General features: G+C 61.7%; 51 protein-coding genes (1 of these 51 running past the window's edge). 23 read left to right on the forward strand and 28 right to left on the reverse strand.

What is annotated here, in order from left to right:
- Positions 1–245: hypothetical protein (locus tag ACIA76_RS38920; RefSeq protein WP_397159756.1), on the reverse strand; the 245-nt coding region annotated here is incomplete at its 3' end.
- Positions 246–505: 260 nt separating this feature from the next.
- Here ACIA76_RS38920 and ACIA76_RS38925 point away from each other — a divergent pair.
- Entirely contained in the window at positions 506–1,339 is an 834-nt protein-coding gene (locus ACIA76_RS38925; RefSeq protein WP_397159758.1) for a hypothetical protein, read from the forward strand.
- A gap of 90 nt (positions 1,340–1,429) precedes the next feature.
- Here ACIA76_RS38925 and ACIA76_RS38930 read toward each other — a convergent pair whose 3' ends face one another.
- From ACIA76_RS38930 to ssb, 11 genes are all read right to left on the reverse strand, one after another.
- The gene (locus ACIA76_RS38930) at positions 1,430–2,257 is read right to left on the reverse strand and encodes a PE-PPE domain-containing protein (protein WP_397159760.1); all 828 of its coding nucleotides are present in this window, start codon (positions 2,255–2,257) and stop codon (positions 1,430–1,432) included.
- A 284-nt stretch (positions 2,258–2,541) separates the two neighbouring features.
- Positions 2,542–3,681: a hypothetical protein gene (locus ACIA76_RS38935; RefSeq protein WP_397159762.1), complete on the reverse strand. Its 1,140-nt coding sequence runs from the start codon at positions 3,679–3,681 to the stop codon at positions 2,542–2,544.
- Positions 3,682–3,686: 5 nt separating this feature from the next.
- Positions 3,687–3,920 carry a hypothetical protein gene (locus ACIA76_RS38940; RefSeq protein ID WP_397159764.1) on the reverse strand — a complete coding sequence of 78 codons (234 nt, stop codon included), beginning with the start codon at positions 3,918–3,920 and terminating at the stop codon, positions 3,687–3,689.
- A 6-nt stretch (positions 3,921–3,926) separates the two neighbouring features.
- A complete protein-coding gene (locus ACIA76_RS38945) occupies positions 3,927–4,157 on the reverse strand; it encodes a hypothetical protein (RefSeq protein WP_397159766.1) in 231 nt (76 codons plus the stop codon).
- 59 nt (positions 4,158–4,216) lie between these two features.
- A complete protein-coding gene (locus ACIA76_RS38950; RefSeq protein WP_397159767.1) occupies positions 4,217–4,534 on the reverse strand; it encodes a hypothetical protein in 318 nt (105 codons plus the stop codon).
- Entirely contained in the window at positions 4,534–4,851 is a 318-nt protein-coding gene (locus ACIA76_RS38955; protein WP_397159769.1) for a hypothetical protein, read from the reverse strand. Before ACIA76_RS38955 ends, ACIA76_RS38950 begins: the two co-directional genes overlap by 1 nt.
- Before the next feature lie 73 nt (positions 4,852–4,924).
- A complete protein-coding gene (locus ACIA76_RS38960) occupies positions 4,925–5,356 on the reverse strand; it encodes a hypothetical protein (RefSeq protein ID WP_397159771.1) in 432 nt (143 codons plus the stop codon).
- Between the two features lie 72 nt (positions 5,357–5,428).
- The gene (locus tag ACIA76_RS38965) at positions 5,429–5,653 is read right to left on the reverse strand and encodes a hypothetical protein (protein WP_397159773.1); all 225 of its coding nucleotides are present in this window, start codon (positions 5,651–5,653) and stop codon (positions 5,429–5,431) included.
- The gene (locus ACIA76_RS38970; protein WP_397159775.1) at positions 5,650–5,964 is read right to left on the reverse strand and encodes a hypothetical protein; all 315 of its coding nucleotides are present in this window, start codon (positions 5,962–5,964) and stop codon (positions 5,650–5,652) included. The genes ACIA76_RS38965 and ACIA76_RS38970 overlap by 4 nt, the downstream gene beginning before the upstream one ends.
- Positions 5,965–6,420, reverse strand: coding sequence for a hypothetical protein (locus tag ACIA76_RS38975; RefSeq protein ID WP_397159777.1), 456 nt, complete (start codon positions 6,418–6,420; stop codon positions 5,965–5,967).
- A gap of 103 nt (positions 6,421–6,523) precedes the next feature.
- Positions 6,524–6,931: a single-stranded DNA-binding protein gene (gene ssb / locus ACIA76_RS38980; protein ID WP_397159779.1), complete on the reverse strand. Its 408-nt coding sequence runs from the start codon at positions 6,929–6,931 to the stop codon at positions 6,524–6,526.
- A 191-nt stretch (positions 6,932–7,122) separates the two neighbouring features.
- Here ssb and ACIA76_RS38985 point away from each other — a divergent pair, with 191 nt between their 5' ends.
- The 3 genes from ACIA76_RS38985 (at position 7,123) to ACIA76_RS38995 (ending at position 10,188) form a co-directional block, all read left to right on the forward strand.
- Positions 7,123–8,169, forward strand: coding sequence for a tyrosine-type recombinase/integrase (locus tag ACIA76_RS38985; RefSeq protein ID WP_397159781.1), 1,047 nt, complete (start codon positions 7,123–7,125; stop codon positions 8,167–8,169).
- 4 nt (positions 8,170–8,173) lie between these two features.
- Entirely contained in the window at positions 8,174–8,491 is a 318-nt protein-coding gene (locus ACIA76_RS38990) for a helix-turn-helix domain-containing protein (RefSeq protein ID WP_397159783.1), read from the forward strand.
- A 74-nt stretch (positions 8,492–8,565) separates the two neighbouring features.
- Complete coding sequence (locus tag ACIA76_RS38995) at positions 8,566–10,188, forward strand: hypothetical protein (protein WP_397159785.1); 1,623 nt, start codon at positions 8,566–8,568, stop codon at positions 10,186–10,188.
- A 49-nt stretch (positions 10,189–10,237) separates the two neighbouring features.
- On the opposite strand, the gene ACIA76_RS39000 is transcribed toward ACIA76_RS38995, so the two are convergent.
- The 7 genes from ACIA76_RS39000 to ACIA76_RS39030 form a co-directional block, all read right to left on the reverse strand.
- Positions 10,238–10,726 (reverse strand): single-stranded DNA-binding protein, encoded by a 489-nt coding sequence (locus tag ACIA76_RS39000; protein WP_397159787.1) that lies wholly within the window; start codon positions 10,724–10,726, stop codon positions 10,238–10,240.
- A 605-nt stretch (positions 10,727–11,331) separates the two neighbouring features.
- Complete coding sequence (locus tag ACIA76_RS39005) at positions 11,332–11,592, reverse strand: hypothetical protein (protein ID WP_397159789.1); 261 nt, start codon at positions 11,590–11,592, stop codon at positions 11,332–11,334.
- Positions 11,589–11,855, reverse strand: a complete 267-nt coding sequence (locus ACIA76_RS39010) for a hypothetical protein (protein WP_397159791.1) — start codon at positions 11,853–11,855, stop codon at positions 11,589–11,591. The genes ACIA76_RS39005 and ACIA76_RS39010 overlap by 4 nt, the downstream gene beginning before the upstream one ends.
- Positions 11,852–12,832 (reverse strand): DUF3560 domain-containing protein, encoded by a 981-nt coding sequence (locus ACIA76_RS39015; protein ID WP_397159793.1) that lies wholly within the window; start codon positions 12,830–12,832, stop codon positions 11,852–11,854. The genes ACIA76_RS39010 and ACIA76_RS39015 overlap by 4 nt, the downstream gene beginning before the upstream one ends.
- Entirely contained in the window at positions 12,829–13,371 is a 543-nt protein-coding gene (locus tag ACIA76_RS39020) for a hypothetical protein (RefSeq protein ID WP_397159795.1), read from the reverse strand. Before ACIA76_RS39020 ends, ACIA76_RS39015 begins: the two co-directional genes overlap by 4 nt.
- Before the next feature lie 170 nt (positions 13,372–13,541).
- Positions 13,542–13,871 carry a hypothetical protein gene (locus ACIA76_RS39025; protein WP_397159796.1) on the reverse strand — a complete coding sequence of 110 codons (330 nt, stop codon included), beginning with the start codon at positions 13,869–13,871 and terminating at the stop codon, positions 13,542–13,544.
- A gap of 271 nt (positions 13,872–14,142) precedes the next feature.
- Entirely contained in the window at positions 14,143–14,787 is a 645-nt protein-coding gene (locus ACIA76_RS39030; protein WP_397159798.1) for a TetR/AcrR family transcriptional regulator, read from the reverse strand.
- Between the two features lie 138 nt (positions 14,788–14,925).
- Between ACIA76_RS39030 and ACIA76_RS39035 the strand changes: the two genes are divergently transcribed.
- The gene (locus tag ACIA76_RS39035) at positions 14,926–15,879 is read left to right on the forward strand and encodes an alpha/beta fold hydrolase (RefSeq protein WP_397159800.1); all 954 of its coding nucleotides are present in this window, start codon (positions 14,926–14,928) and stop codon (positions 15,877–15,879) included.
- A 31-nt stretch (positions 15,880–15,910) separates the two neighbouring features.
- Here the strand turns inward: ACIA76_RS39035 and ACIA76_RS39040 are convergent, their stop codons facing one another.
- The 6 genes from ACIA76_RS39040 to ACIA76_RS39065 all read right to left on the reverse strand — a co-directional run bounded on the left by ACIA76_RS39040 (position 15,911) and on the right by ACIA76_RS39065 (position 21,134).
- The gene (locus ACIA76_RS39040; protein WP_397159802.1) at positions 15,911–17,338 is read right to left on the reverse strand and encodes a PPE domain-containing protein; all 1,428 of its coding nucleotides are present in this window, start codon (positions 17,336–17,338) and stop codon (positions 15,911–15,913) included.
- A gap of 2 nt (positions 17,339–17,340) precedes the next feature.
- Positions 17,341–17,976 carry a DUF3558 domain-containing protein gene (locus ACIA76_RS39045; RefSeq protein WP_397159804.1) on the reverse strand — a complete coding sequence of 212 codons (636 nt, stop codon included), beginning with the start codon at positions 17,974–17,976 and terminating at the stop codon, positions 17,341–17,343.
- Positions 17,969–18,340, reverse strand: a complete 372-nt coding sequence (locus ACIA76_RS39050; RefSeq protein ID WP_397159806.1) for a hypothetical protein — start codon at positions 18,338–18,340, stop codon at positions 17,969–17,971. The genes ACIA76_RS39045 and ACIA76_RS39050 overlap by 8 nt, the downstream gene beginning before the upstream one ends.
- A gap of 81 nt (positions 18,341–18,421) precedes the next feature.
- Positions 18,422–18,925 carry an LppA family lipoprotein gene (locus tag ACIA76_RS39055; RefSeq protein ID WP_397159808.1) on the reverse strand — a complete coding sequence of 168 codons (504 nt, stop codon included), beginning with the start codon at positions 18,923–18,925 and terminating at the stop codon, positions 18,422–18,424.
- A 95-nt stretch (positions 18,926–19,020) separates the two neighbouring features.
- Positions 19,021–20,796 (reverse strand): alpha/beta hydrolase, encoded by a 1,776-nt coding sequence (locus ACIA76_RS39060; protein ID WP_397159810.1) that lies wholly within the window; start codon positions 20,794–20,796, stop codon positions 19,021–19,023.
- A 14-nt stretch (positions 20,797–20,810) separates the two neighbouring features.
- The gene (locus ACIA76_RS39065; RefSeq protein ID WP_397159812.1) at positions 20,811–21,134 is read right to left on the reverse strand and encodes a hypothetical protein; all 324 of its coding nucleotides are present in this window, start codon (positions 21,132–21,134) and stop codon (positions 20,811–20,813) included.
- A 104-nt stretch (positions 21,135–21,238) separates the two neighbouring features.
- On the opposite strand from ACIA76_RS39065, the gene ACIA76_RS39070 reads away from it, so the two are divergent.
- The 3 genes from ACIA76_RS39070 to ACIA76_RS39080 all read left to right on the forward strand — a co-directional run bounded on the left by ACIA76_RS39070 (position 21,239) and on the right by ACIA76_RS39080 (position 24,668).
- Complete coding sequence (locus tag ACIA76_RS39070) at positions 21,239–21,685, forward strand: hypothetical protein (protein WP_397159814.1); 447 nt, start codon at positions 21,239–21,241, stop codon at positions 21,683–21,685.
- A gap of 609 nt (positions 21,686–22,294) precedes the next feature.
- Positions 22,295–23,332, forward strand: coding sequence for an LLM class flavin-dependent oxidoreductase (locus tag ACIA76_RS39075; protein WP_397159816.1), 1,038 nt, complete (start codon positions 22,295–22,297; stop codon positions 23,330–23,332).
- Between the two features lie 133 nt (positions 23,333–23,465).
- Positions 23,466–24,668 (forward strand): amidohydrolase family protein, encoded by a 1,203-nt coding sequence (locus ACIA76_RS39080; protein WP_397159818.1) that lies wholly within the window; start codon positions 23,466–23,468, stop codon positions 24,666–24,668.
- A 15-nt stretch (positions 24,669–24,683) separates the two neighbouring features.
- On the opposite strand, the gene ACIA76_RS39085 is transcribed toward ACIA76_RS39080, so the two are convergent.
- The 3 genes from ACIA76_RS39085 to ACIA76_RS39095 form a co-directional block, all read right to left on the reverse strand.
- The gene (locus tag ACIA76_RS39085; RefSeq protein WP_397159820.1) at positions 24,684–25,865 is read right to left on the reverse strand and encodes an MAB_1171c family putative transporter; all 1,182 of its coding nucleotides are present in this window, start codon (positions 25,863–25,865) and stop codon (positions 24,684–24,686) included.
- Entirely contained in the window at positions 25,858–26,331 is a 474-nt protein-coding gene (locus tag ACIA76_RS39090; RefSeq protein ID WP_397159822.1) for a hypothetical protein, read from the reverse strand. The genes ACIA76_RS39085 and ACIA76_RS39090 overlap by 8 nt, the downstream gene beginning before the upstream one ends.
- Before the next feature lie 79 nt (positions 26,332–26,410).
- Entirely contained in the window at positions 26,411–26,908 is a 498-nt protein-coding gene (locus ACIA76_RS39095) for a helix-turn-helix domain-containing protein (RefSeq protein ID WP_397159823.1), read from the reverse strand.
- Positions 26,909–27,443: 535 nt separating this feature from the next.
- Here ACIA76_RS39095 and ACIA76_RS39100 point away from each other — a divergent pair.
- The 15 genes from ACIA76_RS39100 to ACIA76_RS39170 form a co-directional block, all read left to right on the forward strand.
- Positions 27,444–28,460: a ParB/RepB/Spo0J family partition protein gene (locus ACIA76_RS39100; RefSeq protein ID WP_397159825.1), complete on the forward strand. Its 1,017-nt coding sequence runs from the start codon at positions 27,444–27,446 to the stop codon at positions 28,458–28,460.
- Between the two features lie 445 nt (positions 28,461–28,905).
- Positions 28,906–38,256: an amino acid adenylation domain-containing protein gene (locus tag ACIA76_RS39105; protein ID WP_397159827.1), complete on the forward strand. Its 9,351-nt coding sequence runs from the start codon at positions 28,906–28,908 to the stop codon at positions 38,254–38,256.
- Complete coding sequence (locus ACIA76_RS39110; RefSeq protein WP_397159829.1) at positions 38,253–45,464, forward strand: amino acid adenylation domain-containing protein; 7,212 nt, start codon at positions 38,253–38,255, stop codon at positions 45,462–45,464. The genes ACIA76_RS39105 and ACIA76_RS39110 overlap by 4 nt, the downstream gene beginning before the upstream one ends.
- Positions 45,461–46,189 (forward strand): aspartate/glutamate racemase family protein, encoded by a 729-nt coding sequence (locus tag ACIA76_RS39115; RefSeq protein WP_397159831.1) that lies wholly within the window; start codon positions 45,461–45,463, stop codon positions 46,187–46,189. The genes ACIA76_RS39110 and ACIA76_RS39115 overlap by 4 nt, the downstream gene beginning before the upstream one ends.
- Positions 46,186–46,440 (forward strand): MbtH family protein, encoded by a 255-nt coding sequence (locus tag ACIA76_RS39120; protein ID WP_397159833.1) that lies wholly within the window; start codon positions 46,186–46,188, stop codon positions 46,438–46,440. Before ACIA76_RS39115 ends, ACIA76_RS39120 begins: the two co-directional genes overlap by 4 nt.
- Positions 46,440–47,177 carry an aspartyl/asparaginyl beta-hydroxylase domain-containing protein gene (locus ACIA76_RS39125; RefSeq protein WP_397159914.1) on the forward strand — a complete coding sequence of 246 codons (738 nt, stop codon included), beginning with the start codon at positions 46,440–46,442 and terminating at the stop codon, positions 47,175–47,177. Before ACIA76_RS39120 ends, ACIA76_RS39125 begins: the two co-directional genes overlap by 1 nt.
- The gene (locus ACIA76_RS39130) at positions 47,167–48,261 is read left to right on the forward strand and encodes an Ldh family oxidoreductase (protein ID WP_397159835.1); all 1,095 of its coding nucleotides are present in this window, start codon (positions 47,167–47,169) and stop codon (positions 48,259–48,261) included. Before ACIA76_RS39125 ends, ACIA76_RS39130 begins: the two co-directional genes overlap by 11 nt.
- 31 nt (positions 48,262–48,292) lie before the next feature.
- The gene (locus ACIA76_RS39135; protein ID WP_397159837.1) at positions 48,293–49,054 is read left to right on the forward strand and encodes an aspartyl/asparaginyl beta-hydroxylase domain-containing protein; all 762 of its coding nucleotides are present in this window, start codon (positions 48,293–48,295) and stop codon (positions 49,052–49,054) included.
- A gap of 2 nt (positions 49,055–49,056) precedes the next feature.
- Positions 49,057–51,357: a lantibiotic dehydratase gene (locus ACIA76_RS39140; RefSeq protein ID WP_397159839.1), complete on the forward strand. Its 2,301-nt coding sequence runs from the start codon at positions 49,057–49,059 to the stop codon at positions 51,355–51,357.
- Positions 51,358–52,440, forward strand: coding sequence for a pyridoxal-phosphate dependent enzyme (locus tag ACIA76_RS39145; protein WP_397159841.1), 1,083 nt, complete (start codon positions 51,358–51,360; stop codon positions 52,438–52,440).
- Between the two features lie 84 nt (positions 52,441–52,524).
- Entirely contained in the window at positions 52,525–54,306 is a 1,782-nt protein-coding gene (locus ACIA76_RS39150; protein WP_397159843.1) for a gamma-glutamyltransferase family protein, read from the forward strand.
- A 44-nt stretch (positions 54,307–54,350) separates the two neighbouring features.
- Positions 54,351–54,965: a winged helix-turn-helix domain-containing protein gene (locus ACIA76_RS39155; protein ID WP_397159845.1), complete on the forward strand. Its 615-nt coding sequence runs from the start codon at positions 54,351–54,353 to the stop codon at positions 54,963–54,965.
- Entirely contained in the window at positions 54,962–56,164 is a 1,203-nt protein-coding gene (locus ACIA76_RS39160) for an MFS transporter (protein ID WP_397159847.1), read from the forward strand. The genes ACIA76_RS39155 and ACIA76_RS39160 overlap by 4 nt, the downstream gene beginning before the upstream one ends.
- Positions 56,161–57,192: a 2,3-diaminopropionate biosynthesis protein SbnB gene (sbnB, locus tag ACIA76_RS39165; protein ID WP_397159849.1), complete on the forward strand. Its 1,032-nt coding sequence runs from the start codon at positions 56,161–56,163 to the stop codon at positions 57,190–57,192. Before ACIA76_RS39160 ends, sbnB begins: the two co-directional genes overlap by 4 nt.
- A 197-nt stretch (positions 57,193–57,389) precedes the next feature.
- Positions 57,390–57,671: the 5' end (the start) of an IS630 family transposase gene (locus ACIA76_RS39170; RefSeq protein ID WP_397159851.1), read on the forward strand. It continues 1,047 nt past the right edge of the window; 282 of the gene's 1,329 nt are visible here — the first part of the coding sequence; its start codon is at positions 57,390–57,392; the stop codon falls past the right edge of the window.

The following is a 57,671-nucleotide window of genomic DNA, read 5'->3' on the forward strand; positions in this document are numbered from 1 at the left end:
CGGCAAACGATTCCGGCGGCGATCACGCCGTCTGCCGGAAGAGTGATGTCTGGTTCGGTGACGAGCTGCCCAGCACCCAGGGCGGCCCGCGCGCAGGCGACGAGTTTGCTGATGGGGCAGTCTGTTTCGCATATGGCGACTGCGGCGATGGTCTCGGGGTATAGGTGCCAGTCCTGCGCAGTACCGGGCTGGAGGAATCGAGGGTCGAGATGGCATGGTGTCAGGCCAGTACTCGTTCCCGTCATACCCCGATCCTGACCCACTGCGCATCCACTGCGCAATCCCGCTGCGCACTCGTGCATGTTGCGATGGATCGAGTTTGCGATGATCCTGCTGCTCATCGGCCCCAGTCGCACGAACCTGCAACACGTCAGTGAACCCGACACGCCGAGGATCGGGAAACACGCCGGATGACAACTCCTTCGGCCGCGGACCGGCGAATACACTGGTTTAGCTCTTCCCGGAACCAAGAACGGAAGCACCACTCGAATCCTGTACGGAGATCATGGCGAATCGACGCGAACGGCGTGCCGGTCGGTCCAGCAAACCACCACAGGGGAAGCCTTACAAGCCCCCGTTTGGAGTCGAATACAACGAGTTCGTCGGCGAGCTAGGTCCGGCGAAGGCCGGGACCCACACCGAGCTGCATGTCCGATACGGCGTTCGTGACGAAAAGTACGTCGACTGGTCGATAACTCTGCTGGCGCGCCTCGGCGGCCTTGAGGACTTCAAACGAACCAAGAAGCACTTGGAGCGGCGGAAGTTGCAGCGAATCGACGTATCGAACTCTGCCATCCGCCACCACAAATTCGACCCGCTCAACCCCGGTCGACCGCCGGAAACAACTGTGGCAGTGCCGCTGACGGCAGGAAATTATGAACTTGTCGATCAGCAGTACGGGACCAGACTCAACGAGCTCTATCGGATGTGGGTGGCTCCACGCCTCGGACTGGACGGGTCAGTCGAACCGCATACCTTCGCCACCTTCGGTTTTGTCGAGAAGAACCGTGAGCCCGAGTTTCAAGACGGGATCTACTCATGGGTGCGCAACACTGTCGTCTCGATCGACTCGGATGAGCCTGATGACGTGATCGTGGAACGAGCCGCGAGTTACTTCCCAGGCCGGCCATCCACCACGGCGGTATGGCTGCCGAGCTCAGGGCGCATGAAGTTCATGAAGATTGACCCCGGGCAGCAGCCTGAAGAGGCTGAAGCTGCGCTGAGCAGTGCCGACGACGACAGCGCAGATACGCCGCTGCGAGTCAGTGGCACCCAGACCATGGGAATGCTCGTCGAATACGTCAATCGAGGCGACAGCTGGATAGATGGGCTTTCCTGATCACCGGCCCTCTCAACACTTACACCAGTGACACGTCTGACACGTCGGCCGCCTGGGTGGGGTGAACGCGCGCGCCGTGCAGGGCACCCGTCAGGCAGTTACGTTCGCTTCGATCAGGGACGCCAGCACCTCACACCCGGCGCCCGAGCCCAGCGAAACGTATGGCTCGATCCCATAAGACGTGTGCTGACCACCAGCATCGTTGAGCAAGGGCACACGCGGCAGGTACGCGAACGCCTCCGCCAGCGCGGTCTCGACACGCCGCTTAGCCCGCAGCACATCGAACGGGTTCAGGGGATTCTTTGCGCCCCAACCGTTTTGCCAGTTGTTCTTCAGCAAGCGGCCCACCACCGCGGCTGCCCATCCAATCGGATCGTTGGCCGTCATGAACTCAGTCAGGTCCGCGAGATCACGCAGCAGCGAGTCCGGCGAGGCGTTGGGGATCGGGTCGCGATCGTTGGCGATCCACCAGGCCGGTACTGGGACGTCTCCGCCCTTGCCTGCGATGCCCCATCCGGACTGCTGCGGCTTGCCGTAGGCCGCGCCTGGCGGCATCTGGGGGTCGGCGACGAATCCCGCTGCCACCACGCCGAGAACTTCGGCCACGCGGGGCGTCGCGAGGAATTCGCGTACTACGGTGCAGCCCTGCGAGTATCCGAGCAGCACGATAGGCCCGGTGGTCGCGGCGGCGGTCTGGGCCAGGTTGGCGACGCCTGCGCGCACTGAGTCGCGGAATGAGGCTCCGCCCGAGCCGTTTCCGACGGGCCCGTACTCGGCGGGGTAGCCGACCCAGCGGGAGGTGAACCGATCGGACAGGTTGCGGGTGACGCCGAGCAGCATCCCGGACACTTCGGTGCGAGTGTCGCCAGGACTGGACTCTCCAGTGCCGCCGACAGCGAGCACGGTGATCTGAGACATGCGAATTCTCCAAGGGTGCAGAATGAATGCCGGAGGACCGCGTGAGCGAAGTGAGCATCAACTACGGCCAACTGGTGAATTGCCGACACTGCGACGGGAGCGGCGTGTGCGGCCGGTCGCGGTGGGAGTACGACACCGACAGGTATTCCGGTTCGGCTCCCTACCACTACCAATGCGACGTATGCGGGTCTGGCTTGCACGGGCAGGTCCAGCACAAAAACGCGACGCTCCCGACTTGCAAGGTGTGTCGTGGCGTGGGTGTCGTCCGGGTCTGAGCAGCCGACCTAGACGAGAGATAGATCCGAAACGTCGCCCGCCTGCGTGAGGTAGACGAGCGCGCCGCGCCGGGCTTCCGAGCCGTACATCTCTCGGTAGTAGTTCGAGCCGCCGTCCAGGGTTGAGGACTGGATGCGCGCCCGCTTGTCGGTCGTCTCCAGCTCCCACGTGTGGTAGTGGCCGTGAACGAGAATGTCAGCGGCACCGGGGTTTTGACCGTGGAATGCCTGCGCGGCCCACCAGTCCATCGCCTTGCCGCGCCGCCACTGGTGTCCGTGGGCGATGGTGAAAACGGTGTCACCGGCTGCGACGGTCATGTAGCCGCGTTCCGGGTCCGGAGTGCGAATCTCGATGTGCCCGAACGCAGCCGGGTTCCGGGTCAGACCCTTGCTCACGCTGTTGGCGGCATGGGTGGCCCAGCCGTCGCCCGGCCGGGTCGTCTGGAAGCGTTGCGCCTCATCGTGGTTGCCGTTCACCACGTCGACGAGCAGTTGTTCGGTGTCGTCGGAGAACGCCTCGATCGTGGTGTACAGCAACTGTTCGAACACGGCGATCTGGTCCGTGAGCGTGAGGTCGGTGCGCCACCAGTTCCGCCCGTTCTGGCTCTGGTTTCCCTCGACGCAGTCGCCGGGGAACATCAGATGCACAGGGCCAACGGAATTGAGGCGGCGCAACTGCCGGTACTTCTCGACCGCGCGGTCCAGCGATCCGAGGTACCGGTTGATGATGCCGTCGGTTCCGTCGTTGTCGGACTTACCGATCTGCAAATCGCTGGCCTGGAAGTTGAAGACGGCCGGACCGCCCCCGACGGCAGGCCGGTGGGCTGCCGGGTGGTCGACGATCTGCGCGATCAGCCGCTCGGCGGTGACTGCGCCAGGCTGCTCGGCGACAACGTAGAAGCGATCGGCCTGGAGCCATTCACCCGCGAAGTTCTGCCAACGCGAGATACGCACGGGCCGATCAGGATCGAGCCGCACGCCTTGCCCGGCGAGACCGTGCTTGGCGAGGAGTTCGTCGAACGCGGGCGATTCCCCCGCCAGGTGCGGGTCGCTGTCGATAAATCCGGTACGGCCATCGAACTCGACCTTCGGCTTGTACTGGGATTCGACCGCGGCGGGCTGGGCCGCGAGATCGGCGGCAATTCCCATCCGGCTCAGTCCTTTCGAGGGCAGGGGCAGTCGCCGATGCTGTGCGCGTAGAACATCGCTGAGCTACCGGTGTAGCCGTGACTTCGTGCGACACGCAGCAGTGCGGACTTGGGTCGGCCATCAGCGAGCCAGGCGAGGGCGTCGCCGCGGTCGATGTCGGAGAGGGAGTCGAACCAGCGGCCGGTGATGCACGGCTTCGCCGATGCCACCTCGGCGGTCAGATCGGAAAGGAGGGTCATGTTCGCCTACTTGGGTTCGACGAGTTCGGCGAACGGCCCCTGCGCGGCCAGGTCGAGACCGTTGAGAGCGACTTCGGAACCGGTGGTGTACCACCAGCCTTCGACCTTGTGCCAGACGGTGCCGTAGGGCCTCGACCGGATCACGGTGTCGTCGCGGCGATCGTCGAGCCAGTCGGCGGGAAATGCCGAGTGGGCGGCGATGATGGCCGGGCGGTTATTCGGGCGGATAGCGCACACGGGCAGACGACTCCTGCGGGTTGGTTCTTTTCGGATGAGGCGGCCTGGCGGGACCGCTGTTACGCGATGACGTCCGACGTGGCGGCGACGACGTCTGCTGGGGCGGGCGAGAATTCGCCCGAGGCTCCGTGCAGCACCCATTCGCCGGGACGCAGGGGAAGCCATTGCCCGAGAAGGTGATTCCACACTTCGGCGGTCACATTCTCGTCCTGGTAGACGGCCGGGTATGGCTGCGTGCCGGGGTAGTCGCGGACACAGGGGGTGTTTCCGGAAGCCTTGCGCCCCAGCATCGTCTGGTTGATCTCGTGCACGTTGTCGCCGGTGTACTGGACCGCCTGCACGGTGATCGGCTTCATCTGCAGTGTGACGACGGGCATCAGGCCATCACCTCGACCAGCCGAGCGTCCGCCGGGGCGTCCACGGTGAGGCGCGCCCCAGGCCCCTCGGGAGCTGCGCCGACAGCGACCGGCCAGTTCGGGACCGGGCTCGCGCAGTGGATAGGCCCAAGGGACACGTTCCAGCAGCCGGTGCCACTGTCGTCCCCGACGATGACGCGGAGTTCCCCGGAGGCGGAAAGGATGTGAAACCGCGCGCCGTCGTAAGCGTCGTATGTTTCGCTGAGTCTGTCGAAATCGTCGGCGGTTTCGACGAACGCGAGTTCATCGTCACGGCCATGGAAAGTGAATCGGGGCACGGTGTAGACGTTATGGGCTGTCGAGGAGGTTTGCGGAATTGGAGTCACGGGGTGACGACGCTGCCCATCGGCGCTACGGGCATTGGGCGCCGGACACGACGCCCTCGAACTTCCCGAGATCGCCGATCTGCGCTTTGCCGAGCTGGCCAACGGCAATCGTGCCGTTCGCAAGTCGGCGGTCGGCCTTCTCCGTCCCGCCTGTGGTGCAGTTGATTCCGATCCAATACCCGCCCTCGGGCAGCGTCGGTCGTAAGGTGCGGGCGACCTTGTTGTAAGTGTTCAGCAAGTCGTGCGGGTCGGCGCTGCCGGTGGCGACGCGGATCTCCTTGCCGTGGATCTCGTAGGTGTAGGGCGGCGGTTCGGGGAAGGCGACCGCGGTGGCCGGAGCCGCTTTCGTTGACGAGTCCACTGGCGACTTGTCGTTGCCGGTTGAGCAGCCGACCAGAGCGATAGACGCCGCTGCGGCAACGCTGGAGACGAAAGCGGCATTCCGGACAGATTTCATAGCCCTGTATCCTGCCAGTCATCCCTGACAGCGCCAGAACCCCGCTCTTGGCGGGGTTCGTCACGCAGGCGGTTATTCTTCCCAGCCCACCTCACGGCGGAACGCGTCGCGCCGCTTCTCTTGCAAGTCCTGTAACTTCAGCAATCCCTTGTGGTGCTCGATGAGGGAGTTCGGTCTGTCGCCGATCGTCAACTTGTCGGTGAGGGTACGGATCTGTTGATCCAGGGAGACTCGTTCACGGTGCGCGTCCTCGTCGACGATCCGCGGCTGATCCATGTGGGGGTTCGGGGCGGTCAATTCACTACTCCTTCGGTGACGGTCAAGTCTTCTACCGCGAAGCAGGCGATGCTGCGCGCCTGTCGCGCCAGCGTGTAGGGGTCGGCAGCGGGACGGTGGAGCATGTTGCCGATCCGCTCGAACGCCGGGACGGCATCGGTGGCGGCCTGGCGCAGTGCGCCGTTGTGGCGATGCACGTTGGATATGTGGTTGAGCAAGTCAGCGACTTCGCGTGTGGACAGCGTGAGAGTCGGGTGTCGGTCGCCAGAAAGAATTGCCTCGCCTGCGGTTTCGGCGCATCGGGCCTGCAGGACGTCGACGATGTCGGCCATTCAAACCACTTCCCACACCGCGCCCGAGCGGGCACCTGACAGCTTCGGCGGCTCGGCCATTCGTATGCGACCTTGGCGGCGGGCAGCTTGCAGGACAACAGATACAGTGCTGGTCAACGCATCTGGCATGTCGACGTGGACAGTCGTGAACCGAAACCCCGGCCCTTTCGCGATCAGCTCGTCCACACGTTGCTCGACCGCGAGACGTTCGGGAGTGCGGTGCAAGAACCCGGCTCGCCGTAACGCCTGCTCAAGGCCTTCAGGCGTGTAGCCGAGCCGATTCGCAATGGTCTCGAACGGTAGACCGTCGTCAGCCAGCCAGCAGAAGTCGCCGACGAGGTTGGCTCTCTCGACCTCAGCGGCGATCGTGGCGGCTCTGATGGAGTCCTTGCGGCGGCGGGCGGCAATCTCACAGTGGGACATGTCTTCTTCCACCTCGAACATGGTGGCGGGCATGGGTTTCGGTCCTTTCGGTGCGCTGGCGGGCGCGTGGTGGGAACATCGGTGAACTGGGCGGGCCGGAATCCCCTTCTCCGGCCCGCCCAGGCCATTCGCGTGGTTAGAACGGCGGTTCCTCGGTGGAGCTAGAACCCCACGGGTCGTCTCCGCCGCGCCGCTGGCGGTTGGTACCGCTGCCACCGTTGCCGCGCATGGCTTTGGTGATCTTGGCAGTGGAATACTTTAAGCTCGGCCCGACTTCTTCGACCTCCAGCTCTACGCTGGTGCGCTTCTCGCCCTCACGTGTTTCGAAGCTGCGCTGCTTCACGCGTCCGTACACGATGACCCGAGAACCTTTGGTCAACGAATCGGCGACGTTCTCGGCTGCCTCCCTCCAAAGGTTGCATCGCATGAACAGGGTCTCGCCGTCCTCCCACTCGTTCGACGCCTTGCTGAACGTACGTGGGGTCTGGGCGACAGTGAAGTTCACGACGGCCGCGCCCTGTGTCGCAACTCCCGTGGGTTTCATGGGTTCTCCTCGCTGCTGTTCAGGTGATCTGCCAGGCCAACGCGGGTTCGGAGGCCAGGGATGGAAGTTCGACCATTCGTCGGAAATCCTGAAGCTCCTCTGGTATTCATGACCGGTGCTGTTGGTCGGTGAACCGGAGGGCGGGTGCGGTGAGGCTTGCTGTCGTGCGATCGGCGAATGCTGTTCGGCGAGTGGTCACTCCGCTCGAGCTCGACGACTTCGAGCAGGAACTTGTGGACCAGTTCGCGCTGGCATGCGCGGCCGCCGGATTCACCGACGATCACATAGGGCAGGAACGGTCGGTGATTTTCGAGCTGGTCCGATTCGTCGGCCGTCATGTGTGGACGGCGCAGCCCCAAGACGTGGATCGATTCCTGGAAAACCAACGGCGAGAACGGAATCTGGCTCATAGCACCGTGCATGGCAAGTCCGGGACGGTCGCGCGGTTCTTCGACTTCCTCGTCAGCCGCTATCAGGGCGAGATCCATGAGCTGACCGGTCATGTCGTGGTGCAGCCGGTCGACGAGTTCAACCGGCCGGTCAAGGCCGACTACGGCGGTGCGATCCGAGTTCCCCCGCCCGAGGACGAGGTCGAAGACCTGTTCCGCCGGTGGCGCGAATCCTTGCCGGAGGCAAGGAAGTTCTTGCCCGCCGCGCGTGACTATCTGGCGGCGTCGCTGTGGCGACGGGTCGGTCTGCGGATCAGCGAGTCGGTGAATCTCGACATCCGCGACTGGCGGCCTGATTTGGGAGATCACGGCAAACTGCATGTCCGCTTCGGCAAGGGCAGCATGGGCCGCGGACCCAAGCCGAGGCTGGTGCCGACCATCAACTCCGCCGACCAACTGTTGCAGTGGTGGATGACCGATATCCGTCACCAATTCGGCGATGACTGGATGGACCCGGACGCTCCGCTGCTGCCCAGCGAGCGCCGGGATCGAGACGGCAGCCGGTGCCGCCGCGTCGGTGACGATGCCTTGCGCAGCGGCCTGGCCGGCGCGGTCGGCCGGTGGTTGCCGTCGTGGGAAGGGCGGCTGACTCCCCATGGGCTGCGGCATTTCTGCGCGTCGTCGATGTATTCGCGCGGAATGGATCTCAAGGCCATTCAGGAGTTGCTCGGTCACGAGTGGTTGTCCACCACGACCCGATATATCCACGTTCACGACAACCATGTCGAGTCTGCCTGGGCGAGTGCCAATGATCGTGTCGCCGCCCGTTTGATCACCGGAACGGAGTGAGCGAATGCGCTGGAATTTGCGGATGAAGGCCGCCGAGCAAGGCATCTGGAAGTCGACCGAGCTGCGCCGGCGACTCGCGGACGCCGGACTCGAGATCAGCGCCGGAAAGATGTCGGCATTGTGGACCGGAACTCCGACCACGATCCGGCTCGACGACCTGGATGTCATCTGCGACGTATTGAGCTGTGAGACAAACGATCTGCTGATCCGGGAACCGGAGCAGGTCGCCGCTCGTCGTCCCCGCAAGGCCGCCGACAACACCACCGCAGCAGCAGCGATCACACCTCGGCTGGGACGAAATCGGACGTTGCCGCCTGCATGAGCAAGCCGCGCAACTGCATCGGGTGCCAGGGCCGTCCTGTCGCAACGCCCCAGCGCCAGCACTGCTATCAGTGCATGCCTGGTGGGCCGTTCGTGCCGTTGCCGTGCCGCAAGTGCGGATCGACGCGCGACTACTACTCGTCCGGACTGTGTCAGCGCTGTCACCGATTCGCGCCGCAGGTGATCGACAGCTGCCTGGACTGCCTCGGCTGGGGCGTCACCCGGCATTCGAGTTGGTTGTGCGAGGGTTGCCGGGGCTGGCGCCGGCGATTTCCGACGCTCGCGCCGTGTCCCTCGTGTCAGCGGGTCATCGCCCTGAACGCCGAAGGAATCTGCCGACTGTGCTGGCGGCAGATCGCGCGCAAGCGTCCGCATGGTGGCGGACCAACTGTGTTGGAGGCCAACCAATTCGGTCAACAGCTGTTCCTGGTCGACCTGTTCCGGCGGAGGCTTCCAGAGGCTCGGCAGAGCGTCTCGTCGCGATCGAGTCATCGCGGTTATCCGGTCGCGCAACAGCAACTGGTCTTCTTCGAGCTGCCGCGTGATCTCGTTCGCGGGCGTGATCATGGCTTCCCCGATCCGCCGGATCCGCAGCTGGCGCAACTGCTGGACGAGGTCGCCATCGACCATGCGCGTCAACATGGCTGGAGCAAGACCCGGCTGGTCGATGCGCGCAAGGGCGTCCGTATTCTGCTGGCGCTGCAAGACACCGCCGGTGCCGCTATCAAGGCCAGTGAGGTTGCCGCTCTCGAACAGATTTCCCTTGCGCTGCAGCCAGTTCGAGAGATCCTCGCTTCGGCGGACATGTTCGACGATGATCGCGAACCCAGCATCGTCGCCTGGTTCGAACGTCAGATCGCGGACTTGCCCGAACCCATGCGCGAGGAGTTGCGCGTCTGGTTCGAGGTCTCGCGGCTTGGCAGCACGACGCCCCCGCGGTTCCGGCCGCGAGCAGAAGGGACCGTGCGTGTGCGTGCCCATCAGGTGATGCCCATCGTGCATGAGTGGGCGGAGGCCGGGCATCAATCGCTGCGCGAGATCACCCGCGACCATATTCGAAAGGCGTTGCCCAAACAGGGCAGCGCCCGATCGCTGGTCGGTCAATCGCTGCGGTCGCTGTTCCGGGTGCTCAAGGCGCGGCGCATCGTGTTCATCAACCCGACCACGCATTTTCGAACCGGAAGGCCTGAAGCCCGTGTCCCCCTGCTGATTCCGGTCGTTCAGTTGCGGGAATCCCTCCTGTCGGACACCCCTGCCCGTGCCGCTGTCGCCGGGCTGGTCGGTTTCCATGCGCTGCGCAACCAGCAATTGCGCTCGTTGCTGCTCACCGACGTCCAGGACGGATATCTGCGGCTGCCCGACCGGACCGTCCTGCTCGCTCCGCCGGTGCGTGAGCGATTGGCGGTCTGGCTGGACTATCGCGCTGCCCGCTGGCCCGACACCGCCAACCCGCATCTGCTCATCAACATGAAGTCCGGCGTTCGGACCGGACCCGTGAGCCATGCTTGGATCAATTCGACCCTGGGAATCAGCAGCCAGGCCGTCCGCGAGGACCGCATCCTGCATGAAGCCCTCGCGACCGGCGGCGACGTCCGCCGCCTGTGCGATCTGTTCGGGCTCAGCGTCAAAGCCGCCGAACGATATACCGACACCCTCGACCATCCCGGCCTCGGCCAGGACGCCGCCGGCCCGGAATGAGGCCGTTTCCGGCCCGCTGAACGCGGGCCGGAGCAGCATCGCCGCCGACTCAGAACGGCGGCTCATCGTCCCCACCGAACCCCGCCGCGGCCAGCGCGGGCGCAGCGGCAGGAGCCGAACCCCACGGATCATCGGCGACCACGCTCGGCTTCGAGTTGCTTTGTGCACCAGTACGAGTGGTCCTATTGACCTTCGCGGTCGCGTATTTCAACGACGGACCGACTTCGGTGACTTCCAGCTCCACCACCGTCCGCTTCTCGCCCTCCTTGGTCTCATACGAGCGCTGTTTGAGTGCGCCGGTGACGATGACACGCGAGCCACGACTGAGGCTTTCGGCGACGTTCTCGGCGGCTTCGCGCCAGATGTTGCAGCGAAGAAATAGGGCCTCGCCGTCTTTCCACTCGTTGGACTGGCGGTCGAACACTCGCGGTGTCGATGCCACCGTGAAGTTGGCAACCGCAGCGCCCGCAGGAGTGAATCTCAACTCTGGCGCAGCGACCAGGTTCCCTATAACGGTTATGACCGATTCACCGGACATGTTGCGCTCCTTCGCATTTACGTTCGTTGATCGTGTGGATCGCTCCCAGAAGGTTCGGGGAAGCGTGAGAATGAGTGACCGGGTCCGTGGGTTGCGAACCCAAGGATGAGATACCCTGCAGATACGCGGCGTGCCCTTCAGTTCCGGGCATGTGCCACTTCGGAATTCACGAACCCACGGGAAACCGGCGTGTAACGGAGCTCCGGGTCGGCGGTCAGATTGCCAATGATGGTGGTCACAGGATCGTTGGACATAAATCGGTTCCTTTCGGGTTGGTGGAGAATGGGATTCAGAGGCTCGAGCGCATGGCTACTTCCTTCCTCGTGAATGGGCGTGGTCTTCGGTGTGGGCCGCGCGGCACGCGCGGCACCGGCAACCCCAGTTCTGATAGGTGCTGGCCGACCCGTGGGGGAGCCGATTGCCGCGATTGTCGTGGGCCGCGTATGGACGGCCGTTCCGGATGCGGCGCTGAGCAAATCGCCGTGCTCGGACCTGAGCTATGTAGAGCCGCAATGCTTCTCGACATTCGGAGCATCGGCACCCGCCGGTCGTGTAGCTGGACAGCCTGCCGTGCTGGGGATCAACAACCGAGATGAGACCGGCGGTCACTCGCTGGCCTCCGTCGCGGGTGGGAAGTCGCGGCCGCCGAGGCGTTCCGCGTCCATGCTGGTGGGACGCATCGGTTCGGTGATCTGGCCTTCGAACTCTTGGCGGACGACCGTGCAGTACGCGCGGGTGATACCGAATCGGATCTTGAAGCAGTCGACGCGCAGCGTGCGGACGTTGCTCTCGCGGCAGTCGCGGAAGAGGTCGCCGCCGCGCACGATCATGCCTTTGCTGGTCGTGTATTCGGTCAGGGCGGTCACAGGTCGAACTCCATGTCTCGTGCGATGTCGGTGAAGTGGTCGCGGGCGTCGTCGGTGATGGCGTCGCTGTCATCGATGCAGTCGGGGCATCGGCACTGGGCCGGGTCGTTGTCGACGTAGCTGCACCATTCGCAGTGGCAGAGGTGGGTGCTGTGGGCGTACGGGTCCACGTCGCCGGTCGGGTATTGGCCGAATTCGACTGTGCCGCCGTCGTATTCGCTGGGTAGCGCGGTGACCGAGATCCTGGTGCTGAGGACGCTCATTCGGTGGTCGCCACCTGTTCGTCGGCGTGCTTGACGGCTCGGATCTCGTGGTAGGGAACCGTGCCGGTGCAGCCGGGGATGTAGAGGCTGTCCACGGTCACCGACTTCGCATTGACGCGGACGACCTCGTGCCAGCGACCGCGGTAGTTGATCGCGTCGCCCTTATTGATGTCGTTTCGGCTGTAACCGGTCGCCTGTCCGCTGGCGATCTGCTCGGCGCGGATGCCCTTCCAGTACTCGATCTCTCCGGCACGCTGGGTCATGCGCGCCTGCACACGATCCCGGTACTCACCGCTGGCCGGTGGTTCAACGTAGATGTACGGCGCGCGTCCACGTTTGCCTCCGTCCAGGATCCTCTGGTCGGCGCGCTGCTCGGCCTCCAGCGTTGCGATGCGGTTCGCGACGGTGACGGGCGCATATCGGAGTTCGGTTGTCCGGGAAGCTGATTCAGCGCGACCTTGCGCCCGGGCCGCAGCTTTGTCCGCCTCTACCGACCGGCCGAGTGCGTCCCAGGCACGCTCGATGGATCTGCGGTGTCGGTGCTCGGAATGGTGGCCGATCTTGATGGGCTCACCCATTGGCGGCACCCGGTCGGCAGCCCGCTGATGCGCGGTGTCGGCAGCTGCGGCCTTGCTGGCGCGCCGGTCGGCTTTCGCTTCCAACGCCGCGACTCTGTCTTGTTGCTGCTCGGCGCGTGCGGTTTCGGCTTCAAAGGCGGGGCGTGCGGCTCGGTCGATCCGTAGCTCGACCGTGTATCCCGCGTCGCGGAGAGCTTTTGCGGCGACCTGGATGTAGTAGTCCTTCGGTTGCCGGTCGCGGGATGCGTGGATGATCCACTGCTGGAGACTGCGCGCCCATTTCCAGTGACCGACAAGGTTTTTCACCTCGGTCATGACTTCGTATGTGCCGTCGCCGCGCTGGGTGCCTGCGAGGAGGGTTCCTTCCGCTGCGGTGTGCGTGATGGCGAGTGTGCTCATGCCTCACCCCGCAGGGTCCGGAGCTCTCGTTCGGCCGCTTCGATCGAAACGGCGTTCTCGGTGAGGCCGCTCTCACGCCCGGTGTGGAGGCGTTCGATCCGGGTCGCGATGTGGCGAATCTTGGCGTTGTGCAACGCCGCTGGGGTGCCGAGCTGGAGGTACGCCAGATCGGCGAGTGCCCGCAGCCGGGTTGTTGCTGCGAAGGTGACTCCGCCGGAAAGTCGATCGGCGCGGCAGACTGCCCAGTCGATCTCGTCCCCGGGGCGATAGGTGCAATGGGGGCCCGGTTCGATCACCAAAGAGATGGAGCCGCTATATCCGACCCCGTTGATCGTGAGCGGGTCAGCTCTGCGTCCGTCGAACAACATCGGACCGAGCTGGATGTTCAGTCTCCAGCTGTCGCGGCCAGTGTGATTCCCCTCCGACCAGGCGATTCGCGTGGTGAACAGGCCGGCGGCGGGGCCTTCGGCTCGGTAGACGGTCCGTCCGCGCTCGCTGAGTTCGGTTGTTGGCGTGATGATTTGGCCCGGTGCGGGCATGGCTGGTTCCTTTTCGGATGCCCGGTGTGGCGGCCGGGTGGGGTGTTGAGCTGACCGTGGCGGCGGTCAGCGGTTGGTGATGACGACGGTGTGTTCGCCGGTGTTACCGCAGTGGCGGCAGCCGTTTCCGTTGCAGGGCTGGCAGATTGCCCAATGGGTGACGTACATGGTCATTCGGAGTCGGCGGCGACGGCTTCGGCGTCGTACTCCGCGTTGATCGTGTGCGCCTGGTCCTCGTCGAGGTAATCGCGAAGGGCCTCGCGGGCCTGATGGGCCATACCGAGCAGCCGCGCGTCATCAGCGGTGGCCTCGGAGCTCACCCGATCCTTGAGTCGGTGGAATTGCCCGGCCTTGTCGGTCGCCGCGACCGGCCAGGCGCCTTCCAGCCATCCCGCTATGCGCTCGGAGGGCACGAGCAGGATGTCGCCGTCTTTGATGTCGTGACGCCACTGGCTGTGGTCGTATGCCTGGCCGGTGGACGCGAATATGTGAATGGTCATGACGTGGTTCCTTTTCGGATCCCGGTGGCGGCCGGGGTGTTTGGTGTCGTGGGCATCGGCCCAACGGAATTGAAACTATCCTGCGCCTATGCGCAGTGTCAAATCATTGCGCAAGTACTGCGCGCGTACTGCGCGTGCTGATGTATGCGTCAATTAAGACCGGCCAGGATGAAGAGCCAAGGTTTGCAGAGCTGCAGCCACTTATCGGACGTTCATCGAATGCAGTCTTGGCGTACTGATTGGCAGGGGTGGAGTGGATATCGCTCGCCCGTCAATCGGGCGAGCCGACTGTCGTTGAGTGGTCGATATCGCGCGTCTGCGCTCGCCCGAGCTCTGTGGTCTTGTCGAGCAAGAGCCCATGGGCGATCAAGTCGGCCGCTGCCTTGAGTAGCCGACGAAGCTCAGCCTCGTTCTGGCGCAAAGGGTCCGGCCGCCAGTGCAGGCTGATAATCCCGTTCCACGCCGCGAGGAGAACCATCGCGACCGCCTCGGGGTCGACCGCGCGCGCGATACCGGTGTCGATACCGCGGTGGATCGCTTCAGCCAGACGCCTGTTCTGCTGTTCGATCTGTGCGGCCATCCGGTCGGTCAATTCGCGCCCGGCGGGGTACTGGCCCGGGTCGACCGGGAACGCGAGCATCCGAAAGTACTCCGGATGCCTCAGATAGAACTGCAGATACTGCTCGGCGACCGCATACACCTGCTCAACCGGGTTGAGGTCGGCGGTGAACGCGGGGTCGAGGAAATGCCGGTCGGTGTCGAGGACGCGCTCGACGATCGCCGCATACAAGCCGGCCTTGGATCCGAAGTGGTTGTAGATCGAGCCGACCGCGACCCCAGCACGGTCGGCGATCTCCTCCACCGTCACTTCCGCGACCGGTCGCCGGCTGAAGATCTCTTCGGCCGCGTGCAGCAACGCCTCGATGGTGCGTTGTTTGCGAGGATCCACCAACGTCCCTGTTCTTGTAGTCATTGCAAGAAGTGAACCGTGACGTAGCCTACCCACACGAGGTTCTTGTAATCATTGCAAGAACTCTGGGGGGGAATCTTCAGCATGACCACCAGCACGACACCACTGCGCCCGTTCCAGCGCATGGCCTTCGATGCCCTACCAGAACGCCCCGTTCGGCCGCATCCGTACTTCGACTCGGAAGCCCATGAGGTGCATATGGATTCGGCCACCCTGGGGCGCCTGCGGATCCATTATCGCGAATACGGTTCCGGCACACCGCTGTTGCTGGTTCACGGGCTGATGACCAGTAGCTATTCCTGGCGCTATCTGCTCAACGGGCTCGGGCAGCGCTATCGCCTGATCGTCCCCGACCTGCCCGGAGCCGGAGCCAGCAGTGCTCCGCCTCGCCGGTTGACTGCGGCAGCCCTGTCGGCGTGGATCGGCGAATTCCAAACCCTGCTCGGATTGCACGGCTGCCCGGTCGTCGGCAACTCCCTCGGCGGCTATCTCGCCATGCGTCACGCCCTGACCGATCCCGCAGCATTCGGTGCGGTGATCAACATCCATTCACCCGCAATCCCGCTCCCACGACTACATCTGCTGCATGCCGCGCTGTCGCTGCCTGGCGCGAACAGCCTGCTGCAGTGGTGGATTCGACGCGACACCGCTCGCTGGGCTCACCGCACGGTCCACTACTACGACGAAACGCTGAAGTCCCTTGAGGAAGCGCGCCAGTACGGCGACGCACTGGCAACCGCCGACGGCGCCGCCACATTCATCGACTACCTACACGGGGTCATGGCCCCGGCTAGTTTCGCCGGATTCAGTGCCGAACTACGCCGACGCCACAACGACGGCAAGCCCTTCCCTGCTCCCTTGCTGCTGATCTATTCGCGGCAGGACCCGCTCGTACCACCAGCGGTCGGCGCACGCCTGTCGGCGCTTCTGCCTCAGGCGGAGTTCCACTGGCTGGACCGATCCTCGCACTTCGCCCATGCCGACACCCCCACGGCCGTCATCGAGCTCGCCCTGCCCTTCCTCCGTAACCACCGATAACCGACCGCATCACGCCAACCCGCACGGATATTCATTGATGCCGGTCGTCGCTGTCTGGTCGTCGCCCTTCGAGCCGCTGATTAACTGACGTCCGCGGATTCTTCCGTTCGTCGGTCCAATCGTTCGACGGTTCGAAGGCGTCGGCACCGAACGCGGGAGGGACTGCCGGGCTCGGCTCACCCAGCAGATCGATCTTGTTACGTTCATGGACGAGCAATTCCGGCTTGCCCTTGTGTTCCTTCTCGTCGTCTTCGCCCTTGCCCTTCGCCCCGTGCGGTGCCATACCAGGCATGCCCGGCATGCCTGCTGACCCGGCAGCTGGAGAACGGGCACCCAGCCCAGCCGGACTGCCGGGATTGCCCGCGGCTGGGACGCCAGGGATGCTCCGACCCGGACCGGCTGAGCCCGGCGTGCCGCGTCCGCCAATCCCACCGCCGGGCCGACCTGAACCGCCCCCAAGCCCGCCGCCGTTGCCGCCGACACTCGAGGGTGTCGTCGCACTCGGACCCACACTCGCAGGAGTGGTAGCCACTCCTGCGGTGCCCGAGCCCTGTGGGTTGTTCCCTGAGGTATTCCCTTGCCCCGTCGGCGAATTCGCGAGCGCGGAAGGATCGGTGTTGGCTGGGCTGGAATCGGTGCTGGCGGGCTTCGTCCGCTGATCATTCTGGCTCTGCGGCCCGTGCTCAGGATCACCGGACGGGGTGTTCGGCTCGGACGAACTCGTTCTTCCACCTGTCCCGCCAGGCCGACCAGTCCCGTTGATTCCTGGAACGTTCGGCCCCGAACCGTCGTTCGGACCGGACGGGGGCAGGTAAACCGGAACCTGTTGCCCCGCAGGCTGATAGGCCGGCACGTAGTAATTGATCATCGCCTGCCGTGCTTCCTGCTCGGCATCAGAGGCAGCGGTGATATGGCCGATGATCGTCGCGGGGTTTTCCGCGCCCGGCACAGCCGGGGATCCTGGAGGGGTCGGCACCGATGGAACCGCGCCCTTCACGACTTCCGCTCCGTAGGCGGCGCTTTCGACTCGAGAGGCCACGCTCTGGGTCACGGCATGCATGTCGGTCAGCTCGTCAGTGAAGCGGCGAGTGGCGGCGAGGATCGCGTCGGCTGTCGCACCTTCCCAGCCCTGGGCAACGGAGTTTCGGAGTTTAGAGGTCAGGCCCATGGTGTTGAACATGCTTGCGTCGCCGATTTTTCGCCACGCCTGCGCTGTATCGTGCATTGAGCCTGGTTTCATGGAGTTGACTGCCTCCACGATCTTCTGATGCGGCATGGAGAGGAACGATTCGACTGCTCCTGCCGGTATGTAGTCCGGGTCGTGTCCGCTCGTTCTGACAGACTTATCCGTGTCGGTGGCAGCTTTCCTCATGTTCGAGGCGCCGGCCTGGGACGCAGCCCAGTCCACCAACTGCGCCGCCAGCGAGGGGTTGTCTGGGGTTGAGTTGCCGTTGCCCATGGTCAGTTGTCCTTGCCGATGTAGGGCTCGAGCGCTGTTGCGGCGTCAACAATGTGGTCGCAGGGCTGGATACCCTTCAGCCCTCCTTTGGTACTCAGCAGGAAGGTGACACCGAAATACCCAGATTTCGTACGAATGTCGACAGAGCAGTCTTCGGAGCTGGACTTATTAGGCGTTAAGATGGCATCTCGACCATTGATGGTGAGATCTTGAGTTCTTCCAGCGTATTTCTGTTTTACCTCTTCCAACGTGACGTTGCTGGAATCGAGCTGCAATCCTTCATCAGCGTTCTCGAAGTCGCATGTCAGGACGATGGTCTCGGAGACCATGTCGTTTCCGCGTTTTCGGGTCGAGGGGTCGAAACCAATTTTCGATATCGCGTCGTCCGGTAGCCATGTGCAGGGATCGAACGTGACCTTCGGTCTCCCGCTGGTCCTTGTGTACTTGTTGTCCTGCGATGGAGGTTGGAGGCTGGAGGCCGTCAGCGTCGGCGTAGCCGGGCTGGTAGCCGCGGGGGATGTCGCCGATTGCGCTGTCGTTGCGTTCGGGGTCGGGTTGTTTGCTGAGGCGCAAGCGGCCAATGTCGACGTTGCAGCAATCAGGGTTATTGAGCGGAGTCCGATTGCATATTTATCCATCGGTCATCACCTTCTGTGCCGCGCGGATCGCCGCCGCGTTGGCTGCTTCCACGTCGTTAGTCAGCCCGGCCGCCTTATAGATCGCGGCCGCCATTTTATAGGCGGACTCCTCGGCTGCCTTGAATGCATCGAATGCCTGGTGGGCTTTGTCCTGGAATCCCTTTTGGAGATACTGGGACGATGTCAGATTCCCGAAGCCTTCCAAACGCTTCAACCGGTCCAGGTCACGCTGACGCCCCACCATCTCCTCGGCGAACCATTCGTAGTGGCCAGCACATTCACGGGCGGCCCCCTCCTCCAGCCGGAACCGTCCTTCGGCAGCCGCCCGCCAGAGGTTTGCGGCTGCTTCGTGTCCTAGAGCCACTACATGCCTCCCGGTCCCCGTATTGTCTGCTTGTTCGCTCTGACGCATTTGATCTTTGAACGGTTCCGTCCGGTATACCCGTTAGGACGTCGGCCGGATGGGTGTGTTGAACTGGTCGCGGGGGAGGCGACAACCGACCGTGCCCCCGATGACCGTCGCCACTTGGCTACCGACCTTGATCGTCGTTCCGTCGTCCGGGTTCACGAATCGCACATCGTGGTTTCCCGGTTGGTCTTGCATGGTGCCCGGTGCCGTCGCGCCGACGGTTGCGGCGATCGGGCGGATACGGTCGATGAATTGCGGCCAGACGTTGTCTGGGATCGGCTGATTGGGCGTCGAGACGTACAGCCGGAGGTTCAGCATTCGACCGTTCGTCTGGTCGTACGGGGGTGAGCAGTCGAGCCGCATCTTGTCGCGCTGCCATTCCCATCGCAGTCCCGGCACGAGTTCGGTTGCGGCGGCCCCGATCTGCTCGACGACTCCCTGAAGTTGGGCGTCGGAATCCTCCAGGCTGGGTCGCTGAAGAAGACGCTGGGCTGCCGCTGCCGTGTCCTGCGAGCTGGTTGGTTTGTGCTGATCGTCCATGGAACAGCTCCCTATCAGTGATGCCGTAGTCACCGTGATCGCGACGATCGCAATGACTCGAACTGTCGCGCTGACGAATTCCGCTCGGAACGTCATCATGATCCCGGGCTCGTCGCGTTACCAGGCAGCCCGGCAACGACAGCGGCGAGGTTGTAGCCGGAGCGGTGCAGATTCCCGGTGCCGCCGTCGACGCGCGGATACTCCGCGTGCCCGGAGGCGCCGGAGTAGTAGCGGCCGTCGACGGTGATCGGGTCAGTGTTGAGATGGGTGACCCAGTCCATTTTGCCGGGGCTGCGGCCGAAGCGGTCCGCGTGTGCGACGGGATCGCCCTTCTCGGTCATCTCGTACACGTGGTGGTTTTGCAGCCCGAGGTCTCCGGTGTTGTGGACGGTGTCGTTGAGACCGGTCTCGGTCAGCAGCGCGCCCGGCGGGTTCACCAGAGCGCCCAGCCCGCTCGCACCGACGGCCGGGATATGCCCGCCCAATCCCGGCGAACCGTAGAAGACCACGTCGTCGACGCCGCCTTCCTTCTGCTGCAAGGCAAGACTCGTGGTCAGCGAGCCGTAGGAGTGTCCGAGCGCGGTGATATGTGGATCGTTGCGGGCATTGGCCGCATCGAGGCCCTTGTAGAAGTCCGCCAAGGGTTTCGCGCCTTCCTGGGCGCGTCCTTCCCACATGACATTTGCCGTATCCGGTTGTGGATTGTCGAGCCCGCCCTGCGGTGGGTCGTATCCGAACCATGCGATCGTCGACACGGTTTCGCCGTTGCGTCCGGCCTTGGTGAGCTGCCATTCCGACTCGGCCTTCAAACTGTCCGCTTCGCCGACCATGCCCGGCAGTGAACGACTGAGGTTCGATCCGAGTCCTGGGGTTGCGACCGACACATGGTCGGCGTGGTCGGGATCGCCGACGGCGACCGCGGCCCGCCCCTGCCGCCCGGATTCCATGTCGAGGAACATCAGCTTGCGTGGAGCTTTGCCGTCTTCCGGTTTGATCGCGGTCTCGACAGCCTTCAGATCATCCAGGCGCTTTTTGGCGTCCACGATTCTGCGGGCGGCATCGCCATTGGTCGGGTCCTTCGCCAAATCGGCGTTCGCGGTGGCAAGGTCCTGTTCCCAGCGTGCCCGCTCGAGCGGGATCCGGTTCCGGTTGGCCTGGTCTTTCGCGTCGGAGGGTAGGCCGTTGAGGTTGCCGACGTCGGCGGGGTGGGTGCTGATCTCTTCCTGCTGCTGTTGCGGTGTGAGAGAGTCCCACCAACGGCGATTCTGTTGCGGTGTACCGTTTTTCGGCGGTGCCGGTATCTCTGATTTCGGGGTGGAGGCGTTGCCGAAAGTGTCCGGAGCGGGCATATCGGCGAAAGCTTTCCCGATCTCGGTGACCGCGGTGGCGTCGGTGGTGGCCGCGAGGTCGAGGACCTTCTTCATGAACGTCGTCTCGGTGTTGCAGTCCAGCTGAAGCGCCGCCATCGCGGTGTTGTACTTGTTCTCGTCACCACCGACCGAGGAGTAGAGGGCCTGTTTGGTCTGTTCCTTGATCTGGCAGGTGCCGTCGTCCTCGACGCGGAGCCCCTTACCTTCCGCAGTCTGTTTCCGGCCCTGGACCAGGCTTTTGGCGGTGGTGAAGTTCAGACTGGCGATCTTGGCGGTATCGCGGCCTTTCTCCAACGCCTCCAACACTTTTCGCGACTTGTCATACACCTGCGTGAATCTCTCACGCATAGCGTCGCCGGCCCCGCCCTTGAACGTGTCGTGCGAGCCGTCCACCGCACGGTTCTGGGTGTCCATCTTCGTCCGCAGCTCGCCCGCCTGCCGATCCCACTCGTTCGCCTGCTCGGTTAGCGACCCCGGATTCCAGCTCAGCACCTGCGACACCGTCAGATGGTCGCTCACCGGCCACCCCCACCTGACCCAGTGATGCCCCCGGCGTTCGCCGTGTCCTGATCATGGAAGCTGGACACCGCACCGACGATCACGCCACCCAGCTCCAGCAATGCGGTCCCGACCGTACTCATCGCCTTATCGGCGGTCCTGGTCGCGACGTGATACGCATCCGGTGTCTTGGCGCCCGTCAGACCGTTGTCGAGGCTGCCGACAACCGCACCGCCCTTACCGAGAACCTGAAGCTCCTGCCCCGCCGTGCCGAGCCCGTCAGCCAGTGCTCGACACGCCGGTTTGTCGACGAACAGAACGTCACCCGGCCCTGATCCCACGCTCGCCCCCTGCTTCGGCTCGGCCGCCCAGCAGCCGACTGGTTCGTGATCTCGGGTCACTATATGCTGCGAACAGGGTAAATCAGGCAAGGGGAGGGCAGGCGATGAACGACATTGATCCGCTCACGGGTCACATCGAAAACCTGCAAGACTCCCTCACACAAGGCGCTACAGCATCGATGGCCGGTGGCATCGCCTCGGTCGACGTCGGCCCGGACGGCAGCCTCCGCGCGATCCGCCTGACCGACTCCGGACGCCGACTCGACCCGGACACGCTAGTGGAAGCCATCGTGCGCCTACACGCCACCGCTCTTGCAGAGGCCCGCAAGTCCGTCGCCGATGCCGTAACCCGCCTCGAGAACGACCCCCGACTGCTGACCCAGCGCGAACACTTGATCGACACGCTCCACCAACCGCCGCCGGGGCAATCCGCAGCGGCTCCTTCGTTCCCCTGGCCCCAACAGGCCCCCGCGTCGCGACGCGAGGCGATGCCTGACGAGGAAGAAGAGCTGGACTCCTATTACCAGCGTAAGAGCTGGCTGGAGTACTGACGCAAGGAGAGCCCCCGTTCCGTTTCACTGAATGTGGGCGGAAGCTGTTGCTCTTGGTCGCACACTCTCTTCGAGGACGATTGGAAGGCTATGTCGGCAGCCGTCCGAATCACTGCACCCGTGGCATCGCCGAACTTGCTCGAAAACGCTCCCAGAAGTGGCAACGATTGGCCGAATCTACTCGACCAACGGTCATGAAACCTTCTTGAACTGCAGGACCGATCGCGCGCAGGACCGGCTGTACAGTGTGACGGAGAGTTGTGCGCCTCCTTCAGTGTCGGAGGATGCGCTTTCCCTGCGCGCACCTTCCCACTCCGGCCAACCCCGTCCTCTCTTCCTGCCAGTTGCTTTGCGGCACAATCGGACCGCGCATAGCGCATCACCGGGCCCGCCCGTACCGCGACCTCGCCCGGTCCGTGCCACCAGCGAGATGATCGTGAAGGTCCGGTTGCTGGTGGCCCGTCGTGGGGGCCCGGTTTCCAACCGGACTTTGCCGGTGAGCAGGCGAACCGAATTACGCGAAATGCGGGTAAAGCGCTTGGCTCCGTGAAGATCTCGTCGCAGCACCTCGGGCGAACCACATGACGTAGTTCGGGGTAGGTTGGCGGCGTGATCTCCGTCTCGCTATCGGCATTGGACCTGGTGCCCCTGCAGAAGGGCACCGCGGCGCGGGACGCGCTGGAGGCCAGCGTTGCCGTGGCCAGCCACATCGAACAACTCGGCTTCCGCCGCTTGTGGTTCGCCGAGCATCACAGCAGGACGGCGGACGCCAGCTGCTCCCCGCCGGTCATCATCGGGCAGATCGCCGCTCAGACATCGACCCTGCGAGTCGGGTCGGGCGGTGTGATGGTGCCCAACCATGTCCCGCTCGCTGTCGCCGAGCAGTTCGCCACCCTGGACTCGTTCCATCCAGGACGGATCGACCTCGGTCTGGGCCGCGGCCAAGGCACCATCGATGAGGACATCGCGCGGGCTCTGCGCCGCGGCGGCGAGCCGATCACCGACGAGGAATACCAGCAGGATGTCCGCACCGTGCTGAACCTGTTCGATCCGGACACAGGCACCTCCCCGCTGCCCAACTATCGCGCCGCGCTGCAACCGTGGCTGCTGTCCTCCAGCGCCGCCGGCGGCCAGCTGGCGGGCGAACTTGGGCTCCCCATCGCGATCGCCCACCACATCCGCCCCCATAACACCGAGGCCGCGCTGGCCGCCTACCGCAAGTCCTTCCGTCCCTCGCGCTGGCTTTCCGAACCGTATGTGCTGCTGTGCGTGCTGACCGTCTGCGCCGACACCGACGATCGGGCCCACTATTTGGCCGGGCCGAACGAAGTCGTGAGAGCCCACCTGGCAGAAAGAAAGTCGTTCGATCTCCTCGCTCCCGAGCAGGCCGCCGCCTACGACTACACCGCTACCCAACAACAGACCGTGCGCCAGCTGCGAGAAACCCAGGCACAGGGATCCCTGGACACAGTCACCCGGCAACTGACCGACCTCCTCACCGCCACCAGCGCGGATGAGTTGATGCTGCACACGCCTATCTACGATCTGGCCGATCGGCTGCGCTCCTACGAACTCGTCGCCTCGCACCTCGCGCCGGTCCGGTCAGTCGAGCAGGACAACAGCTCTCGTGAGGTAGTCGATCAATAATCCCAGGGCACTTCGCTATTCGGCTAAGCCATCGAGCCGGTACCGCGCCGCAACGCACTCTTGCCGTTGTGACGCAACGCTGCACGCCACTCACAAGCTCTGCGGCGGTGGGAACGCTGGGTAAAGTGATGAAGTGATCAATCTGGAGTGTCCGGGACCAGACTCGGTGCGGCTGTGGGGGATTCGGGCACAAGGCTTGTTCGATGGGCATGCCTTCGTGTCGGGTGCGCCGCTGGTGTTGGTACGGCAGGGGCGGATTGTCGATGTCGATCTCAGTGGCGCACGTCCCTCTCCTGAGTTGCCTGTGGTCGACCTCGGCACCGTGACCCTGCTCCCTGGTTTGGTCGACGCACACACGCATTTGGCGTTCGACCCGTCGGGCAGTGTGGTGGAGCAATTGCGGAACGACAGTGATGAGGTCGTGGTGGACCGCATCCGTCGTCATGCGCGCCAGGCGTTGCAGGCTGGGGTGACGACAGTGCGTGACCTAGGTGATCGGGGCTATCTAAGCTTGATGGTCCGTTCGGAATGCGCGTCGCGGATGGCGGCGGGGCCGGAGATCTTGGCGTCGGGCCCGCCGATCACCTCGCACGGGGGTCATTGCTGGTTTCTGGGGGGTGAGGCCGCCGGGGTCGCCGGGGTGAGGGCCGCGGTCGCCGAACGGCTTTCGCGAGGGGTGGATGTGGTGAAGGTGATGGCCACGGGCGGGGGCATCACTCCGGGAAGCGATCCGCATCTGTCGCAGTACACCGTCGACGAGCTGCGCGCGGTGGTGACCGCCGCGCATGAGGCAGGAACGTGGGTCACTGCACATGCGCATGGTGGTGCAGGGATAGCCGCGGCGGTCGCCGCGGGTGTGGACGGGATCGAGCACGGTACGTTTCTCACTCCTGCTGGAGCGGAGCCGGAGTGGGCCACGGTGGCGGCGATGGCGGCCTCGGGGGTGTATGTGGGGGTGACCGCGGCGCGGATGCCCGAGGGGGAGCCGCCGTCACCGCGGGTGCTCGCGGCGCGAGAATGTCTTCCGCGTATGCATCGGGAGGGGGTGCGGTTGGTGTGTTCCTCCGATGCCGGTGTCGTCGGTTCGAAGCCGCATGATTGCCTGCCGCACGGGGTGGCCGAGTTCGCGGGCTTCGCGGAGTTGTCGTGTGCGGAGGCGCTGGCCGCGGTCACCAGCGTGGCCGCGCGATCGTGTGGGGTCGGTGACCGTAAGGGGCGGATCGCCGCCGGCTATGACGCCGACTTGTTGGCCGTTAGCGGCGACGTTTCGCAGGACTTGACGGCGTTGAGTGATGCGCATGCGGTATTCCGTGGCGGCCAACGTGTTCCCCGCTGAAGCCAGGTCTGCCTACTAGTGGCTCTCTGACTGAACCAGGTTGATAGCCGCGGCGCAGTCGTTGATGAGCGGGGAGGACCATGCATCGGCGACCTCGCGGAGCCAGCGCAGCTCGGTCATTGCATCGACGCCACCTCGACGCACAAGGTCAAGAGGATCCTCGACGGGCGCGCACCCGATCTCCTTGGCGCGCAACGCCACTTTGAGCCAGCACGCGGTCGTGGCAGCTTCTCTCTGGTCGTCGGTGAGGCTGGCGACGGGGATGGCCGCATGGATCTGGTTGAGATGTTCGGGTGTGATCCAGTCGTGCATGATCAGGAGCCCGTCGCGGATCTCGATGAGCCGTCGGTGAAGACGTAGTTGGCTGTTGCGTAGTGTGAGTGTGTCCACCAGTTTCGTGCGCGGCGGATTCAGAGTGATATGCGGCAATGCTTCGCAGAGAGCTTTCCAGAGCGGATACAGCGTGGCGCAGTGCCGCCAGTTGGCCACCGACCGCTTCAACGGCAGGATAATGGCGATGGAGCACCCGATTGTGATGCCAACAGAATGGAATGACGACACGTACATTCCCAACGGCAAGGTCTTGGGGGAAGATGAAAACATCGCCACAACGCGGGTGGCGAGAAACCCGAGGAAAGCGCTCTCGGCGATGGCAAACAACAGCACAGCGGCGCGCAACAGCCGGGAATGAATTCGTGGAATACAGCGCCAGAATAATACCGCGGTCCATGTGGTCACGCCGACCATATACAATAAGTATGTAATCCAATACACTGTGTGCGCGGTGAATGTCCCCGGTGTCGGAAGGAACCGGTCTCGATGGGGGGTACCCTGCGATACGGTTATTGAGAAGGTGATAACCATCGTCATGACCGTGAGCGTGCACCACGCATAACGAAGGTGTGAAAAAGGTGTGGATTGATATTCGTTTGGTCGGGACGTCTGTAGGGCGAACATCAGTAGCGTCGTAGCGACTCCGACAGCTAGCAGGCTCGAGGCCAGGCTTTCCAGGTATGGGATGCCGACAAGGTGGCGAATGCCTTGTGTCACCGACTTTAGGAGCAGCGTCAGTCCCAAGCCGAGCATCAACAGTACGAGCCAGAGCGGGCGCTGCTGACGGGACCACACAGCGGGAATCCGAGCTAATACGACGATGAAGCAAAGAATAAAAAGTCCCAAACGAACCATGTCATCCATGATCGATGGCTCCCAGTGCGGCGCCAAGCCGCCAGTCGGTGCTGGTCAACGTGTTTGCCTGTAGGGTGGTGGCCCGTTCGAGGATGAGGCTGGCCACTATTTCGGCTTCTTGTTCTTGCCGCGTCGTGTAGCTGGTTCGGGCTAGGGCCTGGCGAGTAAGGCTGTCGTCTGCTGTGCCATCGGCAAGCAGTGGGTATTCCTCTTCTAACAGGTGGGTGACATTGTGACCGCAGAGGATATGTCCGATTTCATGAAGGATGATGTGGTCTTGATGGAACGAGCTAGTTTTCTGCTCGTAGAAGATGTGGTCGGCGACATCGGTCGCGATCCACATGCCACAGGGCGTTCCTTCCCCGGATTGTTCGGAAAGCGGGTGAAGATAGAGCCGTCTGTTGCGTTGTCGAACGATCGATTCGCAGAGCGCCTGGACCGAGAATGGGCGAGGCAAGGCGATCTCATGAAGCACCGCGCGACCGTACGAACGAAGTCGACGCTCGTTCATATGTGATGCCCCCTGGGTAAACTGAATTGGACAGCGGCAGAAATCAGCCTCGCTGGGAGAGATTCGTTGTGGAGTCATCAGCGTGGTCAAGTCTCTCTATCTCGCGGGCACGCTCGACCATCTCAAGGATGGCCCGCTGGCTCTGTTCGGACAAGCCATCGGAGCGAAGGGCAATCATTCGCGCGCCCCGTGAGCGGAGCGCGGCGGCAAGCTCCATTTCCACATCGGTGACTTCATTGCCGCCGTAAGTGGTTGTCGCGCTCTCGGGCTCGTTTTCGGTCGTCTTCGCCGCCGCTGACTCAGGGGCCGCAGGAGTAGGGGCAACGCCCTTCTGGTAAGCGCGCGCCGCGCCGCCGGGTGTCCATCCGAGCGCAGTGTCGAGCTTCTTGAACGTTCCTAGCCCGACTGGCTCGTCGGTGCGTTCGATCTTGTAGAGGGTGGCATAAGACGGTCCTCCCGCAGCTGAAACGTCCTGCTGTGTCATACCCAACTCCCTCCGGCGAACATGAACGAGATCGCCGAACCACTTCCTGATGTCCATCAACGCTCCTCTCCCGACAGAGCTTCATCTGAGAAGAACGGCTGTCTCTCCCCGAGCGCCTGGTCCGCATCCTACAGGAAGAGCCTTGGAGGACAACAGAACTCGCACAATCTTATGTTTGGATTGTGTGAAACCTGTTGAAACACAGTGATGTGCGTGTAGCGTCTCTGCGCGAACCACCAGGAGATGTCTACCGTCGTTTGACCGCGACCTTCGGAGGGGGGGTCGCGGCCAGACGAATAATGATCGTTTTGGTAGCTGCAGGGGGACTGCGAATGGAACCGCTAGATCTCGTAAGAGCAGACGGCAGGCTCAGTTTGCTCGACATTATTGCCACTTACGGATCGGATGCCGTGATCGCGCGCATCGCCGCGCTCCGCGCCATCGGATGTCACCGCGCTGCGAGGGCAGTCGAGAGCGAACTATGTGAACTCGGCCTTCCCCAGCTCAAACTCTCGTTGGATGTTCCGGGTCCGGTACCCGAGCACAGGATGCTTCGATGACTTCGCCGAGCGGACCTAAAGGGGAAGGATCCATGGGCAGTGCCGTGAATACCGGTTTGTCGACAGAGAAGACGCTTTCCGTTGTCGACTCGATCTGCCAACAGCCGCTCTGCTCAAATATCGTTGAACTCCCGATTGCCGATCTGCTGCCTTCGGATTCGTCGCCGCGAACGGCAGGAGAAAACGCCAGTCACACACGAATGCTTGCTGAGTCGGCGACTACACTTCCGCCGATTGTAGTTCATCGCGCTACGATGCAAGTTGTCGATGGTCTCCATCGCGTGCGGGCAGCCCAGCTACGCGGCGACGCGACCATTGCAGGAATATTCTTCGACGGCAGCCGATCGGAGGCGTTCGTGCTGTCGGTGAAACTGAATGCGGCACATGGCTTGCCCTTGTCGCTTGCCGAGCGGAAGGCTGCCGCGCACCGCATCCTATCGTTGTATCCGGACTGGTCGGACCGGTCGATCGCCGCGATAGCCGGGATCTCGCGCGGGACGGTCGCGGCTATTCGGAGCCGGTCGACTGGCAAATTTGGACAGTCGACCGGTCGGATAGCACGCAATGGAGTGCTGCACCGACCTAACGGGCCACAGGGTCGTCAACGTGCTGCCGAACTGTTCACTGCCGACCCCAACGCATCGGCACGCAAGGTGGCTCTGGCATCGGGTATCTCACTCACTACCGCCAAAGATGTACGTAAGCGGCTCCGATTAGGGGAAAAGCCGGTGCTATCCGATGCATCTACGGCTGATGCCTCTTGTGCCTTCGGTCGCGTACGTGAGCCCGCGCAGAATGATCGGGTGCTTCCGCCACGCCGAACCGACACTGCAGAGCTCGTGTGTCGTCTGCGTAGAGACCCGGCGCTGCGCTTTAGTGAGACTGGGCGCCGAGTATTGCGCTGGCTGGAGACCCCTCTCGGCGACGATGCTGATTGGAACTCGATCATTGATAACATCCCGAGTCACTGCATACCAGGCATCATTGAAATTGCTCGAGAGCGCTCCAACGATTGGCTGCGATTGGTGCATCTCCTCAACCAACGCTGAAGAATGTCTATGGAACGTTGGTTTATCTGATCAGCTCCGTGGTGTGCTGCGGGTGATCGGACAGGCTGACTAGTGAAGCGCTTATACACACGCAATTGGCTCGCGTCCGGGCCCGTCGACGGTATTCTTTCGGGCTGGCCATGATCGGCTTGGGGGGTAAGTGAAATGCTGAGCAGCATCCGGTGGAGGTTGAGCTGAGCTATGAATCGCGGTCATCAGATAAGTCGACCGTTCATCCTGGCAGGAAGCAGATCTAACTGTGTCAGAGATTTGCCAGGTCTGCCTGGTGCTGCGGTCCGCTGGGGCTGAGGTAGTGGGATAGACAGCCCCTTGGATAGATGCTGGGTATGGACAGTGTGGTCGCCACCCTTCCAATTCGCTACGCATCCGCGCTAGTGTTCCACTGTTCCTGTTTTAAAGGTTCTATGCATGGGGGTTCTTGCGAATGCTGAAAGAAGCTTACAATATAGGAAGCCTGTTTACTTATCGGGTTGCTCAAGAGCCCAGCAGTGTTGCTATCAGCTCCGCCGGACGTGATGTCTCCTATTTAGAGCTGCATCACATTTCCGATGTGGTCGCCATTAATTTGCTTGATTCCGGCTTAGGGCCCGAGGAGCCAGTTGCTCTTCTGGTTGACAGTAGCATCGACACCCTCGCATGTATGGTTGGTATTCTGAAAGCCGGATGTTCCTATCTGCCGCTCGATGCTCGTTCGCCAGTGGATCGCATACAGTACGCGTTGCGTGAATGTGGCGTCCGGTTCGTGTTAGTAGACACCCCAGGTCACGCAGAGCTCGGACGTCAACTACTCGGAAACTCTGGAGAGATCCTGCTGGCTGAGAATCTGTTGCGTTTTCCTGATGAGGTCAGTAACCGAGAATTTAAGTCTGAGCGCGTTGGGTCGCCACAACAAGTTGCGTATATCATGTACACGTCGGGTTCATCCGGCATGCCAAAGGGCGTTTCGGTAACTCATGGCGGTGTAGTTTCCCTGGCTTTGGATAAATGCTGGTCCGGCTTCGAAGACCGCGTTTTGCTTCATTCTCCGCTGGCTTTCGATGCCTCGATTATTGAGCTGTGGATTCCTCTCCTCCGAGGCGGTTGTATTGTACTTCCTCCCCCTAGTTCCCTCGACGCTCGCAGTCTCGCCGAAACCATAGTCGAGCAGAGAGTTAGGAACGCCTTCTTCACGGCATCGCTGTTCGGGGTGCTTGTCGAAGATTACCCGGACTGCCTCAAAGAGTTGAGGCAACTGTGGACCGGCGGCGAAACACCCTCACTATCTGCTGTTCGGTGCGCATTGCGGGTGTGCGGCGATGGCTCAGTCGTAAACGCTTACGGACCAACCGAGACGACTGTCATGGCAACCTGTCAACCGCTAACCAGTGGTCAGGGTGATCTTATACCCATTGGCGTGTCGCTGAACGAAACACAGACTTACGTGCTGGACCACGATATGGAACAGGTAGCGGAAGGAGAACTCTTCGTTGGAGGCAGCGGTGTTTCCCGAGGATACGTTGGACGTCCTGGCCTGACCGCTGAGCGGTTTCTACCTGACCCGTTCGGCCCTGCTGGTGCGCGGATGTACAAAACAGGTGATCTGGTCCGCCGGCACCCCGATGGTGTTCTGGAGTTTGTCGGCCGCAGGGATCGGCAGGTAAAAATCCGCGGGCACCGCATCGAACTGGAGGAAATTGAGAGCCAACTGTCAGGATTTGATGATATCGCAGCGGCGACAGTAACGGTCGCAGAAGATCGGCCAGGGGAAAAAACCCTGCGAGCCTACGTCGTTCCTCGATCCACCGGTGCCGAGTCGGCTACCAAAGTATCCGAATGGCGGCAGATTTATGACACGATGTACACGCATGCCCACGAAGCGTCGTTCGGAGAGGACTTCACCGGTTGGCTCAGCAGCTACGACAACGAACTGATTCCGCTTGAGGAAATGCGGCAATGGCGTGCAAATATTGTCGAGAGAATCCTCGAACTACGTCCCAGCGTGGTTCTGGAGATTGGCATCGGAACGGGTCTGCTGATGGCACAGTTGGCGCCGGATTGTGTTGAGTACTGGGGCACAGATATCTCCGGAGAGGTTATCGGTGCACTTCGCAAACATCTGGCCGATCGGCCTGAGCTGGCGAAGCGAGTGAATTTGCGGGTCACGCCCGCGGACGCACTGGATGTCCTGCCGAAAAAGCGATTCGACGCGATCATTCTCAACTCTGTTGTTCAATACTTCCCAGACATCCAGTATCTGGAAGACGTTCTGGACCAGGCTGCTCAGCTGCTTGCTCCAGGCGGGGCCATCTTCGTAGGTGACGTGCGCAACTTTCGCCTCGTGCGCCAATTCCATACTGGTCTCGCAATAGTCGGCGGCCAGTATGCAGACCATGACGCACTCAGCCGTGCAGTGGAACGACGGGTCCGATCAGAACGCGAATTGCTGGTTGCGCCCGACTTTTTCGCAGCCCTCGCTCAAGAGCGACCCTGGCTATCTGGTGTGGATATTCGCGTGAAGCGAGGACGTTACGACAACGAGCTCAGCAGATATCGATTCGACGTGGTGTTACACACTCCCGGACGGCCTGTTCAGGATCTCGACACAGTTCCTGTTATGCGTTGGTCCGACATCCGCGCTGTAAACGAACGACTCACGCAGGGCATCCGATCGATCCGTATCGCTGGAGTGCCGAATCCGAGATTGCCCGGTTACGTTGCCGCATTGAGCGACAGCACCGACTCCGCGAGTGGGTCCGCCATGTCCTGTCCGCATCCGGAGGACCTTCACGAGCTTGCGGCTCGCCACGGCTATCGCGTCGTAGTCACGTGGTCCGGAGAAGACGCTGAACTGCTGGATGCCGTGTTTTGGCGCCCCGACCGTCAAGATGATGTCGATCTTCCGTGTGGCCAGTACGTTGCTACTGGAGCCGTATCGGACCTGTACTGCCACGCAAACGTTCCTCGACGCTGGATCGACAAGCCGGGATGGGCCCGGCAACTCGCAGACCATCTCCGCAGCCGAGTGCCCGATTACATGGTGCCGTCGGCATTCGTGATACTCGACGCGCTGCCACTTACTCGCAACGGCAAGGTAGATCTGCGCGCGCTCCCCGCACCGGAGACGACCGGCAGCGGCCGCCGTCCGCGTACGGAGGTCGAAGAACTGCTGTGCGGTCTGTTCGCCGAGGTGCTGCATCGCGAGGCAATCAGCATTGACGACGGGTTCTTCGAACTGGGTGGGCACTCGCTGTTGGCTACTCGATTGATTGCCAAGATCGAGCCTCTGTTCCAGGTCCGTCTTCAGATCAAGGATATTTTAGATGCCCCTTCTGCCGCCGAGCTGACTCAACGCCTAGGCATGCTGCAGGGATCTCGTCGTCGTCGGCCGTCGCTGATCCCCAGGCAGGCTCCAGAGCCGATGCCGTTGTCTTATTCGCAGCGGCGGCTATGGTTCATCAACCAAATGGAAGCACTCGGCAACCCCGGGTACCACGTTCCGCTGGTCTTTCGGCTGCGTGCCAATCTCGACTCGGAGGCCTTGCGGGCGGCGCTTGTCGACGTAATCAAACGGCATGAGCCGCTGAGGACAGTGTTCCCAGCCGGCGATAGGTCGCCTCGTCAACGCGTACTCGGCGACGGGGAGTGGAAGTTCGCCCTTCCCGTCACCTACTGCTCCGCGGGCGAGCGGGATGAGCGACTCGCCGAAATGGCGCGCGTCTCTTTCGATCTTGAGCATGATCTGCCGATCCGATGTGAACTGCTATGTACCGACGACGAGACAGTTCTTCTTTTGGTCCTACACCACGTTGCCGCAGATGGATGGTCAATCACCCCGTTGGCCAGAGATATTGGCCGCGCTTATACCGCCCGTTCGACGGCGACGCATCCCGAATTTCCGCCGCTTCCCGTACAGTATCGCGACTACACCCTATGGCAGCAGGACCTGCTCGGTGCGGAGGATGATCCGACTAGCCTGCTCAGTGAGCAACTCATCTATTGGACGCGAACGCTGACGGGGATCCCAGACCAACTGCCGCTTTCGACCGACCACCCGCGCCCGGCGGTAACAAGCCACCGAGGTGATTCCATCGAATTCACCTTCGACGCTGAGCTGCACAACAAGCTGGACCAGCTTGCCCGTCACACCGAATGCACACCCTTCATGGTGCTGCAGACCGCAGTGGCTGGATTGTTGACCCGCCTCGGTGCTGGCGAGGACATCGTGATCGGAAGCCCCGTAGCCGGCCGAACCGAGGCGGTGCTCGAAGACCTTGTCGGATTCTTCGTCAACACGATCCCACTACGCATAGACACATCAGGGAACCCAACGTTCATCGAGTTGCTCTACCGGGTACGCCTGCAGTGCCTGAACGCCTACGCGCATCAGGACTTGCCGTTCGATCTCTTGGTCGAGAAGCTGAACCCGCCGCGCACTCTGAACCGGCACCCCATATTTCAGGTGGCGCTGAGTTTTCTCGACGTCCCAGAAGCTGTGACCGAACTAGAAGGCTTGTCCTCACGCTGGGTTCTTGGCAACACCGGAGCCGCTAAATTCGATCTCGCCTTGACTTTCCAGGCCGAGCGCACCGATGTAGGCAAACCAGCTGGGCTGATCGGAAGCGTCGAGTACGCAACGGACCTTTTCGATGCGGATACCATCCATCGGCTGATAACGCGCCTCACAATCCTCCTGCGCCACGCCCTATCGAACCCAGACCAGCCGCTCGACTCCCTCACGATCGTCGCCGACGACGAATTGGCCGCTCTGCCTACTGCAGGCAGGGAGCTGGAGCCACGATTCACGCGCCATGGTCTGATGAATGTCTTCCACGCTGAAGCCACCCGCCGCGCAGACGAGGTCGCCGTCCGATGTGGCGAACGTGAGCTGTCCTACCGCGATCTGGCCGCACGGGCAGACACGGTCGCCCGATACCTGGCGGGAGCGGGAGTCAGCGTCGAAACCTGTGTTGGCATGGTGCTGGACAGAGGGGTCGAGGCGGTCGTCGCATTTCTCGGCGTGGCGCAGAGCGGCGGCACCTACGTACCGCTCGACCCGCGCTCCCCGGCTACGCGCATGGCTGCCATGGTTGCCGACTGCAACGCACAGGTGGTGGTCGTCGACACTGTCGAACGGGCAGCGTTCGTCCGCGGGTTCGTCCCGGACCACGTGCACGTCGTCACAGTCGAGGAAGCCGAGGCTGCAGGGCAGGGCATGCTGCCGTCCCCGGCTAGCTTCGTGGGCGGGGACCAACTCGCGTATGTCATATATACGTCTGGCTCCACCGGAATCCCAAAGGGAGTCGGTGTGACCCAGCGAAACATCCTCGATCTCGCCGGTGACCGGCGATGGACCCCGGCGGTCACGGAGCGAGTCTTACTACATTCATCGCTGGCTTTCGATGCCTCGACTTTCGAAATGTGGATACCGCTACTGCGGGGCGGATCTATCGTGATCGCCCCACCGGGTGAGGTAGACGTTCCCAGGCTCAGTCGTGTGATACTTGAGGCCAAGGTCACTGCGGCCTTTCTCACGACTGCCCTGTTCAACCTCATTGTCAGCGATTACCCCGAGGCTGTTGCAGGACTGAGGCAGTTGTGGACCGGGGGCGAAGTGGCCTCATCATCAGCGTTCGCCCGGGCTCTGAAGTTGGTCGGTCCGGAGGCGCTGGTTCACGTCTACGGGCCCACCGAGGCCACGACATTCGCTTTATGCCATCTCCTGCGGGAAGTTGCTGACTCGGCTGTGCCTCTTGGGACTCCGATGGACGGGGTGCGTGCCTACGTACTTGATGACAGAGGTCTGCCGGTCGGCATCGGGATAGAGGGAGAACTGTATCTTGCTGGAGCAGGGTTGGCTCGCGGCTACATCGATCAACCCGGCTTGACCGCGCAGCGATTCGTGCCCGACCCCTTCGGAGCGCCCGGTGCGCGGATGTACCAGACAGGTGACCTCGTTCGATGGCGTCCGGACAGGTCGCTTGAGTTCATCGGCCGTAAGGATCGTCAGGTCAAGCTGCGAGGATTCCGAATCGAAGTGGGCGAGATCGAGTCTCTTCTTGCCCGGCAGCCCGAGGTAGCCCAAGCCTTAGTGACTGTCCGTGGCGAGGGAAGCGACGTGCGGCATCTGGCGGCCTACCTGGTACCGGTTTCGGGACAGAATGTCGACGCGGCTGTTCTGCGTAATCGGCTGCGCGAGCACATTCCTGACTACATGGTGCCGACCGCATTCGCTGTCCTGGAGCGCATCCCGCTCACTCCCAACGGCAAGATAGACATGCGTGCGCTGCCGGAACCAGCAGTGAAGACGGGTTCTCGTGAACCGGAGTCGCCTACGGAATTCCTTCTGTCCGACGCGTTCACAAAGACACTCGGGTTGCCGAAAATTAGTGTCGACGACAATTTTTTTGATCTCGGCGGGCATTCCATGCTTGCTACTCGTTTAGCCAGCCACCTGTCCGACCGCGGCATCGAGATAGGGATCAAGGATATCTTCCACGCGCCCACCGTCGCCGGACTAGCGGCGGCAGTGGATGCTCGTAGCGGAGATCGGGGGGACCGTTCACGGTCAGCGATCAATCCCACAACGTCACCAGGCATTCCTGTTCCACTGTCGTTCGCGCAACAGCGGCTCTGGTTCCTCGATCAGCTCTGGCCTGGCCGCTCTGACTACAATGTTCCGTTCGCGCTCCGGCTGATCGGAGATCTGGACGAGGAGGCGCTCAGACGCAGCATTCGCGAGGTGGTACGTCGTCACGACGTTCTGCGCACCCGCTACGAAGTACGCGCCGACGAGCCCTACCAGATCGTCGAGGACGAATGGGAACCACAATTCGAGGTCGTCGACTATTATTCGGCCCCGCCGGCAGACGTCTTCGCACTCGCGGACGCGCGAATCAGGGAGCTAGCGGCCCGCCCGTTCGACCTGGCTGCGGCACCACCTGTGCGATTCGCGCTGGCACGGCTGTTCGAGCAAGAGCATGTCCTTCTCATGGTCATACACCACATCGCGACCGACGGCCGGTCGACCCAATTGTTATGGCGGGATATAGCCACCCGCTACCGCGAGCACTGCAGTGAGCCCGGCGCACCATTGCAACCACTCGTGCTGCGTTATGCCGACTATGCCGCCTGGCAACGGCAGCGTCTCGACACCCCAGATCTAGCCTCCGATCTCGACTACTGGCGGCACCGTTTGACCGGTTTGGAGCCAGTGGAGCTGCCTACAGACCGGCCCCGGGGCCCATCCCGCAGCGGTCATGGAGCCCAAATCGACTTCCACATCACCCCGTCCCTCCGAGAGCAGGTAATTCTGCTCAGTAGACGGTTCAGTGTCACTCCGTTCATGACATTCTTTACCGCATTTCAGGTTCTCGTGGCTCGGTACAGTGGACAACGCGATGTCGCGGTAGGCACGCCGGTGGCGGGACGCACACGACCCGAGCTAGAGGAATTGGTCGGACTTTTCGTCAACACTCTCGTGTTGAGATCCGAGATCAATCCGCTCTTCACATTCAGCCAGCTGCTCGCCCGCACGCGGGATGAGCTGGCCGATGCCTATTCGCACAGCGAATTGCCTTTCGAACGACTGGTCAGCGAGCTACAGCCGGACCGTGATCTGGCGCGGAATCCTATATTCCAGCTGATGTTCTCGATGTCTGAGAGTGCAAGCACCATCACGGCTAGTAGCGAATGGACAGGTCTTCGGGCGCAGCCGTATCAAATACCCTTCATGGCGGCGCAGTTCGACCTTGAGATCTCGCTCGCCGACAATGGGAACTCATTCCTCGGGAGCGTGTATTACGCAGTCGATCTTTTCGATCCCGCTACCATCGACCGCCTGGCGCGGCACTATGTTCAACTCTTACAAGAGCTGATTCGCGCGGTGGACCGCCCAGTGTCGACGGTGCAGTATCTCACTAGTGAAGAAGACCGCCAGGCACTGCGTGCTTGGAACAATACCAAAGTCGATTTCGAACTCGATTATTGCCTTCACGAGCTGGTGTCCCGACAGGCTCGGCGCACTCCCGAAGCCGTCGCCGTGGAGCATGGGAGTCTTCGACTGAACTACGCCGAGCTGGACTGCATGTCCACCCAGTTCGCACACTTACTCCGAGCCGGTGGATTGCGGGTCGGCCAACCCGTCGGAATCCTCCTCGACCGCAGCCTCGAACTGGTCGTCTGCCTGCTCGGTGTTCTGAAGGCGGGGGGTGTCTTCATACCCGTCGATCCCGATCTACCCCCAATGCGCGCCCAGCAACTCCTGGACGCGGCGGGTGCGGTGTTATGCGTTTCCGACGACGTCACATGGGCAGGCGATATATCTGTTGTGCCCGCCGATTTAAATGCGTTGGCCGACTTGCCGATTGATCCACCGGGAGTCTCGGTTCGTCCCGAAGATCTGGTCTCGATCTACTACACATCCGGCTCCACCGGCAGACCCAAGGGTGTAGCAAATACCCATCTCGGCTGGGTGAATCGACTCTGGTGGATGCATAAGCAGCACGGCCTGCTTATGGGCGAAGGCGTTCTTCACAAAACGGTACTCAGCTTCGACGACTCGGCCGTGGAACTGTTCTGGCCGCTCATCGTCGGCGGCCGAGTGGTCCTTCTCGATCCGGGAATGCATCGCGACCCCCGAGCCATCCTTCGGGCCACGATCGACCACGAGGTCTCGGTGCTGCAGTTTGTCCCAAGCATGCTTGGTCTATTCCTGGATGAATTGACCGACGAAACTGTGGCGGAACTGCACCGGCTGCGACATGTCATCTCCAGTGGTGAGGTTTTACGGCCGGAACTTATCGCCCGATTTCATGAACGATTCGGCAGGGTCGGTTGCAAACTGCATAATCAGTGGGGCCCCACTGAAGCGTCCATCGACGCAAGTTTCCACACGTGTATGCCCCAGGAGGCGAACGACGTCACGGTGCCCATCGGTCACCCGATCGCGAACTGCCAGGTGCATGTGCTCGACGAGTCGATGCTGTCTGTACCGCCTGGTGTGGAAGGTGAGCTGTTCATCGGGGGAATGGGCCTGGCGCGAGGCTACTGGAACGACCCGGCCAAGACGGCAGAGGCATTCGTGCCCAATCCATTCCAAGCTGGCCAGCGACTCTACCGGACCGGCGACCGAGCCACCCGTGCGGGCGACGGTACGTTGATCTTTCGTGGTCGTCGAGACCACCAGGTCAAGATTCGTGGTGTCCGGCTTGAACTCGGTGAGGTCGAGTCCGTGCTCAGCGAGCACCCTGGCGTGGCGAACATCACGGTAACCAAGTGGGAGCCAAACCCCGGTGACCATCGGTTGGTCGGCTACGTCGTTCCGAAGACTGCTGAATCACGCGACGCTGATGAACTGCTCGCCTGGGCTCGATCGCGTCTGCCTTCTGCAGCCGTGCCCGGTTCTGTCGTCTTCCTCGATGAGATGCCGCTCACTGCGAGCGGGAAGGTAGACCGCAAGCGGCTCCCACAACCAGGGAGAAACGGTCATGGCTCCGCCAGGAGCAGCACATTCACTCCCCCGCGGACCGAATGCGAGTTACTCGTCGCCGAGGTATGGGACGAGTTCCTTGAGGTCCGCGACGTGCACGACAATTTCTTTGCGCAGGGCGGACACTCGCTGCTGGCGACCCGCGTCGTGTCCCGACTGTCTCGAGTCCTCGACGTCGAACTCCCTCTGCTGCTGCTTTTCGAGAATCCGACGATCGCCGGGCTGGCCGCGGCCGTGGAGAGCGCACTAATGGACTCTGAAACCTGTCGCGCAGAAGCCCCTTCAATCGTATTAAGGGAGGCACAGTGAACAGAGATCGCACAGCACATGTGAGCCAACGCCTGCAGGCTGCCAGGGCACGGCTGGGCAGCTCTCGAAAGATTGACGCCCACATTCGTCCACGCCCCGCAGGTAGCCTCATCGCCTCCTATGAGCAGGAGCGGATGTGGCTCGTCGACCGGATTCTCGGGGATTCCACCGACTATCACGTCCCTTATGCAGTGCTCATCAGTGGGCCATTCGACGAGTACGCCTTCGATGTAGCGTTTACGGCGCTGGTTAGACGACACGAAGTGCTGCGCACCGTGTTCGATGACGAAGACGGTGTGCCTCTTCCGGTGGTCCTGCTCGCGAGCCGGGCGTCGGCGGAGGTCTTGGATCTCCGCTCGCTCGGGTCGATTAGCGATCAGACTATCTGGCGGCAGATCCTCCAGACTGCTGCGGCTCACGTGGACAGACCATTTCACCTCGGCAAGGACCTGCCGATCCGAGCCTGTGTCGTGCGATGCAGCGAGCAGCATCGACTGGTAGTGATCACGTTGCACCACATCGCTACAGACGGGTTTTCTACCCAGCTGCTGTGCGACGAACTTTCAGAGCATTACAGAGCCGCAGCTGTCGGCAGGGAGCCGTCAACCGAGCCACCGCCGCTCCAGTACGCCGACTTCGCACATTGGCAGCGATCGCGAATCGAGGATGACGCCGATCTAGATTATTGGGTCGAAAGACTCAGCGGGATAGAGCAACTCAACCTCCCCGCGGATCGTCCGCATCCCGTTCTGCGTACTCGGAAAGGCGCCGAGGTCAATTTCACCATCAGCGAGGATGTGACCGAGTGCATGCGGCGTATCGGGGCTGAACATAACGCCACCCAATTCATGATTTTCATGGCCGGCTTCAACGCCTTACTCTCGATCGTGTGCGGACAGCGTGACTTCGGGGTGGGTATACCTGTCTCTGGTCGAGACTTGCCCGAATTGGAATCCATGCCCGGTTTCTTCGTCAACACACTGGTCTTGCGAACAAATCTCGCTGGCGCGTGCAGCTTCCGGGACATCCTTGACCGAGTTCGAGAAAGTGCGCTAGGGGCATACGCCCACCAGTCCGTGCCATTCACTAAAGTCGTCCAGCGCTGCCAACCTGAGCGTAACTTGAGCCGCAATGCATTGTTCCAAGTAATGTTCACCCACCAAGAACAGGCGGATTCGGTAATAAAAATAACTGGCGCAACTACTTGCGCTATCGATATGCCAGTCACCAAATCGAAGTTCGACTTGAGCCTCGCTCTCACCAGCCAGGGACCGGGAAGACCTGTCAGGGGGTCGTTCATCTTTGCCACTGACATCTTCGACGCGGCCACTATACAAAAGCTCGCCGACCAATACGTCCATCTCCTCCAAACAGCGGCCGACGATCCTGCGCAGGATCTCTCTCAATCGTCACTCCTCCTGCCGGGCGAACTACACAGCTTGTTGCATGAGTGGGGCCAGGGCGAGCAGGTCGGCGCCGGTCCTTGGGCACTAACCGAGCTGATCCTTGAGCAGTCACGTCGCACACCCGGCGCGGTCGCCGTTGGCTGTGCCGCCGTACAACTCACTTACGCAGAGTTAGCGGCGCGCAGTAGACGACTAGCCCGCTGGCTGCGACGACAGGGCGTCGGTGCCGAGGATGTCGTCGGTGTATGTCTTGAGCGCACAGTCGACCTCGTTGTCACGCTGCTCGCTGTGCTGCGCGCCGGAGCCAGCTACCTTCCGATCGATACCACGCATTCACAACAGCGAATCAAACACATACTCGCTGACAGCGGCACGCGGATCGTATTGACCGACGATACCGCGCGGTTGGCGTGGTCCCAGCTGAACGTGGAGGCCGTTGATATCACGACGGCTGGCATTAGTCGAAGCCTGTTCGAGCAAAAGGAGGGCCCACTACGGGAAGGTCCGGTGGGTCTGGACCAGGTTGCGTACGTCATTTACACCTCAGGCTCCACTGGCCGACCCAAGGGGGTGATGGTTACGCACCGCGGCGTGGCCAACTTCGCCCGCGACATGGTCGACCGGCTCAAACTTTCGAAGGGGGACGTGGTCGGCGCGCTCACCACGGTGTCGTTTGACATCGCAATGCTGGAGCTACTAGTGCCGCTCACGGTCGGAGCGCAAGTGCAGGTCCTGCCCCAAGGCATAGCAAGAGACGGGAGCGCGCTCAGTAAGGAGATAGACCAGCGCAGAATCAACGTACTCCAGGCCACCCCGACCGGATGGTCACTTCTCATTGAATCTGGCTGGCAGGGCGCGCCTTTGCGCGCGCTATGTGGTGGGGAGGCATTGCCCGGTGTGCTGGCTCGCGAAATCCGGAGGAGGGTCAGCACGCTGTGGAACCTCTACGGTCCGACCGAAACCACTATTTGGTCCACCGCGCACCTCGTTGAAGAGGCTGACGCTCCCCCACCTCTAGGCCGCCCCCTGCGCAACACCTCGCTGTACGTGCTCGGTCCCGGATTGGCGCCAGTACCAGTGGGAACCGTCGGTGAGCTCTACATCGGCGGTCTGGGCGTCGCCCGCGGCTACAACCGAAATCCTGGGCTGACCGCGGCACGGTTTGTTGCAGATCCATTCGCGGCGAAGGCATCACCTGGAGTCAGGATGTATGGCACGGGCGATCTGGCCCGCTACCAGAGCGACGGCACGCTGGAGTTCCGAGGCAGGGTCGATGGTCAGGTCAAAGTTCGCGGCCACCGCATTGAGTTGGCGGAGGTCGAGGCTCGACTGCTTGAGCACCCAGATGTCGCACAGGCTGCCGTGCTCACACGAGGTGAGGCTATAGAACGGATCCTGGTGGCCTACGTCGTGTGGCGGCGACCCGTGGGTTGGGCAAAAGTGCGGGAAGAATTGCGAGGCAGCTTGCCTGACTATATGGTCCCGCAGTTGGTTGTGGAACTTGAGACGATCCCACTCACACCCAACGGAAAGGTTGATCGGAAAGCTCTGCCGGTGCCGTCACCGGGCACGAATGTCGATCACGTCCCACCGCGCACCGACTTGGAATGGCGGATTATCCAGGTATGGCAACAACTCCTATGTACCGATCAGATTGGTATCGACGACGACTTCTTCGAGTTAGGTGGTGACTCGCTGCGCGCAGCGCAACTGGTGGCGAAGCTGCGGGATCAGCTTCGTACCGAGGTGCCACTGCGCTTGGTTTTCGACCGACCAACAATCCGGGCGTTGGCCAAGAACCTAACTGCGGGGGACGGAGTGCAGCGAATACCACTACGCCCGGCCGGCATACTCGCACCGCTGTCTTTCGCTCAACAACGGCTGTGGTTCCTCGACCGGCTACGACCTGGTCGTACTGATTACAACGTGCCCTCCGTCATGCGGCTGTACGGTCCTCTCGACCCGGACAAACTCCATCGAGCTTTGCTCGTCGTCATTGACCGGCATGAGGTGCTCCGGACCAGATTCGCACTCATCGACGCATCGCCGGTCCAGGTGATCGGATTAGGGGGGCCCCTCTGGCGAGAAGTCATTGACCTGACTGGTCTAGGTTCCAGCGTAAATGAGCATTTACAGCGGTTGATACAACAGGTTGTGGAGCAGCCGTTCGAATTGGAATCTGGACCACTGTTGCGAGCCGCGCTGATCCGCCTGGCGGATGACGAGCATGTGCTAGCCCTGGTGATGCACCACGCCATAGTGGATGGCTGGTCGCTGCAAACTTTCTGGTCCGAGTTCAGCGAGAACTATCAAGGTCTGATTAGTGGCACAGCCGACGCTCGCCCCTCGCTCCCAGCACAGTACGCGGATTATGCCTACTGGGAACGCCAGCAAGGAGATCCGGACGAATTAGATCTCGTGTACTGGCGTACTCGCCTCGAGGGATCGTCCGCCACTGAGATTCCGCTCGATCGACCGCGCCCGTCAGTCTTCGACGAGTCCGGCGACGAGATCGAGTTCACAGTTCCGACCGACGTGCGACAGCTGTTGACCATGGTGGCGCAGAAGACTGGTGCGACCCCATTCATGGTGCTGCTAGCCGGTTTTGTCACCACAATCGCACTCGCCGCTGGAACTCGTGACGTAGTGATCGGTACACCAGTTGCTGGCCGCGGCCGACAGTACTCCGAGCTGGCCCAGATGATTGGCCCACTGCTCAATACCGTCGTGTTACGTACCAATGTGGCCGAGGGACGGAACTTCACAGACTTGGTCGAGTCAGTCCGAGAGGAAGTCGTGGGAGCGAATGCACATCAAGGCCTCCCGTTCGAGCAACTGGTGGAACTTTTGCGGCCTGGCCGGGACCTTGGTCGCCATCCGCTCTTCCAGATCGCGTTTGCGCTGGACCAAGACGAAACTACGGCACTGCGACTGCCGGGAATAGGCATCGAGTCGATGCCTCTGCCTCAGAGAGTCGTGAAATTCGATCTTAGTATCGCAATGAGCGATCGCCCGGCCGGGTTGACCGGTAGCCTCATGTTCGCCACCAGGCTTTTTGACCGGAACACTGCCCAGGAACTCGTCAATCTCTTTCTGAGGGTGCTGTCGGTGGCCGGGGGTAGTCCTGATGTTCGACTATCTGAACTCGACTTTCTCGACCCTGACGCTCGCGCACGATTGAACCCGCCAGTCGAGTCTTACGGTTCGCCGCGCCGACTGGACGAGCTCGTCACAGACCAGGCTGCCCTCCGGCCGGAGGCTATCGCGGTACAAACGAACGACGGTGACATCACGTACGCCGAGTTGGATCAGCAAGCCAACCAGCTTGCCAACACACTGCGAATGTTTGGCGCCGGTCCGGGATGCCGGGTTGGTGTCCTGATCCCCCGGTCGATCGACCTCGTCGCAAGCTTGCTCGCGGTTTCTAAGATCGGAGCCGCCTTTGTGCCAATGACCCTCGGGCAACCCTCCAATAGGGTGGCGACGCTACTGACCGATGCAAATGTACAGCTGGCGCTTGCGCCCAGCGATGTCTCCCTACCCGTTGAGATCACTGTCCTCGACCCAAGCTCGCATGCGCTGCCTTCCTTTCGATCTGAGACAGCGCAAGTTTCGCGCGGAGTCCCTGATGACGTCGCCTATCTGACCTACACCTCAGGTTCAACCGGACAGCCGAAGGCAGTGCCAACCACGCATGCTGCCGCCGTCAGCTATCTGCGGCACACCATTGAGCAATACGGGCTCGGTCCCGAAGATACGGTACTGCAGCTTGCTGCACCGTCCTTCGACGCTGCAGTGCGCGACATATTCGCCCCCCTGGCCAGCGGAGCCCGACTCGTACTACTGAACGAAGAACATGCACGGGACCCCCGCGCCATCCTCCAGCAGGCAGGTAGGGCCAGGATCACCGTTCTACTCTCCATCGTCCCTTCCCTGCTCAACGCACTGACCATGGTGGCCAAAGACGACCAGCTCGTCGCACCACTGCAGATCCGGCTGATCGCTACCAGTGGAGAGGAACTTGCCCCCGATCTAGCCAGGCGCGCTCAGTGTCTCGGTCTCGACGTGCAACTGGTCAATCAGTACGGCCCCACCGAGGGCACCATGACGTCAACCTTTCATCTTGTCACCAACAAGGATCTGGAAGCCGCGCATATACCGGTCGGCCGCCCGATTCCTGGCCGGCAGGTGCTGGTGCTGTCCCCTACAGGACGACCACTTCCGACTGGTGCAGTGGGAGAGTTGTATCTCGGAGGATCCGGGCTGTCTTTCGGATATCTCGGGGCGCCAGGGTTGACGGCCCAGCGATTTCTGCCCAATCCCTTTGGTCCGCCGGGCAGTCGGCTCTACCGGACAGGCGATCTTGGTCGGTTCGACCACGAGGGACAAGTACATTTTCACGGCCGAACCGACGACCAGGTTAAGGTACGGGGCCTTCGTGTCGAGCTGGGCGAGATCGAGGCTGCGTTACTCAACGGCTCAGGAGTTGTAGCCGCCGCGGTGGTGCCGCGTCGCTGCTCCACAGGTATCGAGCTGATCGCCTGTGTGGTTCCCGAGACGGATGGCATAGACCTGACTGCGTTGCGGAAGTCTGTCAGAGAGACGCTTCCTGAACAGATGCACCCAGCTCGGTACATCACACTTCCTGCACTACCTGTAACGGTTCACGGAAAGCTGGATCGCATCGCACTCATCGAGCATGCGGGGGTCAATTCCGACATAGGAAATGAGGTGCTCGCCCCACGAGACCGGACAGAGCTGCAACTCTTACGAATTTGGGAAGATGTCCTCGATTGCACGCCTATCGATCCGCGCGAGAACTTCTTTGAGCTGGGCGGCCACTCCCTCAATGCGGTCGAGGTGATTGAGCTAGTCCACGAGCGGCTCGGCTGCCGTATTCCACTGAATCTCATTTTCCGAAATCCGACAATCGAGCTGTTGGCCACCGCCCTCTCGCAACAAAATCACCGGCCGGACCACTATCGTCTTATCGTGCCGCTAGCTGGGGAGCAATGCGACGCAGAGCCAATGTTTTTGGTGCATCCACAATCTGGCGACGTGTGCTGCTACGTTGACCTTGCGCGTCACCTGGGCCAATGGCGGCCTATCTACGGCATCGAGGCAGCGGGCTACAGCGACGCGGAACGTCCGCTGACGACCATTACCGAGATGGCACACCGCTACGTAGAAGAGATACGGGCAGTCGCCCCCAATGGCCCATATCTGCTCGGTGGCTGGTCATTTGGTGGGAACGTAGCTCTTGAGATGGCAGCATTGCTTGAGAAGTCAGGAGAAACGGTTGCATTCGTCGGCATCATCGATGCACGTGCATTCGGTGCCGACGAGATCGACGATTGGTACACCGAGAACAGTGAACTGGCACGGTTTGCCCTCGCCCATGGCGTAGCCGAGAACGAGCTGCATGAAATCGATGACGCGACGGTTTTGGCGCTGCTGACCCGGCACCTGGTAGATCACGAACGACTGTCTAACTATGCGACAAGGCAGACAATCCAGCGCATGGTCGAGGTATTCACGAATAACGGCCGAGCTGCCGATGCTTACCGAAATGTTCCCAAGATCCAGGCGGACCTGCATTTGTTCAAGGCGACGAACCACCATCCCACGCTCACGAATCCCATTGTGAATCCTGAAAGTTGGCGCTTTCGCACCCATGGTGAGCTACGCGTGATCGAGCTGCCTGGCAACCATCACGACCTTGCCAGCCACCCGCATGTTCGGGTCTTCGCCGACCGTCTCAAGGCAGCTGCCAACACAGTGCTTGCAGGAGGTAACGCATGACCAGAAGGATAGGCATTGTTGGTGGGGTGGGCCCCCTCGCAGCAGCGCACTTCTACCAGCGACTTCTCCAAGTCAGCGGGTCCTATTTCGACGAGGACTACCCGGCCGCGATTCTCGTCGGCGAACAAGTACCCAGCAGGATCGGACATCTGTTGTGGGGCGGACCGAGTCCATTGCCTATATTGCTAGACGCCATACGCAGACTGGAACGGGCAGGAGCCGACCTAATCGTCATACCCTCGGCCACCACCCATGCGTACTACGACACTCTTACCGCCGCAGCCAGCGTCCCCATATGCAACCTTCTTGCCGAGACCTCAGATACGTGCGACCGTCACAACTACCGCCGGGTGCTCTTCTTGGCCACTGCGGCCACCGCACGACTACGGCTATTTGAGCCACATCTTTCCTGGAAAGCTCAGGCACTCTATCCTGATCCGCCCGTCCAACGGGCGGTCAATGACCTGATCGAACGGGTCAAGCGCGGCGCGTCAGTCGAGGCACTTCGTCCAGAACTTGACCAGTGGATTAACCGAGCGTCCCGCCCTGGCATCGACTGCGTAGTGCTCGGCTGTACCGAACTATCGCTTATCGCACCAGAGTCCGAAGAGCAGCCCGTCGTGGACATTACGGACGTACTGGCGCACGCCGCATTGCGGTGCATCGGGACTAGTTCAGACCCAGGTCCGCAGCCAGATATACAAACAGTGGAGGAACACGCATGACGAACACGGAAGAACGCTGGGTGGTCGTTGTCAACGATGAGGAGCAGTACTCCATCTGGTTCGCCAACCGCGACATACCAGCAGGCTGGCGGAGCGTCGAAGTCGAAGGTTCCAAAGACGAATGCCTTTCACACATTGAACGCGTATGGACTGACATGCGGCCGAAAAGCCTTCGCGAAAAGCTTCGGAATCGCTCAGAGCTCCTCCGAGACCGAAACGCACCAACACCAATAGGCTCGGAGACACGGTGATGCACACCAACTTTGCCGATAGCCTCACCGCACTAGAGGAGTGGGCAGATCGTGAGGGGGTAGACAGTGCTGCCTTAGACCGAATCTTTCAGGGCTTACGCGAAGGCGAGGTCCGGCACGGTGGTCACCTGCAAGAGCCAGCAGTACTAATCCCGGGGCTCACCAGTGCTCCATGGCATGAACCAGAACATTTCCCCTGGATTGCCGTTCTTGAAGAGAACTATGCAGCGATCCGCGTCGAATTCGAACGGCAGTTCTTCGGCACAGGTCTGGATGTTCACCCCGAATCACAAGAATTGGCCCTAGCAGGCCGCTGGAGCACCTACCACTTTTTTAATATGGGAGAGCGATTCGTCGATCATCTAGACGCCTGTCCCAATGTGTCCAAAACCTTGGCATCAGTACCCGGAGCAGAGTTGGCCGGCATGTGCTACTTCTCCGCGATGGCCCCAGGAACGCGAGTCAAACCTCACTGCGGATTCATCAACTCGCGTATTCGCTGCCACCTCGGCATCGTCGTCCCTTCCGATTGTTGGATGCGAGTCGGCACGGAAACCCGCACGTGGACTGAGGGTAAGTGCCTTGTCTTCGACGACTCGTATGAACACGAGGTCAGCAACAATTCGGGCCGCAATCGTGCTGTCCTGCTGTTGGATACCTGGCACCCGGACTTATCGGATGTGGAGCGAAGGGCTATTGCAGCCTTGCTGCAACAGTGGAGGTCTGATGTGGACTGAGGACAGCTTCAAGCACGTCGATCCCGCACTCCTACAGTCATTCGTCGAAGCGATATGTCTACGTATGGGTGCTGATGACGATGTGGCAGATGAAGTCGCCAACCATCTCGTGAGTGCCGACCTCTCCGGGCATCGGTCGCATGGTGTTCTTCGACTGATCCAGCACTCTGCGGAACTCGACCGTGGCGACCTGGCCCCGAAACGCCGACCGGAAGTTGTCAGCCAGCGGAATGCAACCCTCCTTCTAGACGGTGGCCGCGGCTTCGGCCACTTCTCCACTCGGATCGCATGCGAATATGGACTGGAGATCGCGGCTAGGGAAGGCGCGGCAGCCGTGCTGGTCCGGCGATCTGGCCATATAGGTCGGCTCGGTCATTACTGCGAACTGATATCGCAGCAGGGGCTGGTATGCCTGCTCACAGTAGGTGCCGCTGGGCCCGATATCGGGGTGATGATGCTGCCTGGGACAACGCAACGCTTTCTCGCAGCCAACCCCTGGGCCATAGGCATACCAGGTGACGATCACCCAGTCGTAGTCGATATCTCGACCACGATGATCGCAGAAGGCAAGGTCACATGGGCGGCATCCTCTGGACAACCCGTGCCACCTGACTGCATCGTTGATGCGGAGGGGCGGCCCAGCCGAGATCCGGACGCGTACTTCGGGGGCGGGGCGATTCTCCCCCTTGGCGGGCTTATTGCGTCCCACAAAGGCTTCGGATTAGGCCTCGCCGCCGCCCTGCTCGGCGGACTGGCGATGATTAACGACTCAGACCCCACACTGGCTGGCTCCCAACGACCACCACGGTCTACCCGCCGCCCTGAGCTCGCCGGCGTGTGTCTCATCGTGATCGATCCGAATGCTTTCGGGGGTCGCCGCCCGTACCGCAGTGCGGTGACTCGCCTCGTGCGAGAAATGCGCGGCGCTGGAGAAGCACGGACCACCGTTACCGTGCCGGGTGCCTTCGAGGAACGGAACCGGACCGCGCACCGCGGCGGACTTGCCTTACCTAGCACGACCGTCACTCAGTTGAGCGATCTTGCCGATCGTTTTGGTATTTCAAATCCATTCGATGCCGCATAACCCGCATCCACAATATAGGAGGAAACTGGTCATGCCAGCGTGGGTGAACGACAGCAGGCAGTACCTTGAGCGTTGGATTGATGAGCAGGGGGTCTGCCGCACCGAACTTTCCCGCATACGCGACGGAATGGACCTCAGCGCAGGTCGAGAGCCAGGGGAGGAAGCCGGTATACAGCACCCCGAAGTGTTCATTCCAGGCTTGACGGCCACACCGTGGTGGGATCACGAACAGTTCGGCTGGGTGGAAAAACTCGAAATGGCCTACCCCGACATCAAAGCTGAGTTCGAATCCGTCGGCGGTTTGCGTGGCGACAAGGCAATAAGCCACCCAAACTCGGGGAACCTAGCAGAATCAGGGCTGTGGACTGCGTATTACTTCTACCTGCTCGGACGAGAATACTCGGAGAATATCGCGGAATGTCCTCGCACCGTCAGCGCTCTTTCAGGCCTGGACGGGATCAAAGACTCGGGAATGTGTTATTTCTCGATCATGGGCCCGGGAGCACACGTAACGCCTCACTGCGGATTCATTAACGCGCGGATACGCGTTCACCTTGGACTCGCCGTCCCGGAAGGCGCGCGGATGCGGGTCGGTTCGCAGACCAGGCCATGGACCGAAGGCAAAGTTCTCTTGTTCGATGACTCGTTCGACCATGAGGTGTGGAACGACAGCGACCGAGGACGCGCGGTTCTACTCTTCGATGTCTGGCACCCAGATTTGACCAAATTGGAGAAACGAGCCCTGGCCTACATGATGACGGTCTGGAAGACCTTCCTGTATAAGGACGCCTAGCGATGAGCGCGGAACCGATTTCGATCGATAATGCGGCCTCCCAGCGTCCGTGGGCGCTCGCTTCATGGGTTCTGGTGAAGTCGACCGGTTTCAGTTACGACGTACTGGAACGACTGCGAATCGATGACATACGCGCGTCGGTGGCCGAGGGCGACGAACAGGCCGTGAATGCGGCGATCACAGAGTGCGTGAAGCACCTTGTGGAGGCATACCGAGACCCTCGTCTCCTTGAGGCCGTGCTGTTGTCAAGCTCGACTGCCTACCAGCAACTGCACCGGTGGCTGGCCGCCGATCCGGATGTGGCCCGGCTACGTTCCGACGATCGTCGACGGGTGCTGACTGCGGCGATGTACCTGCAGCGATTGTGCGCCAAGAATGAGAGCACAAGCTTCTTCGGTCCGGTGTATTGGGCGCGAGTAGGCGGGCTGGACGGCATTGTCCTGGATCTCGGTGATTCCCAACCACCTCTCCTGCACACGGGTTGGACATATTGGGCGGCAGAGGCCATCGCGGAGGCGATTAGTGCCGATCCGGGAGTGCGCCCATGGATAGCGCCATCGCTGCCGCCGAACCTGGTGCATCGGGATGGCCAGTACGCACTGGTGGGCTACGGCGAGTGGCCGATCGAGATCGTCGAGCTGGGCGAACCGCAGCGCAGCGACCTCGAAGTCCGCCTGTTTCGCCGATGTGACGGGCACACTACCGCGATTGCGCTCGCCGATGCAGAGGGTCTGGATCTGACTACGGTGATCGAGGTGCTCGATGACCTGGAACGGCGGCGCCTGTTGCGATTTGGTCTTGTGGTGCCTGCTGGGTTGATCGATCCATTCCTCCCACTGGTCGAGTTCGCCCGCGCGTTACCTCCAGTGGTGGGTCGGCGCTGGTGCGAGGTGCTTGAGGATCTGGAGCAGTGGCGAAACCGGTTCAGCAGCGGAGGCAGTCTGTCCGAACGACAGATGGCGCTGTGTGGTACCGAACGTTCGTTCACGGCAGTCACAGGCCGGCATTCTCAGCGAGCCGCCGGACAGCATTACGCCGACCGGACGGTACTTATTGAAGACGGTCTGTTCCCCTGGCGCCGCTTCGATATCGGGGAGCCCGTCTCCGGGTATCTGCGCCACGAGGCTCCGGTGGTGCTGGATCTGCTGTTCGAGCTTTCTCTGGCCCGGCGTCGCCGCTCCGTCGAGCTCATTACCGACTGGTTTGCACGGACTTTCGGTCCGCACCATTGCGTCCCGCTCGACGTCGTGTTGGCCGAGGCGACCGCAACGAACCTGGCCGCAGCACTGCGCGCCGAAGAGGCTCGGACGACGATCGATGGCCCTTCGGCGCTCAGCGACGAGCTCGTTGCCCGATGTGGTGAGTCTCGTGTGACGGTGGACCTGGAGTGGGGGCAACGGCGTGCGGAGAGGGTTGATTTCGACACGTGGTGCGTGGCAGGAGCAGACCTGTTCGTGAGCGCGGCCGATCTCAACGAAATCAACGCGGGGACTTTCGACGTCGTGGTCGGAGAGGTCCACGGCCTTCACGACCAGTTGCTGCAGGGACTCTGGCCCGCGATGCACCCACGTCGCACCGAGTTCGAGGCCGAAATCGGTGAGCTGATCAGCGGCCTCACCGACGGTCAGATATGCGACCCCGTGTTGGGTCACTGGCGCAAAACCGTTGCGCGCAGCGAGGTGCTGCCCGAGGTCGAGTTTCTGGGTCACAGCCCCCGACCATCGGGTTCAGTAGGGCGGGCGGCGGGGCTGACTGTCCGGCTGGATGCTGGACGACTCGTGTTGGAGTCGACCGAACTCGGGCGGATCTATTTGACACGTCCCCCGCTGTTCTCGTGGACGGCTGAAATCGAGTCGATCTTCACCCCCTTCACCGGTGCCCGCCTGATCGGGGCGGAGGACATGTTTCGGCCGCTGGACGGGCTGGATCACCTTCCTCGGTTCACCATTGGACGGACTGTCGTACACCGCGAGACCTGGCGGATCCCACCGCCTCGACGTCGAGGCTGGAGGAGCCTTTCAGTGGGCAACCAGCTCGAGATGTGGCGGTTGAAGGACAAGTACGGATTGCCGGACCAGATCTACGCGAAATTCCCCGGTGAGCCGAAACCCATTTTCGTCGACTTCATGGCGCCCGTTCTCGTGGACATCTTCAGTCGGCATTACTCGCGGGCGACCGAACCCGTCACCGTGTCGGAGATGCTGCCCGATCCGCAGCGACTGTGGCTGCATCAGGAACAGGGGCGGCACACCTGTGAGCTTCGCTTCGGCTACTACCGGCCGCAGCCAGGGATAGGGGGGTAGATGAACCGCGACGAGCATGTGTCGCTAAATACGGCAGACACCGGTGCGGTGGGTATCGGGAGGACGCCCTTGGTACCGATTATCGTGCCCCTCCAAGGCCGACGATGTCGATTGTGGCTGAAGCTGGAGGGGCTCAACGTCTTTGGTTCGCTTAAGGCGCGCACAGCCCATGCGTTGCTTCAAGCCGCAGAACGTAGCCGGCAGCTTGAGCAGGGCGGGGCGGTGGTCGAATCCACCTCGGGCAACCTGGGGATTGCCTTGGCCGGGATCTGTCGTGCCCGCGGGTACTCGTGCACCCTCGTGGTGGACGAGAACACTCCACAAACCAGCCGTTTGCTGATGCGTGCCGCCGGGGCAGCACTAGTCACGGCGTCAGCACGGGATGGGGGCAATCCGGTCGAAGCTCGGCTGAATCTCGTGCGGCGGTTTCTGGCCGAGCATCCCGACGCAGTGTGGACGAACCAGTATGGCAGCGGCGCCAATCCGCGCGTTCATCGAGAATGGACAGGCCCAGAGCTCGCCGACGATTTTGACGGAGTGCCGCCGGATGCAGTCGCTGTGCCGGTTTCGACCGGAGGTACGTTCGCTGGTCTGTCCGCATTTTTCCGAGAGTGGTCGCCGTCCACGACGATGATTGCCGTGGACGCGGTCGGTTCGGCGGCTACTGGGGGACGGGCAGCACCGAGGTCGGCCAAGATCCCCGGCTTCGGCTCGGGCCGGGAATCCGACTTTCTCTCTAGTGCGGACTGGGGTCGTCGTGTTGTTCTGCACGACTTAGAAGTGGCTGAGGCATGTCGCGTATTGGCAGCATCGGTCGGCTTGACGCTGGGTGGCTCTGCCGCGGCGGCGGTGCTGGGCGCCATCGCCGTCGCGATAGAGGATCCGGGACTGTCCGAAATCGCGGTGATCTGTCCGGATATGGGAGAGAAATACCTGGACCTGATCTGGTCCCGCTCGTCCGAGCCGACTGCGATCAGGTCCTCGATGACCGAGGCGCTTGCTTGTTTGCGCCTGGCGCGATCCGCGTCCTGTAGGGATGCGGAGTTCATGCCAGGAGCACGTAGCTGCGGCATTCCGTACTAGCCGATCACCGCTGATCGACAAGTTGGTCAGCGACAGACACAAAACACGTCCGCGGCCTTGCTGACGGATCGATGAGGAGTAGCAGTGTTCACCCGACGCGAAGAACTGGTGGGGACATATGGGATGGTTGCTTCGACGCACTGGCTAGCTTCTGCAAGTGGCATGTCCGTGCTTGAGCGTGGCGGCAATGCTTTCGACGCTGCCGCTGCCGCCGCATTTGTGCTTCAGGTCGTCGAACCGCATCTCAACGGTCCCGCCGGAGAAGTGGCAGCCGTATTCCATGCCGCGGACGCGGACGCTCCCCGAGTGTTATGCGGTCAGGGCGTCGCTCCAGCCGGAGCCAACGTTTCCCACTACACCTCCCTGGGGTTAACCGAGATACCCGGTAGTGGGCTGCTCGCGGCAACTGTCCCGGGCGCTTGGGACGCGTGGCTGTTGCTACTGCGGGACTATGGCACTATTCCTCTTCGCGAAGTGCTGAACTACGCGATCTCGTACGCGGGTCGCGGTTTCCCCCTGACACGGCACGCCTCAGCGGCGATCGCCTCAGTTTCGAGTGTCTTCGACACGAATTGGACAACCTCTCGGGATCTGTGGCTACCCGGCGGACATATACCACGCCACAGGCATGCCAATCCTGTCCTCGCGCACACGTGGGAGCGGTTGCTCGCTGCCGCGGAATCCATGACCAGCGACCGGACTGCCCAGATCGAGGCCGCGCGACACGAATGGGCCCATGGTTTCGTCGCCGAGGCCATCGAAATATTCTGCCGCACTGAGGCGCTCGATGATACCGGTGATCGACATGCAGGACTTCTCACCGCCGAGGATCTCAATGACTGGCAAGCTTCCTATGAAGACCCCCTCACCATTGACGTGGGCGAGTGGACGTTGGCTAAGTGCGGGCCGTGGTCGCAAGGTCCGGTGCTGGCACAGATGTTGCTACTGCTGGAAGGATTCGTCGACGAGCTGTCGTACGAAGGCGAAATGCCCACGGCCCGCACGGTGCACCTGACCACCGAGTGCGCCAAGCTTGCCTTCGCCGATCGAGAGGCGTGGTACGGGGACGCTGAGGTTCCTATGGCGGACCTGCTGTCTGCAAACTATCTCGAACAGCGCCGAGCTCTTGTAAGGGAGGATGCGTCGCTTGACCTACGTCCAGGGTCTGTGGCGGGTCGTCGACCTCGATTGCCAGCGTGCCTTCGACTGCAGCACGAATCCGAAAATGCCACCGCTCTCTCAGCTGCAGTTCTCGGTGAACCGGGTGCGCGCCTGGGCCGGTCCCGAGGCGACACCGTCCATGTCAGCGTGGTTGACGCCAAGGGCAACATGGTCTCGGCCACCCAGTCTGGGGGCTGGCTGCAATCGTCGCCGTCGATCCCGTCCCTCGGCTTCTGTCTGGGAACCCGAGCGCAGATGTTCTGGCTGGAGGAGGGGCTTCCGAACAGCCTCCAGCCGGGCAAACGGCCGCGAATAACCTTGTCGCCCACCGTTGCCATGCGGGATGGCGAGCCCGTTCTGGCGTTCGGTTCTCCCGGAGGAGACAACCAGGACCAGTGGCAGCTTTGTTTCTGGCTGGCGCACACCCTCGGTGACATGGACATCCAAAGAGCAGCCGACGCTCCAACCTGGCACTCCAACGCCTTTCCGCGTTCGTTCTCACCTCGAGATTGGCATCCGGGACATCTTGCAGTCGAGGCTCAGCTCGGTGAAGCCGTGATCAGCGAACTTTGTAACCGAGGACACCTCGTCGTCGACGACGATCAAGCCAGTGCGCTTGCGGTCGTCGAGCGCGAGCCAGCAACGGGCCTGCTTAAGGGCGCGGTCAGCAGACGCACAGGCCGAGGGCACGTGGTCGGTCGTTGACAGCCTCTTCCGAAAGACATGTTTCGAAACTACACTTTCGAAACATGTCTTCTGACGAAGCGTCCGGTGACGCGGGGCCTGGGCCCGTTCATCTGACTAACCCCAGAGCCATGCGTGCGCTGGCACATCCAACACGTTTAGCGCTGCTGGAGCTGCTCGCGGCTCATGGCTCGCTCACCGCAACCGAAGCCGCTCAGTACCTGGATGAGTCCCCGACTAACTGTGCTTTCCATCTGAGGGCACTGAGCAAGTACGGCTTTGTCGAGGAAGTTGACGGAGGCGGCGGCCGGCGACGTCCCTGGCGGCGCAAGCACTTGGGGTTCAGCTACTCGGACACATCAGACAGTGCGGAGTCGTCACTTGCGGCAGCGAAATTATCGGAGGTTCTGTGGGAGGGATGGCTCAGCAAGGCGCGAACCGCGTTGTACAGACGTCCGATTCTTCCTCAAAAGTGGCGGGCCGTCACCGGAGTATCGGAACACGTCCTCTTTGTGACTGACACGGAGTTAGCGGAGCTGAATCGACAAATGGATGCAACTCTTTCGCAGTTCCGGGACCGCCAGGTCGACCAGGGGCGGCGCCCTGCAGGTAGTAAAGCCATCCAGATCCTCATCTTTCGTCACCCGCAGGATTTGGACAACGCGGAGTGTGAGGCATGAGATCACTACTGGCCCACCGCGACCTGAGGCTACTCATTATCGCGCAGATACTCTCGGCGCTCGGTACCAACGTGCTATGGCTGGCAGCAGGTATCTGGGTGCAGATGATGACCGGCAGTGCTGCAGCAGCCGGGATGTCCTTCTTCGCCGTGGTATTGGGCACCCTGTTCAGTCCTTTTGGGGGCATAGTCGTCGACCGTGTACGTCGTCTGCCATTGCTCGTCGTGACCCACGTCATCGCAGCAGGATTCGTGTTGACACTCCTGCTCGTGCGCGATGCGAACCGATTGTGGCTGGTCTACCTGGTGATGTTCGGATATGGCCTCGCGTATAGCGTACTTAGCCCAGCCCAGTCAGCGCTCGTCCAGAGTGTCGTGCCTGCGCACCTACTGCCAGCCGCCAACAGTACGGTTCAGACAGTTCAACAAGGGCTCCGGTTGATTGCTCCATTGGCGGGTGCTGGCCTACTTGCGGCATACGGGATAGGTCCGGTGGTCGCAGTCAACGTCGCAGCACTGCTGGCCGCAGCTATATTGATAAACTTCATCAGACTGGTCGACCATTCTAGCCAAACAGACAAACGGCGGTGGCAGTCGGACCTGACCGCTGGCTTGAAGCACGTCACTCGGACAGTCGTTCTGCGCCAGGTCGTCATGGCCGCAAGCGCAGCCGTTATCGGTCTGGGTTTGGCGGAAACCATCTCCTTTGCTGTGGTGGCCCAAGGATTGCATCGTCCTGCTCCATTTCTGGGCCTACTGCTCTCAATTCAAGGTGCCGGTGCTGTACTGGCGGGCCTTACGGCGCCAGCTCTGCTCCGTCGGCTCTCCGAGGGGCATCTGTGCGCAGTAGGCATGCTGAGCTTTGGGCTCGGTGCCCTGTTCCAGGTGGTGCCCCGGCTACCTGCCGCTATCGCCGGGTTCGCTCTGCTAGGCGCAAGTCTGCCGTGGATCGTTGTGGGTATGACAACACTGCTGCAGCGCCGAACTGAACCCGAGAAGATGGGGCGAGCCTCGGCAGCAATCAATATGGCTACCGCTATACCGCAGACTGCAGCTATCGCTTTGGGGGCGGCTCTCGTAGCCGTCGTAGATTACCGGATTCTTCTACTAATCATGGCGTTGGTTGGGTTTCTTGGTTCTGCATACCTCTTCTCTCGCAACGAACAGCGACGCGCATCTTTGGAAGCGCGCCAGATTTGACATCGAAGGAGGCCTTTCCATTGCTAGAATTTCATGTAATCGACGGTACTCTCGTAAGAGAGATTATTGCGACCGCACGGACACAGATTATAGAGAAAGTTAGAGATACCTATCTGGCTCACCACGACGGTGCAACAGTTAACCCGGATAGTTATTTCCTACGCTTCCCTGAGCAGCCGTCTTCTAGAATCATTGCACTGCCCGCCTACCTGGGGGCTCAGCCGAATATTGCGGGCATCAAATGGATCTCCAGCTACCCGCAAAATATTGCTCGCAATCTCCCTCGCGCCTCTGCCGTAGTGATTCTTAACGACCATTCCACCGGCTACCCGTTCGCCTGCCTCGAAGGTGCGCAGATCAGCGCCGCACGCACCGCGGCCTCCGCCGCCCTCGCTGCTGAGGTGATTCACGGCGGGCGTACAGCCACGAAGATAGCGGTCATCGGCGCGGGCGTCATTGCTCGAAATATCGTCGATTTCCTCGCTGCACAACAGTGGATCTTCGATGAACTCGCCATCTTTGACCTCGTGGACGACTACGCAGCTCAGCTTGCGACATATAGCTCCTCGGCGTATGCCTACCGGAGTAACGTAGCCAAAAGTCTCGACTTGGCTATCCTAGACTCGGAGCTGGTGGTTCTCGCAACCACGGCGTCCAAGCCCTACCTCACCGAACCGGGGACATTTCGGCCTGGACAGGTGGTGCTGAATATTTCCTTGCGTGATATCGGGCCAGATGTCATTTACGACGCGCATAACATACTCGATGACGTTGAACACTGTCTTAAAGCTGATACATCCCCACATTTGGCTGAGCAGAAGTATGAAAACCGTCGCTTTATTGATGGGACTCTCAGTCAAATTATGCGTGACGAGATACGGGTAAGTCCAGTGCGGCCAGTGATATTTTCCCCGTTCGGTCTCGGTGTGCTCGATCTTTCCGTAGCCCATCACGTGTACGAAACTGCGGTGGCTCAAGGGAAAGCTATCGAGATTGATGGGTTCTTTGGAGAGAAGGAGCGCTGGTGATTGGATGCTATGTACGGCGCTGGAAGCGATTGTTCCCGGGTCCACTTCGATCGCGCGGACCCGGTCCGGATTCCATTGGTGATCCTCCAGGTGCGGAAGTCGACGAACGACGCGGCGTGGCTCATCCTCGATCCTGCTGCCCCACTAGCTAGTGTCCTGCGCCTGAAATGCGTCCCTTAAGTTGTTAGTCTGTTTGTGTGTCGCATCGTGGGCCTTCTGCTGTTGAGATCGTTGTGTCCGACGCTGAGCGTGTGGAGCTTGCGCGCATGGCGGAGTCGCCGGATCGGCGTGAGGCGCAACGGGCTCGGATCGTGCTGGCCTGTGCTGAGGGTATGTCGAATGCGGGTGCCGCGCGGCTTGTCGGTGTCTCGGTGGGGTCGGCGGCGAGATGGCGTGGGCAGTTCGCCGCCGAGGGTCTGGAAGGGCTGGGTGATCGTGATCGTGGTGGGCGGCCGGTGGCCGAGATCGTGTTGACCGGC

Source organism: Nocardia sp. NPDC051570 (assembly GCF_044454005.1).
Lineage (GTDB): Bacteria > Actinomycetota > Actinomycetes > Mycobacteriales > Mycobacteriaceae > Nocardia.

Bases quoted from the DNA above. Each gene is read 5' to 3' on its own strand.
- ACIA76_RS38925 (WP_397159758.1), top strand. From the start codon at position 506: ATGGCGAATCGACGCGAACGGCGTGCCGGTCGGTCCAGCAAACCACCA.
- ACIA76_RS38930 (WP_397159760.1), bottom strand. From the start codon at position 2,257: ATGTCTCAGATCACCGTGCTCGCTGTCGGCGGCACTGGAGAGTCCAGT.
- ACIA76_RS38935 (WP_397159762.1), bottom strand. From the start codon at position 3,681: ATGGGAATTGCCGCCGATCTCGCGGCCCAGCCCGCCGCGGTCGAATCC.
- ACIA76_RS38940 (WP_397159764.1), bottom strand. From the start codon at position 3,920: ATGACCCTCCTTTCCGATCTGACCGCCGAGGTGGCATCGGCGAAGCCG.
- ACIA76_RS38950 (WP_397159767.1), bottom strand. From the start codon at position 4,534: ATGCCCGTCGTCACACTGCAGATGAAGCCGATCACCGTGCAGGCGGTC.
- ACIA76_RS38960 (WP_397159771.1), bottom strand. From the start codon at position 5,356: ATGAAATCTGTCCGGAATGCCGCTTTCGTCTCCAGCGTTGCCGCAGCG.
- ACIA76_RS38970 (WP_397159775.1), bottom strand. From the start codon at position 5,964: ATGGCCGACATCGTCGACGTCCTGCAGGCCCGATGCGCCGAAACCGCA.
- ACIA76_RS38975 (WP_397159777.1), bottom strand. From the start codon at position 6,420: ATGCCCGCCACCATGTTCGAGGTGGAAGAAGACATGTCCCACTGTGAG.
- ssb (WP_397159779.1), bottom strand. From the start codon at position 6,931: ATGAAACCCACGGGAGTTGCGACACAGGGCGCGGCCGTCGTGAACTTC.
- ACIA76_RS38990 (WP_397159783.1), top strand. From the start codon at position 8,174: ATGCGCTGGAATTTGCGGATGAAGGCCGCCGAGCAAGGCATCTGGAAG.
- ACIA76_RS38995 (WP_397159785.1), top strand. From the start codon at position 8,566: ATGCCTGGTGGGCCGTTCGTGCCGTTGCCGTGCCGCAAGTGCGGATCG.
- ACIA76_RS39000 (WP_397159787.1), bottom strand. From the start codon at position 10,726: ATGTCCGGTGAATCGGTCATAACCGTTATAGGGAACCTGGTCGCTGCG.
- ACIA76_RS39010 (WP_397159791.1), bottom strand. From the start codon at position 11,855: ATGAGCGTCCTCAGCACCAGGATCTCGGTCACCGCGCTACCCAGCGAA.
- ACIA76_RS39015 (WP_397159793.1), bottom strand. From the start codon at position 12,832: ATGAGCACACTCGCCATCACGCACACCGCAGCGGAAGGAACCCTCCTC.
- ACIA76_RS39020 (WP_397159795.1), bottom strand. From the start codon at position 13,371: ATGCCCGCACCGGGCCAAATCATCACGCCAACAACCGAACTCAGCGAG.
- ACIA76_RS39025 (WP_397159796.1), bottom strand. From the start codon at position 13,871: ATGACCATTCACATATTCGCGTCCACCGGCCAGGCATACGACCACAGC.
- ACIA76_RS39035 (WP_397159800.1), top strand. From the start codon at position 14,926: ATGACCACCAGCACGACACCACTGCGCCCGTTCCAGCGCATGGCCTTC.
- ACIA76_RS39040 (WP_397159802.1), bottom strand. From the start codon at position 17,338: ATGGGCAACGGCAACTCAACCCCAGACAACCCCTCGCTGGCGGCGCAG.
- ACIA76_RS39045 (WP_397159804.1), bottom strand. From the start codon at position 17,976: ATGGATAAATATGCAATCGGACTCCGCTCAATAACCCTGATTGCTGCA.
- ACIA76_RS39055 (WP_397159808.1), bottom strand. From the start codon at position 18,925: ATGGACGATCAGCACAAACCAACCAGCTCGCAGGACACGGCAGCGGCA.
- ACIA76_RS39070 (WP_397159814.1), top strand. From the start codon at position 21,239: ATGAACGACATTGATCCGCTCACGGGTCACATCGAAAACCTGCAAGAC.
- ACIA76_RS39085 (WP_397159820.1), bottom strand. From the start codon at position 25,865: ATGGATGACATGGTTCGTTTGGGACTTTTTATTCTTTGCTTCATCGTC.
- ACIA76_RS39095 (WP_397159823.1), bottom strand. From the start codon at position 26,908: ATGGACATCAGGAAGTGGTTCGGCGATCTCGTTCATGTTCGCCGGAGG.
- ACIA76_RS39100 (WP_397159825.1), top strand. From the start codon at position 27,444: ATGGGCAGTGCCGTGAATACCGGTTTGTCGACAGAGAAGACGCTTTCC.
- ACIA76_RS39105 (WP_397159827.1), top strand. From the start codon at position 28,906: ATGCTGAAAGAAGCTTACAATATAGGAAGCCTGTTTACTTATCGGGTT.
- ACIA76_RS39115 (WP_397159831.1), top strand. From the start codon at position 45,461: ATGACCAGAAGGATAGGCATTGTTGGTGGGGTGGGCCCCCTCGCAGCA.
- ACIA76_RS39120 (WP_397159833.1), top strand. From the start codon at position 46,186: ATGACGAACACGGAAGAACGCTGGGTGGTCGTTGTCAACGATGAGGAG.
- ACIA76_RS39125 (WP_397159914.1), top strand. From the start codon at position 46,440: ATGCACACCAACTTTGCCGATAGCCTCACCGCACTAGAGGAGTGGGCA.
- ACIA76_RS39130 (WP_397159835.1), top strand. From the start codon at position 47,167: ATGTGGACTGAGGACAGCTTCAAGCACGTCGATCCCGCACTCCTACAG.
- ACIA76_RS39135 (WP_397159837.1), top strand. From the start codon at position 48,293: ATGCCAGCGTGGGTGAACGACAGCAGGCAGTACCTTGAGCGTTGGATT.
- ACIA76_RS39140 (WP_397159839.1), top strand. From the start codon at position 49,057: ATGAGCGCGGAACCGATTTCGATCGATAATGCGGCCTCCCAGCGTCCG.
- ACIA76_RS39145 (WP_397159841.1), top strand. From the start codon at position 51,358: ATGAACCGCGACGAGCATGTGTCGCTAAATACGGCAGACACCGGTGCG.
- ACIA76_RS39155 (WP_397159845.1), top strand. From the start codon at position 54,351: ATGTCTTCTGACGAAGCGTCCGGTGACGCGGGGCCTGGGCCCGTTCAT.
- ACIA76_RS39160 (WP_397159847.1), top strand. From the start codon at position 54,962: ATGAGATCACTACTGGCCCACCGCGACCTGAGGCTACTCATTATCGCG.